This window comes from Acidovorax delafieldii 2AN (assembly GCF_000175235.1).
GTDB lineage: Bacteria > Pseudomonadota > Gammaproteobacteria > Burkholderiales > Burkholderiaceae_C > Acidovorax > Acidovorax delafieldii_B.
In genome coordinates, this window is the sequence record NZ_ACQT01000008.1 from 1 (window position 1) to 55,935 (window position 55,935).

At 62.6% G+C, this 55,935-nt stretch carries 52 protein-coding genes, 1 tRNA gene and 1 pseudogene (1 of these 54 only partly in view); 34 read left to right on the plus strand and 20 right to left on the minus strand.

The genetic code is table 11. The features are described 5' to 3' along the window. The coding region (locus tag ACDELDRAFT_RS02635; RefSeq protein ID WP_005793209.1) for a response regulator at positions 1-573 on the minus strand (573 nt) is incomplete at its 3' end. Between the two features lie 160 nt (positions 574-733). Here ACDELDRAFT_RS02635 and ACDELDRAFT_RS02640 point away from each other — a divergent pair. From ACDELDRAFT_RS02640 to ACDELDRAFT_RS02650, 3 genes are all read left to right on the plus strand, one after another. Beyond that, a complete protein-coding gene (locus tag ACDELDRAFT_RS02640; RefSeq protein ID WP_005793210.1) occupies positions 734-1,297 on the plus strand; it encodes a hypothetical protein in 564 nt (187 codons plus the stop codon). Positions 1,298-1,418: 121 nt separating this feature from the next. Continuing rightward, on the plus strand, positions 1,419-1,937 hold the full coding sequence (locus tag ACDELDRAFT_RS02645; RefSeq protein WP_040327861.1) for a GNAT family N-acetyltransferase: 519 nt from the start codon (positions 1,419-1,421) through the stop codon (positions 1,935-1,937). A 10-nt stretch (positions 1,938-1,947) separates the two neighbouring features. Further along, positions 1,948-3,096: a methyltransferase gene (locus tag ACDELDRAFT_RS02650; protein WP_005793212.1), complete on the plus strand. Its 1,149-nt coding sequence runs from the start codon at positions 1,948-1,950 to the stop codon at positions 3,094-3,096. 56 nt (positions 3,097-3,152) lie between these two features. On the opposite strand, the gene ACDELDRAFT_RS02655 is transcribed toward ACDELDRAFT_RS02650, so the two are convergent. Next, on the minus strand, positions 3,153-3,668 hold the full coding sequence (locus ACDELDRAFT_RS02655; RefSeq protein ID WP_005793213.1) for a hypothetical protein: 516 nt from the start codon (positions 3,666-3,668) through the stop codon (positions 3,153-3,155). Positions 3,669-3,928: 260 nt separating this feature from the next. On the opposite strand from ACDELDRAFT_RS02655, the gene ACDELDRAFT_RS02660 reads away from it, so the two are divergent. Further along, complete coding sequence (locus ACDELDRAFT_RS02660) at positions 3,929-4,882, plus strand: tRNA dihydrouridine synthase (RefSeq protein ID WP_005793214.1); 954 nt, start codon at positions 3,929-3,931, stop codon at positions 4,880-4,882. 180 nt (positions 4,883-5,062) lie between these two features. Here ACDELDRAFT_RS02660 and ACDELDRAFT_RS02665 read toward each other — a convergent pair whose 3' ends face one another. The 3 genes from ACDELDRAFT_RS02665 to mnmH all read right to left on the minus strand — a co-directional run bounded on the left by ACDELDRAFT_RS02665 (position 5,063) and on the right by mnmH (position 10,440). After that, positions 5,063-6,916 (minus strand): phospholipase D family protein, encoded by a 1,854-nt coding sequence (locus tag ACDELDRAFT_RS02665; RefSeq protein ID WP_005793215.1) that lies wholly within the window; start codon positions 6,914-6,916, stop codon positions 5,063-5,065. Positions 6,917-7,372: 456 nt separating this feature from the next. After that, positions 7,373-8,575 (minus strand): ammonium transporter, encoded by a 1,203-nt coding sequence (locus ACDELDRAFT_RS02670; RefSeq protein ID WP_005793216.1) that lies wholly within the window; start codon positions 8,573-8,575, stop codon positions 7,373-7,375. 815 nt (positions 8,576-9,390) lie between these two features. Further along, positions 9,391-10,440 (minus strand): tRNA 2-selenouridine(34) synthase MnmH, encoded by a 1,050-nt coding sequence (mnmH, locus tag ACDELDRAFT_RS02675; protein ID WP_005793217.1) that lies wholly within the window; start codon positions 10,438-10,440, stop codon positions 9,391-9,393. Positions 10,441-10,497: 57 nt separating this feature from the next. Between mnmH and selD the strand changes: the two are divergent. Next, positions 10,498-11,563 (plus strand): annotated as a pseudogene (selD, locus tag ACDELDRAFT_RS02680) (selenide, water dikinase SelD). Between the two features lie 27 nt (positions 11,564-11,590). On the opposite strand, the gene ACDELDRAFT_RS02685 reads toward selD, so the two are convergent. The 10 genes from ACDELDRAFT_RS02685 to ACDELDRAFT_RS02730 form a co-directional block, all read right to left on the minus strand. Beyond that, entirely contained in the window at positions 11,591-12,226 is a 636-nt protein-coding gene (locus ACDELDRAFT_RS02685) for a riboflavin synthase (protein ID WP_005793219.1), read from the minus strand. 214 nt (positions 12,227-12,440) lie between these two features. Then, entirely contained in the window at positions 12,441-13,547 is a 1,107-nt protein-coding gene (gene ribD, locus ACDELDRAFT_RS02690; protein WP_005793220.1) for a bifunctional diaminohydroxyphosphoribosylaminopyrimidine deaminase/5-amino-6-(5-phosphoribosylamino)uracil reductase RibD, read from the minus strand. A 38-nt stretch (positions 13,548-13,585) separates the two neighbouring features. Continuing rightward, the gene (locus ACDELDRAFT_RS23860; RefSeq protein WP_040327863.1) at positions 13,586-14,026 is read right to left on the minus strand and encodes a type IV pilin protein; all 441 of its coding nucleotides are present in this window, start codon (positions 14,024-14,026) and stop codon (positions 13,586-13,588) included. Between the two features lie 10 nt (positions 14,027-14,036). Beyond that, positions 14,037-17,699: a pilus assembly protein gene (locus ACDELDRAFT_RS02700; RefSeq protein WP_005793221.1), complete on the minus strand. Its 3,663-nt coding sequence runs from the start codon at positions 17,697-17,699 to the stop codon at positions 14,037-14,039. Between the two features lie 105 nt (positions 17,700-17,804). Next, positions 17,805-18,491: a pilus assembly PilX family protein gene (locus ACDELDRAFT_RS02705; RefSeq protein WP_232504702.1), complete on the minus strand. Its 687-nt coding sequence runs from the start codon at positions 18,489-18,491 to the stop codon at positions 17,805-17,807. Between the two features lie 158 nt (positions 18,492-18,649). Then, the gene (locus tag ACDELDRAFT_RS02710; protein WP_005793223.1) at positions 18,650-19,522 is read right to left on the minus strand and encodes a PilW family protein; all 873 of its coding nucleotides are present in this window, start codon (positions 19,520-19,522) and stop codon (positions 18,650-18,652) included. Positions 19,523-19,581: 59 nt separating this feature from the next. Beyond that, the gene (pilV, locus tag ACDELDRAFT_RS02715; protein WP_005793224.1) at positions 19,582-20,229 is read right to left on the minus strand and encodes a type IV pilus modification protein PilV; all 648 of its coding nucleotides are present in this window, start codon (positions 20,227-20,229) and stop codon (positions 19,582-19,584) included. Continuing rightward, positions 20,226-20,801 carry a GspH/FimT family pseudopilin gene (locus tag ACDELDRAFT_RS02720; protein ID WP_005793225.1) on the minus strand — a complete coding sequence of 192 codons (576 nt, stop codon included), beginning with the start codon at positions 20,799-20,801 and terminating at the stop codon, positions 20,226-20,228. The genes pilV and ACDELDRAFT_RS02720 overlap by 4 nt, the downstream gene beginning before the upstream one ends. A gap of 20 nt (positions 20,802-20,821) precedes the next feature. After that, positions 20,822-21,385 (minus strand): GspH/FimT family pseudopilin, encoded by a 564-nt coding sequence (locus ACDELDRAFT_RS02725; RefSeq protein ID WP_232504701.1) that lies wholly within the window; start codon positions 21,383-21,385, stop codon positions 20,822-20,824. Between the two features lie 93 nt (positions 21,386-21,478). After that, positions 21,479-21,688: a hypothetical protein gene (locus ACDELDRAFT_RS02730; RefSeq protein ID WP_232504703.1), complete on the minus strand. Its 210-nt coding sequence runs from the start codon at positions 21,686-21,688 to the stop codon at positions 21,479-21,481. Positions 21,689-21,871: 183 nt separating this feature from the next. Here ACDELDRAFT_RS02730 and ACDELDRAFT_RS02735 point away from each other — a divergent pair, with 183 nt between their 5' ends. From ACDELDRAFT_RS02735 to ACDELDRAFT_RS02845, 23 genes are all read left to right on the plus strand, one after another. Further along, on the plus strand, positions 21,872-23,029 hold the full coding sequence (locus ACDELDRAFT_RS02735) for a pyridoxal phosphate-dependent aminotransferase (RefSeq protein WP_005793228.1): 1,158 nt from the start codon (positions 21,872-21,874) through the stop codon (positions 23,027-23,029). 111 nt (positions 23,030-23,140) lie between these two features. Next, positions 23,141-23,407 (plus strand): 30S ribosomal protein S15, encoded by a 267-nt coding sequence (gene rpsO, locus ACDELDRAFT_RS02740; protein ID WP_005793232.1) that lies wholly within the window; start codon positions 23,141-23,143, stop codon positions 23,405-23,407. A gap of 208 nt (positions 23,408-23,615) precedes the next feature. Next, the gene (pnp, locus tag ACDELDRAFT_RS02745; RefSeq protein WP_005793234.1) at positions 23,616-25,859 is read left to right on the plus strand and encodes a polyribonucleotide nucleotidyltransferase; all 2,244 of its coding nucleotides are present in this window, start codon (positions 23,616-23,618) and stop codon (positions 25,857-25,859) included. A 95-nt stretch (positions 25,860-25,954) separates the two neighbouring features. After that, complete coding sequence (locus tag ACDELDRAFT_RS02750) at positions 25,955-26,941, plus strand: NAD(P)H-quinone oxidoreductase (RefSeq protein ID WP_005793235.1); 987 nt, start codon at positions 25,955-25,957, stop codon at positions 26,939-26,941. 2 nt (positions 26,942-26,943) lie between these two features. Continuing rightward, a complete protein-coding gene (gene tpiA / locus ACDELDRAFT_RS02755; RefSeq protein WP_005793236.1) occupies positions 26,944-27,687 on the plus strand; it encodes a triose-phosphate isomerase in 744 nt (247 codons plus the stop codon). 41 nt (positions 27,688-27,728) lie between these two features. Beyond that, positions 27,729-28,115, plus strand: coding sequence for a preprotein translocase subunit SecG (gene secG, locus ACDELDRAFT_RS02760; RefSeq protein ID WP_005793237.1), 387 nt, complete (start codon positions 27,729-27,731; stop codon positions 28,113-28,115). A 114-nt stretch (positions 28,116-28,229) separates the two neighbouring features. Then, positions 28,230-28,314, plus strand: a tRNA-Leu gene (locus ACDELDRAFT_RS02765). 73 nt (positions 28,315-28,387) lie between these two features. After that, a complete protein-coding gene (locus tag ACDELDRAFT_RS02770) occupies positions 28,388-28,747 on the plus strand; it encodes an NADH-quinone oxidoreductase subunit A (RefSeq protein ID WP_005793238.1) in 360 nt (119 codons plus the stop codon). A 24-nt stretch (positions 28,748-28,771) separates the two neighbouring features. After that, complete coding sequence (locus ACDELDRAFT_RS02775) at positions 28,772-29,251, plus strand: NuoB/complex I 20 kDa subunit family protein (protein ID WP_005793239.1); 480 nt, start codon at positions 28,772-28,774, stop codon at positions 29,249-29,251. Positions 29,252-29,261: 10 nt separating this feature from the next. Continuing rightward, entirely contained in the window at positions 29,262-29,870 is a 609-nt protein-coding gene (locus ACDELDRAFT_RS02780; protein ID WP_005793240.1) for an NADH-quinone oxidoreductase subunit C, read from the plus strand. A gap of 29 nt (positions 29,871-29,899) precedes the next feature. Beyond that, complete coding sequence (locus ACDELDRAFT_RS02785; RefSeq protein WP_005793241.1) at positions 29,900-31,153, plus strand: NADH-quinone oxidoreductase subunit D; 1,254 nt, start codon at positions 29,900-29,902, stop codon at positions 31,151-31,153. After that, positions 31,150-31,641: an NADH-quinone oxidoreductase subunit NuoE gene (gene nuoE, locus ACDELDRAFT_RS02790; protein WP_005793242.1), complete on the plus strand. Its 492-nt coding sequence runs from the start codon at positions 31,150-31,152 to the stop codon at positions 31,639-31,641. The genes ACDELDRAFT_RS02785 and nuoE overlap by 4 nt, the downstream gene beginning before the upstream one ends. Then, a complete protein-coding gene (gene nuoF, locus ACDELDRAFT_RS02795; RefSeq protein WP_005793243.1) occupies positions 31,638-32,993 on the plus strand; it encodes an NADH-quinone oxidoreductase subunit NuoF in 1,356 nt (451 codons plus the stop codon). The genes nuoE and nuoF overlap by 4 nt, the downstream gene beginning before the upstream one ends. 15 nt (positions 32,994-33,008) lie before the next feature. Continuing rightward, positions 33,009-35,144: an NADH-quinone oxidoreductase subunit NuoG gene (gene nuoG / locus ACDELDRAFT_RS02800; RefSeq protein ID WP_005793244.1), complete on the plus strand. Its 2,136-nt coding sequence runs from the start codon at positions 33,009-33,011 to the stop codon at positions 35,142-35,144. Further along, entirely contained in the window at positions 35,141-36,223 is a 1,083-nt protein-coding gene (nuoH, locus tag ACDELDRAFT_RS02805) for an NADH-quinone oxidoreductase subunit NuoH (RefSeq protein ID WP_005793245.1), read from the plus strand. The genes nuoG and nuoH overlap by 4 nt, the downstream gene beginning before the upstream one ends. Positions 36,224-36,235: 12 nt before the next feature. Further along, positions 36,236-36,745, plus strand: coding sequence for an NADH-quinone oxidoreductase subunit NuoI (nuoI, locus tag ACDELDRAFT_RS02810; protein ID WP_005793246.1), 510 nt, complete (start codon positions 36,236-36,238; stop codon positions 36,743-36,745). A gap of 51 nt (positions 36,746-36,796) precedes the next feature. Further along, positions 36,797-37,465 carry an NADH-quinone oxidoreductase subunit J gene (locus ACDELDRAFT_RS02815; RefSeq protein WP_005793247.1) on the plus strand — a complete coding sequence of 223 codons (669 nt, stop codon included), beginning with the start codon at positions 36,797-36,799 and terminating at the stop codon, positions 37,463-37,465. After that, positions 37,462-37,770 (plus strand): NADH-quinone oxidoreductase subunit NuoK, encoded by a 309-nt coding sequence (gene nuoK, locus ACDELDRAFT_RS02820; RefSeq protein WP_005793248.1) that lies wholly within the window; start codon positions 37,462-37,464, stop codon positions 37,768-37,770. The genes ACDELDRAFT_RS02815 and nuoK overlap by 4 nt, the downstream gene beginning before the upstream one ends. A 28-nt stretch (positions 37,771-37,798) precedes the next feature. Then, complete coding sequence (gene nuoL / locus ACDELDRAFT_RS02825; protein ID WP_005793249.1) at positions 37,799-39,829, plus strand: NADH-quinone oxidoreductase subunit L; 2,031 nt, start codon at positions 37,799-37,801, stop codon at positions 39,827-39,829. A 13-nt stretch (positions 39,830-39,842) separates the two neighbouring features. Next, positions 39,843-41,318, plus strand: a complete 1,476-nt coding sequence (locus tag ACDELDRAFT_RS02830; RefSeq protein WP_005793250.1) for an NADH-quinone oxidoreductase subunit M — start codon at positions 39,843-39,845, stop codon at positions 41,316-41,318. 24 nt (positions 41,319-41,342) lie between these two features. Then, complete coding sequence (nuoN, locus tag ACDELDRAFT_RS02835; protein ID WP_005793251.1) at positions 41,343-42,836, plus strand: NADH-quinone oxidoreductase subunit NuoN; 1,494 nt, start codon at positions 41,343-41,345, stop codon at positions 42,834-42,836. Between the two features lie 13 nt (positions 42,837-42,849). Continuing rightward, positions 42,850-43,155 carry a DUF2818 family protein gene (locus ACDELDRAFT_RS02840; RefSeq protein WP_040327870.1) on the plus strand — a complete coding sequence of 102 codons (306 nt, stop codon included), beginning with the start codon at positions 42,850-42,852 and terminating at the stop codon, positions 43,153-43,155. Between the two features lie 21 nt (positions 43,156-43,176). Continuing rightward, positions 43,177-43,641 (plus strand): DUF1178 family protein, encoded by a 465-nt coding sequence (locus ACDELDRAFT_RS02845; protein ID WP_005793253.1) that lies wholly within the window; start codon positions 43,177-43,179, stop codon positions 43,639-43,641. A gap of 59 nt (positions 43,642-43,700) precedes the next feature. Here ACDELDRAFT_RS02845 and ACDELDRAFT_RS02850 read toward each other — a convergent pair whose 3' ends face one another. After that, positions 43,701-45,515, minus strand: a complete 1,815-nt coding sequence (locus tag ACDELDRAFT_RS02850; RefSeq protein ID WP_085943591.1) for an ABC transporter transmembrane domain-containing protein — start codon at positions 45,513-45,515, stop codon at positions 43,701-43,703. Positions 45,516-45,902: 387 nt separating this feature from the next. On the opposite strand from ACDELDRAFT_RS02850, the gene ACDELDRAFT_RS02855 reads away from it, so the two are divergent. From ACDELDRAFT_RS02855 to ACDELDRAFT_RS02880, 6 genes are all read left to right on the plus strand, one after another. Beyond that, entirely contained in the window at positions 45,903-46,673 is a 771-nt protein-coding gene (locus ACDELDRAFT_RS02855) for an ABC transporter ATP-binding protein (RefSeq protein WP_005793255.1), read from the plus strand. 1 nt (position 46,674) lies between these two features. Beyond that, positions 46,675-47,400, plus strand: a complete 726-nt coding sequence (locus ACDELDRAFT_RS02860) for an ABC transporter ATP-binding protein (RefSeq protein ID WP_005793256.1) — start codon at positions 46,675-46,677, stop codon at positions 47,398-47,400. Positions 47,401-47,451: 51 nt separating this feature from the next. After that, positions 47,452-48,648, plus strand: coding sequence for an ABC transporter substrate-binding protein (locus ACDELDRAFT_RS02865; RefSeq protein ID WP_005793257.1), 1,197 nt, complete (start codon positions 47,452-47,454; stop codon positions 48,646-48,648). Between the two features lie 61 nt (positions 48,649-48,709). Beyond that, the gene (locus ACDELDRAFT_RS02870) at positions 48,710-49,909 is read left to right on the plus strand and encodes an ABC transporter substrate-binding protein (protein ID WP_005793258.1); all 1,200 of its coding nucleotides are present in this window, start codon (positions 48,710-48,712) and stop codon (positions 49,907-49,909) included. 38 nt (positions 49,910-49,947) lie between these two features. Further along, positions 49,948-50,847: a branched-chain amino acid ABC transporter permease gene (locus ACDELDRAFT_RS02875; RefSeq protein ID WP_005793259.1), complete on the plus strand. Its 900-nt coding sequence runs from the start codon at positions 49,948-49,950 to the stop codon at positions 50,845-50,847. Further along, positions 50,844-51,839 carry a branched-chain amino acid ABC transporter permease gene (locus ACDELDRAFT_RS02880; RefSeq protein WP_005793260.1) on the plus strand — a complete coding sequence of 332 codons (996 nt, stop codon included), beginning with the start codon at positions 50,844-50,846 and terminating at the stop codon, positions 51,837-51,839. The genes ACDELDRAFT_RS02875 and ACDELDRAFT_RS02880 overlap by 4 nt, the downstream gene beginning before the upstream one ends. A gap of 34 nt (positions 51,840-51,873) precedes the next feature. Here the strand turns inward: ACDELDRAFT_RS02880 and ACDELDRAFT_RS02885 are convergent, their stop codons facing one another. The 4 genes from ACDELDRAFT_RS02885 to ACDELDRAFT_RS02900 form a co-directional block, all read right to left on the minus strand. After that, a complete protein-coding gene (locus tag ACDELDRAFT_RS02885; protein ID WP_005793261.1) occupies positions 51,874-53,079 on the minus strand; it encodes a lipocalin-like domain-containing protein in 1,206 nt (401 codons plus the stop codon). Between the two features lie 4 nt (positions 53,080-53,083). After that, positions 53,084-54,148, minus strand: coding sequence for a PLP-dependent cysteine synthase family protein (locus tag ACDELDRAFT_RS02890; RefSeq protein ID WP_040327887.1), 1,065 nt, complete (start codon positions 54,146-54,148; stop codon positions 53,084-53,086). 136 nt (positions 54,149-54,284) lie between these two features. After that, complete coding sequence (locus ACDELDRAFT_RS02895; RefSeq protein WP_005793263.1) at positions 54,285-54,947, minus strand: IPTL-CTERM sorting domain-containing protein; 663 nt, start codon at positions 54,945-54,947, stop codon at positions 54,285-54,287. 514 nt (positions 54,948-55,461) lie between these two features. After that, on the minus strand, positions 55,462-55,935 hold part of the coding region annotated (locus ACDELDRAFT_RS02900) for an FtsX-like permease family protein (protein ID WP_005793264.1) (this coding region is incomplete at its 5' end). The annotated region continues 478 nt past the right edge of the window; 474 of 952 annotated nt are visible.

The following is a 55,935-nucleotide window of genomic DNA, read 5'->3' on the forward strand; positions in this document are numbered from 1 at the left end:
GCTGCGGCTGTTGACGCCCAGCTGGGCAAAGATGGCGGCCACGTGCACACGCACCGTGTTCTCGCTCAGGCCCAGATTGCGGGCTATCACCTTGTTGGGCTTGCCGGTGCACAGCTGCAGCAGCACGTCCAACTGGCGCGCGGTGAGCGCTGGGGCCACCGGTGCGCGCAACGGGGGCGCGTTGCCACAATGGGCCGGAAAGCAGGGATCGCCAGCCAGGGCGCAGGTGATGGCGTCCAGGATGTCTTCCGCGCTGGCCGACTTGGGCAGAAAGCCGTCGGCCCCGCGCACGCGCGCCTCATGGATGGCATCGGGCGCCACGCTCGCGGACACGAGGACGATGCGCGCCCGTGGGCAGGCCTGCCGCAGCAGCCGCAGTCCGTCCAGTCCACTCATGCCGGGCATCTGGATGTCCAGCAGCACCAGGTCGGCCGCATCCAGCTTCAGCCCGCAGGCCTCGGCCACGGTGCCTGCCTCGTGGATCGTCTGCACTGCCGGGTGGTCCTGCACGATGAGGCGCAATCCCGTGCGAAAAAGGGCGTGGTCGTCAACAAGCAGCAGGCAGGCGGGCATGCTCCGAGTATTACCCACAACACCCAAATGGTGGCTAGTCCTTTTGTGCGATGGACGCACGGGCGCGCGCTTCCTAGACTTTGATCCGCTTTGCAAGTGCTTTTTGAGCTATCGCAACGCGCTTCTCGCCCTGTCTTGACCCTTCGCAATGAGGCTTTCCATGAGTGCCGTTCTCTCTTCTGCCGCCGGCTTTCCCGAATCCCGTCAACGCACGACCGAGCAGATTTCCGGCGCGCGCGAGGCGGGCGCCGGCCTTGGGGGCAACACGGTGGCGCATCTCGTACAGCAAAATTGTGCCTCCATGCCCACGCCTGCCGGCGTGGTAATCGAACACCTCGATGCCCAGGCGGGCCTGTGGCAGTTTTCGGTAGACGACGGGCTGACCTGGCGCGCCGTGCGCACGGACCTCATCAACCGCCCCGGCTGCATGGGCCTTGCACTCGACCGCGCGGCACGCCTGCGTGTGCTGCCCCTGGGCTCCAACCGCGACGGCGCGCGCGTGGTGTTCCACTGCGTGCAGCGCAGCCACGGCCCGGGCAATGGCAGCTACCGGGCCTATGCGCCCGATGAGCGCGAAGACGCATCGCACAGCATCGCTCTGGTGCTGAGTCTGGGCGCGATCAATGGTGTTCCCCCTGCCGTGAAGGTGCCGCGCCCGCGCAACAAACGCGCGCGGGCACAGGGCGCCGCTGCGGCCTTGGGTGGCGCATTGGCGATGGCCTGAAGGCCCTTGCATGGGCCCCGCGAAGGGCCCCGGAGTAACCAGCGGCGCGGGGTGCAAAAGCGTTTGCGGCGACAATGCCGGTCCTTTCGTTTTTTCTTCCCTGTTTTCGTTCGGTTTTTCCATGTCCAGTATCCAGGTTCGTCCCGCCACGCTTCGCGATGCCAAAGCCATTGCCCAGATCCACACTGTTGCCGCCCAAGAGGCCTACAAAGGGCTGGTGCCAGACGAGCAGTTGAAATCCATGTCGGTCGAAAAACGCCAGGCCTACTGGCGCGAGGCCATTGAATATTGCGAGCCTCAGGTGCAGGTGGCCATTGACGGCGAGAAGATCGTCGGTTTCGTGGGCTACGACCGCTCGCGCGATGAAAAATCCCGCCCCACCACCGGTGAGATCTGGGCCATCTACGCTGCCCCCACCCACTGGAACCAGGGCGTGGGCCTGGCCCTGTGGGACGCCGCGCGCGATGGCCTGCACGAAGAAGGCTGCACCAACGTCACCGCGTGGGTGCCGCTGCGCAACGAGCGCGCGCTGCGTTTCCACGAGCTTGCCGGCTTCAAGCGCGAGCTCTCCACCGCCAAGACCGCTGTCATCGGTGGTGTGAAGATCGAGGAAGTGCGCCTCAAGCGCCCCATCAACTAAGACCCCTTGCATGATCTCCTGGAGCGACTCGGGTCAGACCCACGAAGCCCGCTGGCGCTCTGAAAGCGGGGCTGCCGCGCCGCGCCGTGTGGTGGTGGCCGACGACACGCTGCCCGCCGACACGGCCTATCGGCTGGCCTGTGAAGGCACGGGCCTGCTCTGGCAGGGCGACTTCCAGAACGCCCGCATGCTGCTGCAGGCCCTCATGCGCCGTGCCGACCGCAAGCCCCGCAAGGTGGCGGCGCGGGCGGCAGAAAAAATCGCTGCGGCCACGCCCGCCGAGGCGTTTCATCTGCACCGCCAGGCACAGGCGCAGCGCGCCCGCGTGCTGTCGGCCCTGTTGATTCCACTCGAGGCCGACTACCGCATTGCACTGCGCCGCGCGCCCGATCTGCGCCAGGCCTGCGAGGAAGCATGGGGCCCGCCCCCGGGCGAGCGGATGGTGGCGTCGCTGCGCGAGTTGCTCGGCCTGGTGGGCGCGCATGAATGGCGCAAGAAGGGCGTTGAGGTGCCGGCGCTCGGGCCGCCCCCGAACAACCGCATCCATCCGCATTACGGCGTCTTTTCGCCGGTGCGCGGCGAGTATGTGGACCTTGTGGCCGCAGCACCCTTGCCTTCTGCCGCGCTGGCCTTCGACATTGGCACGGGCACCGGCGTGCTGGCGGCACTGCTGGTGCGTCGTGGCGTGCAGCACGTGGTGGCCACCGAGCAGGACCCGCGTGCCCTGGCCTGCGCCCGCGACAACCTGCAGCGCTTGGCGGTGCTGCCCCAGGTTGTACTGCAGCAGGCCGATCTGTTCCCCGTGGGTCGGGCGCCGCTGGTGGTCTGCAATCCGCCCTGGGTGCCCGCCCGCCCCAGCTCGCCCATCGAGCACGCGGTGTACGACGAGGGCAGCCGCATGCTGCGCGGCTTTCTATCGGGGCTTGCCGCGCACCTGGAGTCCGGGGGCGAGGGCTGGCTGATCTTGTCGGACCTGGCCGAACACCTGGGGTTGCGCTCGCGTGAGCAGCTCCTGGGCTGGGTTGCCGAAGCGGGCCTGCGGGTGCTGGGGCGTACGGACGTTCGTCCCCGCCATGCCAAGGCCAGCGATGCGGGTGACGCCCTGCATGCGGCCCGCGCGGCCGAAACCACTTCGCTCTGGCGCCTGGCCGCAGCCTGAGTCCGGGCCCCGGCAGGCCAGGAGCGCCCTGGCTGCGGACTGGTGCCGCCGCTTTTTCAGTTACCCCAGGCGGACGACAGCGCGTGCTCTGGCGGCTGCAACTGCTCCAGGCGCTCGCGTATGCCCTGGGCGCGCTCGGGACCGGCCCGCTGTGTTACTTCGGCCAGCAAGGCCTCGCCCACCTCCAGCATGCTCTGGCGGTCGCGTGCCGCGCGCAAGGCCGCATGGAATGAACGGGCCAGCGCAGGGTCGCGCCGCGCAAAAAGGCGCTCGCACAGGTCGAAAAGGTACATGCGCGTGCCGGCCAGCGAGCGCAGCGCCGCGGTCGGCTCGGGCGGTGTTTCCAGTGAAGCGGTCGAGGCCTCGGGCGCCGGGTCTGCAGCCTGCGCGGCCAGGTAGCCGTCGCGCAAGAGGCGGTCGACCATCTGGGCGCCCACGCCGTTGTACATGGTCTGCAAATCGGCCAGCGGCTTGCCGTCCGCCAGCAACAGCAGCGAACGCTCGCGCAGGCTCAGTGTGCGAACGCCGGGCGAGAGTTCGCGGCGGGCTTTATCGGTTCGTTGGAGCAGCATGGCGCACGGTCACGGAAGGGATTGCCCGCCATTGGAACCCGCCGCGATGACGCCGTGATGACCCCGGCGATGGAGCCGGGGCCTTCGGAGCGTTGCCCCTCGGCGCTGCCGCACAATGGCGGGTGGTGCCGGTGTCGCGCTTTGCCGTTTGTTTGCTATTGAATTGGCAGCTGTTGGCGCTTTGCTGATAAGCGCAATGGCCATTATTTGTTCCAATTTCTCAGTCCGTCGTCCGCCATGCTTGCGGGCGGCCCCGTGCGATGACCTTGTTGCTTGCCCCCATGGAGGGGCTTCTGGATTTTGTGCTGCGCGACGTGCTCACCCGGGTGGGCGGCGTGGACCGCTGTGTCTCCGAATTCATCCGCATCACGGGCACGTTGCTGCCTGACAAGGTCTTCCTGCGCTATGTGCCTGAGCTGCACCACGGTGGCCGCACGCTGGCGGGCGTGCCCGTGCGCGCGCAGTTGCTCGGCTCCGACCCGGTCTGCATGGCTGAGAACGCAGCCCGGCTGGCTGCGCTGGGACCTGAGGGCATCGATCTCAACTTCGGCTGCCCGGCCAAGGTGGTCAACCGCCATGGCGGCGGAGCCGCGTTGCTGCAAGAGCCGCAGCGCATTGCCGCGGTGGTGTCCGCCGTGCGCCGCGCAGTGCCGGCCCACCTGCCCGTGTCGGCCAAGATGCGCCTGGGCTTCAACGACGCGAGTCTGGCGCGCGAGTGCGCCCAGGCCATGGAGGCGGGCGGCGCCTGCGAGCTGGTGGTACATGCCCGCACCAAGGCGGACGGTTATCGGCCGCCCGCCTATTGGGAGCAGATACCGGCAATCCGTGCGGCCGTGCGCATTCCCGTCGTGGCCAACGGCGAGATTTGGACCGTGGCCGATGCGCTGCGTTGCCGTGAGGTGTCGGGCTGCGATGCACTCATGCTGGGCCGCGGCATGGTGGCCGACCCCGGCCTGGCCCATGCCATCCGTGCGGCGGATGCCGGTGTGCCTGGTCTGGGTGGGGTCGAGTGGCCGGCCCTGGTGCCGCAGCTGGCGGTGTTCTGGGATCTGGTGTGCCAGGACCTCGAGCCGCGCCAGCGTGCGGGCCGGCTCAAGCAGTGGCTCAACCTGCTGCGCCGCCGCTTTCCGCAGGCCGAGGCCGCCTACCAGCAGGTGCGCACCATGACCGACCAGCGGGCCATATCGGCCTGGGTGGCTGCGCTGCAGGCGTGAGGCCGATGCCGGTACGTGTTCTTCGGTGCGCCGGCGTGCGGAGTGCGTGAGGAGGATCGGGACAGCGCGGCATACACTTGGTGCCGGGGCGAAAGGGCACGGTGAGGCGCGTGACCTGTGCCTGTGCCAGTCTGGTCATGCCTTGGGCATGTTCAGAAAGCGATACCACTGGGGCGCCTGCTACAGCAGGTGATCGGGCGCCAAGGGCCCCAAGAGCTGCAGCAGCCACCGCAGCGGCGCGCTGGCGCCGGGCTCCGAGGTGGCGTCCTGCAGCTCGCTGCCTTCAGGCGCCCGCCAGACCAGGCCGCCATGGGCCTGTTGCTCGACATGCCATGCCGAGTCGCGCAGGGCCTGCTCGATGCGCCCGCCCGCCTGGCGAGACAGGTCGGCGCTGCGTATGAGCAGGGCGATCTCGGTGTTCTGCTTTTGCGAGCGCATATCGAGGTTCATCGAGCCCACGGCCAGCAGGCGCTGGTCCATGATCAGCAGCTTGGAATGGAGCATGGCGCGTGATGATCCGTTCGAGCCCGCGCCAGAGGCCCCGAAGGCGCTGCGCACGTTGGTGACTTCGCTGTGCATCTCGTACAGGTCCACACCCATCGCCAACAGCTCCCTGCGGTGGCGCGCGTAGCCCACATGCGCAATGGGCGCGTCGTTGGAGGCGAGCGAGTTGGTGAGCACGCGCACGCGCACGCCCTTGGCGCGTGCGGCGGCCAGTGCGGCCGTGATCTCGGGGCCGGGCACGAAGTAGGGCGAGACGATGAGCAGGTCCCGGCGGGCCCGCCCCATGAGTTGCAGCAAGCCGTCCACCACCGTGTCCTCCTTGTCGCTGGCGGTGGCGTTGGGTGCAGCCGCTGCTGCGGGGACCGTGCCAGATGCCGCGGCGCTTGCAGTGGCTTGCGCGGCGGATGCGAAGGCTTTGGCGCCGCGCCGTTGGGCCGCCACTGTGGCGCGTGGCGAGGGGGTGGGCGGCACGCCAGCGGTGCTCGCGGAATCACCCGGGGGGCCGTCGGCGGGAATCTTGGCGGGCTTGTCCACCAGCACCACGGCAGGTGCCCAGGTAAATTGCGCCGTGCCCAGGTCCATGGGCTTTTGGTCCCACACCTGGCTGCGCTGGGCCTCGCTGGCGTCCGTTGCCAGCGCTGTAGAAGCCGCCGCGCCGGGGGCAGAGGCGGCGGGCACTGGTGACGCTGCGACAGTGCTTGCCGCCGGGGCCGCATCACCGCCCGGTGACGAGGCGGCTGGGCGCAGCGACTCGAGTTCCTCTTTGGTGATGAGCGACTGGACCGGGTAGGCGCGCTCATTGTTCCAGTAGCTGTCGAAACTGCGCGAAAGTTCTTTCACGATGGGGCCGGCCGCCAGCACATCCAGGTCCACGAAATTGCCCGACTCGTCGTTGCCGAAATAGGCGTCACCCAGGTTGCGTCCGCCGGCCACGCCCATGGCGTTATCGGCGATGAAGAGCTTGTTGTGCATGCGCTGCTGCACGCGCGAGAAATCACCCAGTGCGCTGAACATGCGCCCCAGCGTCGAGCCGCGCGCCCCGGCCACCGGGTTGAACATGCGCATTTCGATGTTGGGCTCGAAGGCCAGGCGCATCACCTGGGCGTTTTTTCCGGCGCTGTGGTAGTCGTCCAGCAGCACGCGCACGCGCACGCCCCGCCGGGCTGCAGCCACCACGCCCAGCAGCAGGCGTTCGGCGCTGGCGTCGGCATGGATGGCGTAGTACTGCAGGTCGAGCGTCTTGTGCGCCGCTTCCACCAGTGCCAGTCGGCTGCTGTAGGCGGCCTGTGGCCCGGCCAGCAGCAGAAAGCCCGAGTCGAAGCGTGCCTTGGCTGCGGTGCGGCGTTCCACCACCAGCGTGGCCAGGGGAGTGCCGGTCGGCGATTCCAGTGCGGTGGAGACGGGCCGCTGTACGTCCTTGGGCAACTCTGCGCAGCCGCACAGCACGGGCACCAGAATCGCCAGCCACAAAAGCTGCCTGCCGCGGTGCAGCAACGGAGACAAAGAACCGGTGGCAAGGGTGAGCGGCATGGCGGACCTGGCAAAAGTGGGGCGGGGCTTTGCCGAAAGCGCTGTTGGATGCTTCTCCTTGCCCAGCCGCGCCCGCCATGGGCCACAGCGTAACGGGTGGGACCGTGCCGTGGTGTCGGACGGGGCCCCGGCGCCCGGTATGCCGGAGCGCCGTGGCTCGTGCGCAACGCAGCAGAATGCCCGATCGGTCGCGCTGGCCCGCCTGGTACTGCTTCCGCATTCGGTGGGCTTGTGTGATGTGTCATCGAAACGCGTTGCCCCCCAAGCGCAGTTCCGTTACCGCGCCTGCGGCGGGCGCGAGGGTAGGGATGCGGCGGAGGTCTTGTTGCGCGGGGCCACGGGCCCATTCCATGGCTCCATGGCATCCTGCCCCCGCCCGCACATGCGCGGCTACCTTTTAGTGGCGGTCCTCCGCTGGGAAGGCGGCAGCACCGCTGGCTCTGCCAGAGGCGCGGTTCACCAGCTCACTTCCCGATCGGGAGTGGCGCTGATTTTGTGGATGGAAAGATCTGCGCCATCGAATTCTTCTTCCTGCGACAGGCGCAGGCCCAGCGTGGCCTTGAGCACGCCATACACCATTGTCCCTCCGGCAAATGCCCAGAGCACGCCCATGCCCGTGCCTATCAGCTGCGCCCCCAGGCTCACGCCGCCCAGTCCGCCCAGCGCCTTGCTGCCAAAAATGCCTGCGGCGATACCGCCCCAGGTGCCACACAGCCCGTGCAGGGGCCACACGCCCAGCACGTCGTCGATCTTCCAGCGGTTCTGCGTGAGTGTGAACATCGCCACGAAGATGGTGCCTGCCACGGCGCCCACCACCAGTGCGCCCAGCGGGTGCATCAGATCGGAGCCAGCGCACACGGCGACCAGGCCCGCCAGCGGCCCGTTGTGCACGAAGCCAGGGTCGTTCTTGCCCATCACCAGGGCGGCCAGCGTGCCGCCCACCATAGCCATCAGCGAGTTGACCGCCACCAGGCCCGAGAGCTTGTCCACGGTCTGCGCACTCATCACATTGAAGCCAAACCAGCCTACCACCAGTACCCATGCGCCCAGCGCCAGGAACGGGATGTTCGAAGGCGGGTGGGCCGAGATGGCCCCGTCCTTGCGGTAGCGGTTCGAGCGCGAGCCCAGCAGCAGCACGGCCGGCAGCGCAATCCAGCCGCCCACGGCATGCACCACCACGGAGCCCGCAAAATCATGGAAGGATGCGCCGGTGAGCGCTTCTATCCCGGCTTGGATGCCAAAGTGCCCGTTCCAGGCAATGCCCTCGAAGAATGGATAGACAAACCCGACGATGGCAGCCGTTGCCAGCAGTTGAGGCCAAAATTTGGCACGTTCGGCGATACCGCCCGACACAATGGCCGGAATCGCCGCCGCGAAGGTGAGCAGGAAGAAAAACTTCACCAGCTCATAGCCGTTCTGCTGGGCCAGCGTCTCGGCGCCCACGAAGAAATGGGTGCCGTAGGCCACGCCGTAGCCAACCGCGAAGTACACCACCGTGGAAACCGAGAAATCCACCAGGATCTTGACCAGTGCGTTCACCTGGTTCTTCTTGCGGACGGTGCCCAGTTCCAGAAAAGCAAAACCGGCGTGCATGGCCAGGACCATGATGGCGCCCAGCAGAATGAACAAAGCATCGCTGCCCTGTTTGAGTGCATTCATAACTTCCTCGTGCTCTGTGTTGATCTTTCCTGGTGCGGTTGCAGGGGTTGCGCCAGAATTGCACCAAAAACAAGCAAAAATCAGGCCAGAAATTCGATCTTGGTGCATCAACTGGCCGCACCGAAATGGCGCGCCCCTCGGCAGGGGTTGGCAGTGGTCTCTGCAGTGCCATTGGCGGCGTAACGACGCGTACCGGGTGTGTGGTGCGATGACTGTCTTCATGTCACAGCGGCGGGAGTGCTTGGCCCTGCTGAGGGAGGCCGGACGGCAAGGTGAGAGTCCTCGCCCGTTACCCCAATCGCGCCGCCCCCGCTGCCGGGCCTGGATAAGTGAAAAGATCAACGGAACATTTCTACGTGAGGGGCCCGGAGGGGGGACAGGTGTTTGCCGTTCAAGGCAACGAACGGCTCGTCAGTAGATCGGTAGTTTTGCTATGGCAGTTGGCTTGGGGACCATGCTGTGGGCGGATACGGGCGTATCAACCTCTGGGTTGGTCAAGGCTCCGGACGAGGGAGCAGCCCACTGCCCGAGCGCGTTTGCTGGGTCGAGGTGACTTGTGGCGGGTGCCTGAAAGTCAGTGGGGGCTGGTCAGCGGCAGCGCGGCCACCGTCGCGGTAGGGGTAGCCACCGCAGCGCAATGAAAGCCAGGGGCATCGGAAGCCTGCGGAGCGCTCACACGCTTGTATGGTTTTGGCGCCTGATCAAATCCATCCGAAAGATGCTTATAGCGTTTGTCGAGTGGGCGCTTCTAGCTATCGTATGAATAGCGCTCTGAGGCTGCGCCGTGAGGACCAGCACCCGTCAATCTTGGAGCCTCAGTCCAACGCCTGCACCTGCTCTGCCAGCGCGTCGATGCCGGCTGCAGTCAGATCGTCGCTGGCCAGGCTGCGGCGTGCGGCCCATTGGTGCAGGTGGGTGCTTTGCGAGCGCGCGTACAGCGGGTCGTAGTGCAGCGCCATGAGTTCAGTGAACAGTGGCCGCAGCGCGCCCTCTTGCGCCCACTCCTGCCAGCGCGTGATGACCTGCTTGCCATGCAGTTCCTTGAGCACGCCCAGCTGTCGGGCGAGCAGGGCGGGGTCGTCGCCCAGGTTGGCGTAGTCGCGCAGCAGGTAATCGAGCCGCGCCGGAGCCGTGGCGGCAATTTCGATGCAGGGGCTGGCCCGCAGCCGCTGCACCAGGGGTTGGGGCACGGCCAGGCGGCCAATCTTGCTGCTTTCGGCTTCAACGTAGATGGTGCGGTGGATGTCCAGGGGCTCGAGCGTGTGCAGCAGGGCTGTCTCGAAGGCGGTTTGCGAGGGCTGCTCTACACCTGGCCATGCCCCTAGCACGGATCCCCGATGGCGTGCGCACGCTTCCAGGTCAAGCACCTGCTCGCCGCGTGCCGCCAGGGCCTGCAGCACCCGGGTCTTGGCGCTGCCGGTGGGGCCGCACAGCACGCGCAGCGGCAGTTGCGGCGCCAGTTGGGCCAGCCGGTCCATCACATGGCGGCGCCAGGATTTGTAGCCGCCCGCCAGTTGCTGTGCATCCCAACCCACCAGGCGCAGCCAGGTCACCATCGAGCCGCTGCGCATGCCGCCACGCCAGCAGTACACAAGAGGTTTCCAGCGGGCAGGTCGGTCGGCAAATTGCTCCCGCAAGTGCCGCGCCAGATTGGCGGCCACCATGGCGCCGCCCACGCGCCGTGCTTCGAAGGCGCCCTGCTGCTTGTAGATGGTGCCGACGATGCGCCGTTCTTCGTCATCGAGCACCGGGCAGTTGATGGCACCGGGGATGTGGTCCAGCGCGTATTCGGCGGGCGAACGGGCATCGATCAGGGTGTCGAAGGCGTGGCGGTCCGCCACGCGCACGGGGCCGCGGTGGCTCATGGCTTCAGACCCATGTGCTGCGGGGCGCGGCGGCCGGCTGGCACAATCGCCTGCACCATGACTGTTGATTCAAAACCCATTCGTCTTACCCAGTTCTCGCATGGCGGCGGTTGCGGTTGCAAGATAGCGCCGGGCCTGCTGCAGGAGATTTTGGCACGTGCACCCCAGGGCATCGTGCCGCCCGAGCTGCTGGTGGGCACCGAAACCAGCGACGACGCAGCGGTGTATCGGCTCAATGACCGCCAGGCGCTCGTGGCCACCACCGATTTTTTTCACCCCCATCGTGGACGATCCCTACGATTTCGGGCGCATTGCGGCGACCAATGCGCTGTCGGATATCTACGCCATGGGCGGAACGCCCATCATGGCGCTGGCCTTGGTGGGCATGCCCATTGCCCAGTTGCCGCCTGAAGTCATCGGCCGGGTGCTGGAAGGGGGGGGCGCTGTGTGCCGCGAGGCCGGAATCCCGATTGCCGGAGGCCACTCGATTGACGTGCTGGAGCCCATCTACGGCTTGGTGGGCCTGGGCCTGGTGCATCCGCAGCGTGTGCGCCGCAACTCTGATGCCCAGGCGGGCGACGTGCTGGTGCTGGGCAAGCCGCTGGGCGTGGGCATTCTGTCGGCGGCGCTCAAGAAGGGCATCCTGGATGGTGCCGGCTATGCCGACATGGTGCGTTACACCACGCAGCTGAACCGCGTCGGCATTGCGCTGGGCGCTCTAGAGGGCGTCCATGCCATGACCGATGTCACGGGCTTTGGTCTGGCCGGCCATCTGCTGGAGGTGTGCCGGGGCTCCGGACTCTCGGCCTGGGTGGAACTGGATCGTGTGCCGCTCATCGAGGCCGCGGTGCGGTTCGCATCCGAAGGCGTGGTGACGGGGGCGTCTGCGCGCAACTGGGCGGCTTATGGCGCGCATGTGGCTTGGCCGGATGGCGCGCCCGAATGGCGGCGCCACCTGGTAACCGATCCACAGACCAGCGGAGGCCTGCTTGTGAGTTGCAGCCCCGATGCGCTGGCGCAGGTGCTGGCCACGTTCCATCAGAACGGTTTTGCTGCAGCTGCATCCATTGGCGCAATGCAGTCCACGGCACCCGGACAGGGCAGCCAGGTGGTTTTCCATTGAGCCCGGATCTGCGCCGGCAAGGGCCCTTCAGCGGGTTTGCGCTGGCGCCGGCGCGTCCATCATCCGCGCCACGTAACGGGCGATGAGGTCGACCTCGAGGTTGACCCGCGAGCCCACCCTCAGTTCGCCCAGCGCCGTGTTTTGCACGGTGTGCGGAATCAGGTTGATGCTGGCTTCACAGCCATCGGGCCGGTCGCTGATGCGGTTGACGGTGAGGCTCACCCCGTTGACGGTGATAGAGCCCTTGTAGGCCAGGTAACGGCCGAGGTCGCGTGGCGCCAGTACCCGCAATTCCCAGCTTTCCCCGACTTGCGCGAAGTGGGTGACGTCGCCCAGACCGTCCACATGGCCGGACACCATGTGCCCGCCCAGCCGGTCGTTGGCACGCAGAGCTTTCTCCAGATTGACCACGCCTGGCTTGTCGAGACCCGCAGTCTTGTCGAGCGACTCTGCGGAAACATCGACGGTGAACTGCTGTGACGAGGGGGACAACGTGGTGACCGTCATGCAGGCACCGTTGAGCGCAATGCTGTCGCCCAGCGCGACGTCGTCCAAGTAGTTGTCGGGGGTTTCGATGGTGAGGCGCTTGCCGTGCACGGCCGAATCGCCCAGTGGAAGCACGGTGGCGATGCGCCCCATGCCAGTGATGATTCCTGTGAACATTGGAAGATTGTGGCAGGTTTGAGGGGGTGGGCGAAGGCTGGGTGCAGGGAGGATCGGCAGCGCGAACGGTGGTAGCGTATCGGCGGGTGGGCTGTTGCGGCAGCACTTGCCTTCCGCTGCTGGCCCCTGGGCGGCCTGCGGCCGAAATGGTCCTGTTTTCGCGGGCCAGCAGCGCGGGCATGCCGCGCGATTCGCCATCCGGTCGCGCACCGCGCTAGAACGTTGCGCGCCCCTTTATCTGCGCCAGGATGCGTATGTCGGCCCCCACACGTTCCACCGAGGTGAAATCCATGGCAACTCCCTGTGCCAGGTTGTCGAAGGGGCCAATGTTGGCGATGGACAGGCCAGGGCCCAGCAGGGTAGGGGCCAGGTACACCAGCATCTCGTCCACCAGCCCCTCTCGCAGAAGCGAGCCCGTGAGCTTGTGGCCGGCTTCCACATGCAACTCATTCATCCCGCGCTGCGCCAGATCGCGCAGCATCGCAGGCAAATCCACTTTGCCGTGCGGGCCGGGCAGGTGGATGACGGTGGCGCCGCGCGCCTGGAGCGCGGCCTCCTTTACGTCATTTTGTACGGCAGTGTAAATGTAGCAAGCGCGTTCAGCTATGAAAAGATGAGCGTCCGGCGGCGTTTGCAACTGGCTGTCCACCACCACGACATGCGGCTGGCGCGGCGTTTGCAATGCGCGCACATCCAGGCGCGGGTTATCGTCGAGCACGGTGCCGATACCGGTCAGCACGGCGCAGGCGCGCGCGCGCCAGGCATGGCCATCAGCGCGCGCGGCGGGCGAGGTGATCCATTGGCTGGCCCCGTTGGACAGCGCAGTTGCACCATCCAGCGAAGCCGCGGTCTTGGCGCGCACCCACGGCACGCCGCGCACCATTCGGCTGAAGAACCCGATGTTCAATTCGCGAGATTCACAGGCGCCTGGGCCCACTTCCACCGCGACGCCCGCAGCCCGCAAACGCGCAAAGCCCTGACCGGCGACGAGCGGATTGGGGTCTTCTATCGAGGCAACCACCCGCCCGATGCCCGCTGAGATCAGTGCATCTGAGCAGGGGCCTGTGCGGCCCTGGTGGGCGCATGGTTCGAGGGTGACGTAGGCGGTGGCGCCACGCACGTCGCGCCCCCCTGTCGCTGCGTCGCGCAGTGCCATGACCTCGGCGTGGGGGCCGCCCGCCTGCTGGGTGAATCCTTTGCCCAAAATAGTGCCGTCGGAGTCAACCAACACGCAGCCTACTCGGGGATTGGGATTGGAAATAAAAAGCGCTCGGGCGGCTTGCCTGAGCGCTTCACGGGTCAACTCGTCGGAGATAAGCATTGCCTGAATGCTACTGCAGGGAACCTCCCTGCTTACCCTCACTTACTCCAGCACTCGGTCACCAAAGCGCCCGTCGTAGCGGACGCGGCTCCTCGAACGCCGCTATGCGTCAAAGTGTAATTGCCGCATTTGTCGCCCACTTGTCCGCCTGCTGGAGTGGCGGTCAAAGTGAAAGCTGCCCCCGCTGTTGCGCTGGCTGGGGGGGATGCCACTGCAACTGAATACCTACCAGAAGGCACGGTTGTAAGCGTGTTGGGAAACGAAGCGGTTAAAGGGTAGGTGCCGGTGGCTGTTGCCGCCCGCTCCAGCCATTGAGCGGCCTGCAGCAATGCGGCTCTTGCTTCCGCACGGTGACCACGACGGATGTACTCGGTGTAGCTGGGATAGGCAATGGCACTAAGTATGCCCACGATGGCCACTACGATCATGACTTCAATAAGGGTGAAACCACGTTGGGCATTCTGCGGATGTCGAATCATGGCGCTTTTCTCACTTCAGTTGGCGCCAGCTGGGGCGCATGGATTGCTCGGGCATGCGGTTCAGGGTGTCACGTGCGCCGCCACCTCCCGTGAGGTCTTGAATGCGGTCGCGTTTTGTGATCAGGACCGGTGTACCGGTCTTCACGGGCGCCCGAGCCACCTTCTGGTCGTCAGCGTTGAAGATGCCGTTGTTGTCGTAGTCCACAAGTTGAACCTTGGGGATCTTGCCGTCCATGATGTTGACCAACGTGCGGAACTGGCTGCCCGCGCTGGTGTCGACCTTCACTGGCACGCAACTCTCGTTGATGTTGTCACTCTCGCTGTTCTTGGTGCCCGAGGGTGATTCGCTATAGACCGCAAGAATATTGCTGCCATCAAAGAACTGCATGGGTTTGAGCAACCGCTCGCCGGCGAAGGTCAAGTCCAGGTACCAGCCCTTGTAATCCTTCCAGGTTTCTGTCTTGAGTTCCTGTGTGGCGTTCACAGTGGCGAAATCGCCGGACACTGTCGTGATGGTTTGCTTGGCCAGGGGGGCGCCATTGGTAGCCATAGTGCCCACGGGCGCGGGGGCCGGCACGCAGGTGGCGGGTGCTGTGGTGCAGTCGCCCGCGCCTGGGTGAACCTCCAAAGAGGACTTATCAGTCTTCATGCGATAGCGCGTATTGTCCAGTACCGAGTACAGCGTTTGCACTGGCTGCGTGATGTCGGTGCGGCGATCGTTGGCAGTGAGGTTGCGGCCCGTGCCAAAAGCAACCATCATGCCGCCGACTGGTACGGTCTTGGCACTGGTGCCCGTGCCCACGGTCATGCTGCGGTCGTTGGGGCGAACGATGGGCGGGGCTGTGATGGGCTGCACCTTGTCGCGCGTGGTAGCGGTCGCTGTGGCGAGGCCGCGCGCGGTGAACAGAGGCTTGTTATTGCCAAAGGCTACCTTCCAATCGCTCTCCGTGGTGCTGGTGAGGTCGAACTTCCAGAGGTTGCCCAGGTTGTCACCCGCATAGACTACATCGGTCTTGCCATCGCCATCGAGGTCCACCAGTGCGGGCGATGCCAAGCCGTTGTCATTGGCGTTGCCGCTGCCCGTGACATCGGTGGTGGCTTGAATGCGGATGAGCTTTTTGTCGGTGCCATCAAGGTACTGCATCAGCAGCACTGGGCGCTGATTGGTGCTGTTGTAGCCATTGCCCATCACCACGGCCCAGCGGCCATTGTTCAGGCGAGTGATCTGCGTGGCCTCTTGCTTGTTGGCGGGGTTGCGCCCTGGCTGAGCGGTGATGTTGCCGATATCTTTGATTTCTTCCACGAGCGCGTTGCAGGCGGTTTGATCCGCGCCAGAGAGCGCGCTGCAATTGGGCAAGGCCTCGGTGTTGCTGCGTGTGCGGTCCAGCACCACCAACTCGGATGCACTGGCGGTGCCAAAGCCGGCGGGGTTGGTCACGTTCAGCAGGAAGTAGCCCTTGCCGCCGGCACCCAGCGTACCTACCAGCAGGGTCTTCCAGTTGCTGCCGTCCTTGATGTCGCCGGTCATGGGTGAACCATCAACGTAATAGCGGTGCTGGTAATCCTTGTCGGTCAGATCTTTCAGCCCGCCGACCACGCCACGCGGCACATAGGCGATCAGTTCCTTGCCGTCGGTCGCCGAGAATCCGTGCAGCATGCCGTCGTTGCCGCCCACGTACAGAATGGGCGTGCGGTTTTTCTGGGCCGTTACAAAGCTTGAATAGCCCATCCCATAGTTGCTGGATGGACGCCCGGTGTACCAGATTTCAGAGTTGACCACGTCGCCCTGACGGCTGTAGCGAACGCGCAGCGGCTTGTCGGCCGTGGTGCCTTCCAGCCTGCGGTCGCCCCGAATGTAGTTGACGATGTTGATGCCCTGGGTTTTCAGGGGGTCTAGCGCGGTATCGCCCAAAGTAACACCGAGCAGCGCCCACTTTTGCGCAGTGCTGTAGCCGATGGCTGTGCTGGTAGACCATTTGAAGGGGATGCCTTGGCTTGTGTCATCGCTCCAGCTCAGAACCAGCCGGGTGTCGACTGAACCATCCGCAGGCCAAGCTTCATCCAGCCGGTCTGCCGTGGACTTGCCCTCCCATCCGGCAATCGTGTCAGGAAAGCGGATGCACTTGAGATTGGGGTCCGCTGCGGTGGGGCAGGCAAATTCTTCGGGCTCCACAGCCCGCGTGGCGGTAATCGAGCCACTCCAGCCTCTTTTTGGACTGTAGACCGACGCAAAAATGCCAGCGTTGCTTTGCGAGACGTTGTAGCCGCTGGTGCTGCCGCCCCCGGCGATTTCGTCGGGTAGAGGGGCGCTTTCTTCGTTGATCTTACCGATGATTTCGGTGAAGGCCTCGGACAGCTGTTGGGCCTCCGACACCGCATAAAACCTGCCGCGACCGTTAATGGCGGCATGCCACAAATCGAGTGCACGCTTATCCTCGGCATCCATGTCCGGCCAGGTTTGGAAGCCAGTTATCAGATCGATGAAGCTATTGTCATAGCCAAAAGGAACCGTTTGTGATGGCCCAAGGATGTCGCTGGCGCCGGGCCAGGTTATGGCGTCATCGCTGAAACCAATCGTGTAGGTGACCATATGCGGCCACGTTGCAGGATTATATTTTGGGTTCCAGTATTTTTGCAGATCAACAGATTTTGTTCCAAAAACGTCCTGTTGAGTCCATTGAGTACAATTTGCATCGGTTTTTGGTTTATTTTTGATCCATTTTAAGCATGGCTGCGCATCAACTGTGCCTGTTTTTCTTGTTGCTGAGAAACTTTCTGTGATTGGTGCTTCTTCATAAATTTTAGAGGGTTTTAGCTTGTCCGAATCTTTCAAGCTCGTTGCTGGTTGTAAAGGGCTCATCCAGCTTTTGAATGCCCAGTCAGAAATCGTATCGGCATAGTTGTCGTAATAAATTTTGGTCTGGTTGGATGTAGTGCTGTACGCCTGCCGATTACCCAGTGCCGGCCAGTCCGTGCCATCCTGGGTGCCGCCGGATACCGCGCCATTCCAGCGGCCATCAGTCATCAGGATGTGGTAATTACGGCGGCACCCCAGATATTCGGTGGCTTTGCTGCCGGTTCCACCGGGGTCGGTGGCCCATGGGCTACTGCTGTTGAGGGCGCGCCGCATGTAGGCATCTGCTTGGCTGGGAAGCCGATGCAATGGGGTGCCACTACCTGGTGCCAAACCATTGACGAAAGCAAGGAAATTGTCGCGGTGTACTTTGTTGGTGCCTACGACCGCGTCAATGGGGCGCATGGAGTTGATGGCCATACCGGCCGCGTTGACATTTTTTTGGGTGCCATTGTTCATGGATTGCCAAGCAATCCGCAGTTTGTTCTCTGGGATGAGATTCCTGTCATTGAAAACGGTCGTCAGAGCATATTTGAGAACATTGATGCGCTTGGCATCGCTGTACCATGTTCTGTCATCTTTGGGGACGGTATAACCTTTTCCCTCCTTTGAAGAGCCGTCCCAAGTGGTTTTCACGCCCCAATTCATACTCCCCGAGTCATCAATCGAAATGATCACGTTCGGCGCTACAAAAGCCGATTTGGATGTGGGCAATGGCGGTTCTTGCACCATATCTAGTGCCCAGGCGGGAGTCAGCGCGGCGCCAATGGCTATGGCCAACAGATTCTTCTGGAAGGGGAGGCTTTTGTTGCGGGGCATGGCATGCTCCTTCAAGGGTTGATTCAAAAATACGTAAAACGGTTTGAAATGCGCTTGCGTCAATCGCTGGCAGCTATCGAATTCATAGTTGTCTAGCGCTGGATTTCAATCTTTTGCCCGTTGGCGGGCATAGGTTTCTTGCAGCACGACGGTGGTGCCTGGCTTGCGCCCGATGGCCAAGGCCGTGATCCGGAAGACAACGTACACATCGAGGTTCAGCGGTAATTGGCTGGTGTTGGAGTCCACTATCACGTTGGCACTTTTGGCTGTGTCGCTGTAGCGCATGATTTCGATCCAGTACCGTCCGGCCGAAGGGTCGGCCAGGATGGGGTTGGCGGGCGCTGCGGTGCTGCCCAGTTGTGCGCCGGTAAACTGGCCGTAGCGCGCGCCTACGGTCATGAGATCGGATAGCGGCACTTCTCCCAGGGTGGTGTCAGCGGCGGGTTTGATGGAAGTTTCTGCCGTGGCGTAGTTCCAGAAGTCCTGTCGCCCCACGCGCCGCGCGCACAGACCATCTTTGCAGCGCTTGCTCTCGGCTTCCAGCGTGGTGATGAGGGGATTGATTTCGTTGGTGTCACCCGGAAACTGCAGCGCACCGCCGGTGTACGCGCGGCATGGAGACGCGGCGCATGGGGTGCCATCGGCCATTTCGCCGCGGATGTCGAGTTCGGCGTCTTGCAGCAGCGCCTGGGCCGCCTCGAAGGCGCGTTGGTAGTCCGCGTCGTTGCCCACCACCATCTCGTTGAACAGGGAGGTGCGCGACGCCCACAGCGCCAGCAGCATCGAGAGCATGACGAAGACGATGACGACGAACAGTGCCACGCCTCGCTGCCGCGCGCCAACGGCAGGCAGGGGTTGTCCGTGGCCCTCGTTGGTGTAGGGGCGGAGGACAGCGGGATGCGAAGGGTTTGGCATGGTGTCAGGCTTGCGGTGTTTGGTGGGGGCGCGCATCAAAGCAGCCCCTGGCTGCGCAACTGGAAGGTGCTGCGGAACAGCAGGTGCATGCGGTTCTTGCGCATGCCGGTGAGGGTGGTCATGTCTACACTGGTGCCATCGCAGTCGCTGTAGCTGCTGCCTGCGGGCATGTCGATGGGCTCGCTGCCATAGAGCACTAGGCAGACCTGCGCGCCTTGCACGCGGCGCCATTCAGGATCGACTGAAGCGGTGGGCATAGCGCTTCCTTTTTTGTACTGCACCTGGGTCCCGGTAGCGTCCGTTGTCTGCACCATATAGGTGACCTGAAACTGGGCTACGTTTTGTGCGACCGGCTGCGGGTTGACGACGTCATTGCCCTGGCATCGAAGAACATCGCCGGAAAAAGTGAAGATGCTCTCCACGCGTTGATCGGTACTGCCATCGCCAGGAGCGCCAACGCAGTTGCGTGCCAAAAAATCGGTGCCGATGCTGGTACTTGTGGCGTTGTCTGCAAAGAAAACATTGTCTTGGTAGCGCCTGAATCCGATGGTCACAGAATCGCCGGTGCCCACGAACGTGTCCTGCTGATCGAAGCTATTTCCGCCGCTGAGCGCGTTGGCCTTGATTTCAAATGCCACAGGGCTCAGCACGTCGGTGCTGGCGACTCCAGCCGGGTCAGGGTTTAGATACAGCGATCCGGTTTGGCGCAGTTGCTGGCCGATCACCCGAAGAATGTAAGCGCCCTGTTGTTGTATGCCGCTGGCATCACTGACGGTGCCTGAGACGCCACGCGAAACCATCAGCGCGCCCATGGCTACTGCAACGACCAGCAGGCCGATGAACAGACCGACCATCAGTTCAATCAGCGTTACACCGCGTTGACGGAAAGGCTTTTGAGGTGTTTTCATGTCGTAGAGCTCGCCGGATTAGCGCCAAATGCTATGGTTTTGACCATGGGTAGCCTTCATCAAGAGCAGTAAAGGATCTTTGTCCCGCTGCCGTTGTCGTAGGGTGCGCAGCGGGCAGCGACGGGGATGTACTGCAAATGGCAGGTCTTGTCGGCTGGGCAGGCATTGGTGCTGTCGGTACCCGCAGTAAAGACACCGTCGGCGCCGCGGAACTTGCTTGCGTCGATATCGTCGGTTTTGGTGCCATCACGCTCGTTTTCCCGCCAGGCGATGATCACGCCCAGCTGGCGGCGGTTGGCGTCAGCGGTTTCACCTGGAGCGAGAAAGACGCTCGCTTGCCCCCCTGGAAGGGTTTGCTCCACCGTTGTTTTCCATTGCTTCAGGTCGTACTTGGCCTGTTGTGCCGGGGTGCAGGTAGCGGTGCCGCAGTCCGTGACGGTCAGGTCGCTCCCCTTTTGAGAGTAGCCAGACGCGTAGTCGCCGATGCCAAGAAGTGCGTTAGGACTAACCTTCATCCGCTCACTCAAATCCTCGATCAGGTGAATGGCCTGCGCGCGGCGCACGGTGGTTTGTGTGTCTGTCAGGGTGCGCATTTGCACGCCCAGGATGCCCAGGATGCCTAGGGCGGCGATGACGATGGCCACAAGTGATTCGATCAGTGTGATGCCGCGTTGGTGTTTTTTCGATGTTGTGGTCATGGTCGTCATTCGGCGCATGGAATGGCTTCTTGTGGGATCACGCGGATACGGCCACCGGAGCTCATGCAGACGCCGCGCGCGCCTGCATGAGAAGGGCTCTTGTTCAAGGGCACGAGGGTGAAGCCCGGCCAGGCGCCATCAACGAGGCCCCACCGGTTGAGCTTGATGCTGACGCCCCCGCCGGTACGGTTGACATGCACCTTGCCGCTGGAGTCAACGCGCTGTAGCACGGGCTCCGTGGCATTGCAGGCGCCGTTGCTGTTGACGTCATGGCAGACGATCCAGCCGCAATCCCAGTCGCGAGTTCCAATGGCGCTGGAGCAGCCGTTGGTGTTATTAGGAATTTTTTGTATTGCCACCTGTCCGCCGCGCTTGATGGCTTCTGAGCGTGCGTACTGCAGGGTGGATTGGAGTTGCTCTGCTGATTCGCGCACGCGCCAGTTTTCAATCAGAGGTGTGAAGCTGGGCGCGGCCAAGGTGGCAAGGATGGCGACGATAGACACCGTCACCATTAGCTCGATGACGGTGAAGCCCGTCACCAAGTGCCGAGTTCGTTCAGATGAGTTGTGATGGGTAAGCATTGCCGTGAAACCCTGGCGGTTTAGGGGCAGGCCGCGCCTCGCTTCATTTGCGCGATTCGCCCGCCCCCCGCAATGCACAGCCGGATAGCGCTGTTATCGGTTGTGCTTTTACCGTATGGATAAAGCAGAATGTCCATAGCGGCGGGCGTGCCTCCACTGGTTTCAGAAAGCATGCCCCAACGGTCTACATAGAGCTTCTCCTTATTGCTGCTCTGGGCCATGGTGATATTTGTGGGAGCTGTGCTGACCTGCAAGTCGGCCGTGGTGTCTCCCTGGGTGTGGGTTACCTTCCAGCCTTGGCTCCATCCTCCGGTGGCGTCAATCGTGACACCACCGCTACGCTTGATCGCTTCGGATCGGGCGTAGTAGAGGGTGGATGTAAGGTCTTCGGCAGCGCTGCGCACTCGCCAGCGCTCGATAAGTGGGGTGAAGTTGGGGCCTGCCAGCGCTGCAAGCACGGCAATGATAGCGATAGCCATCATGACTTCGAGGAGCGTAAAGCCGCGTGCTTGACGACGAGCGGTGGTTCGTAGCCAAGCGTGCGTGGAGCAGCGATCAGACAAGAAAAATAGCATGTAACCCATGGTATTGGGTAGATGCTTGATGGCACAGTATGTGCTGACAGATGGCGCGCGCGTCCCGACCAGTGGTTGACTGGCGTTGGTTTGTTCGTCGATTCAGCGCCGGGTATAACCCAGGCATGCCCCCGCATTGGGCTGCCCCTTGCATTCTCGGTACAGGCGCCGGTCACGCTCGGCGGTGCTCTCTTCCGAGGAGCTGCGCTGGTGTTTTACCTTGACTGAGCCTTTCTTCTTAATGAACTCGCTGCTGACTTTTTCGGCGGCTTTCCTCTGGGGCGCGGCTGGCGCACTCACGGCGAAGGTCATCAGGCTCAGCGCTACTAGGACGCAACGGATGGCGGTGCCTGCGGCGGAAATGCATGAGCAGTGCAGTGTTTTGTGGCGATAGATGATGTTCAAGAGTTGCTCCAATGCTGTTGGGTGGGTGGCGTGGTATGCCGCCAGCATCTCGTACGATGCGGTGTTGTCATTTTCCATATCTATGTCGCCATGCGCCAAACCGTTCTGAACCTTGAAGAGTCCCGTATCCGTGAAGTTGCCAATGCCGGGATGGGGCGCAACGACGTGTTGGCCTTCTGGTTTGGCGAAAGCGATGAGGGTACGCCGGAGGTGGTGCGGCAGGCGGCCATCGATTCGTTGCAGCGGGGCGAGACCTTTTATGCCCACAACCTCGGGCTGGCCGAGTTGCGCGAGGAGGTCGCTGCGTATACCAGTCGGCTGCACCGACCGGTGGGGTCTGAGCGCATCGCGATCACCTCGGGTGGCGTCAATGCACTGATGCTGGCGGTGCAGGCGTTGGTGGATGCGGGCGACGAGGTGGTCGCGGTGACGCCCGTGTGGCCCAATCTCACGGCCCAGCCTGTGATCATGGGTGCGAGGCTGCGTTGCGTGTCGCTGCGCCCGCAGGCGGGCGGGGAATGGACGTTGGATTTGGGCGAACTGCTGGGCGCCATCACGCCTGCGACGCGACTGCTGGTGGTGAATGCTCCCAATAATCCAACGGGATGGACGCTGACGCCGCACGAGCAGCGTGCCATCTTGGAGCATTGCCGTTCCACCGGCACCTGGATCCTGGCTGACGAGGTGTACGAGCGGCTGTATTACGAGCCCTCTGCCAGCGGCTGTGCTCCCAGTTTTCTCGACCAGGCAGAACCTGAGGACCGGCTGGTGGTGGCGCACAGTTTCTCCAAGAGTTTTCTGATGACGGGCTGGAGGCTTGGCTGGCTGGTAATGCCCGCTTCTTTGACGCACCACATGGGCAAGCTGGTGGAGTTCAATACTTCGTGCGCCAGTGTGTTCACCCAGCGCGCCGGTATAGCCGCTTTGCAGCATGCGGACGAGATCACGCCGCGCGTGGTGGCGCATCTGCGGCAGTGCCGCGACACGCTGGTGCCGCTGCTCCAGGCGTTGCCCGGAGTGGAAGTTGCCAGCGCCCGGGGTGGCATGTATGCCTTCTTCCGTTTGCCAGGGCACGGCGATTCTCTTGCCACTGCCAAGCGGTTGGTGGCCGAGGCTGGGCTGGGCCTGGCGCCGGGCAACGCCTTTGGCGACGAGGCGCAGGGCTGGCTGCGCTGGTGCTTTGCCTCCAAAGACCCGCAGCGGTTGGTGCAGGGGGTGGGGCGCCTCAAAAACTGGCTCGGGTTATAATCCGCAGGTTTTGCATGGTGCAAGACGCACGCCCGTGGCCGTTCCAGCCGCTGGCGCAAGTAAAAACCATGGCCCGCAGCTGTGTTGCAGGCCTCTATCAAGGAAAAACCAATGATCGCATCTTCCATCAAGGCCGAAGTCGTCAAGGCCAATGCCCGCGCCGCCAACGACACTGGCAGTCCAGAAGTCCAGGTGGCCCTGCTGACGGCCCGCATCAACGAACTGACCCCTCACTTCAAGACGCACGCCAAGGACCACCACGGTCGCCGCGGCCTGCTGCGCATGGTGAGCCGTCGTCGCAAGCTGTTGGACTACCTGAAGGCCAAAGACGCCGACCGCTACACCGCGCTGATTGCCAAGCTGGGCCTGCGCAAGTAATCTGATTCGCATGTCGAAACGCCTGGGTTAGTCCGCTAGCTCAGGCGTTTTTTACTTCGGAGTCGCAAAACAGAGCGAAGCTGTGTCATTCCAATGGCCTTGCGCACCACCCGGTGGCAGGCAGGTTCACTGGAATGGCATCGTGTTCTGAATTGCTCTCTGGTCCAATCTGGCAAAGCATTGCCGGCTATCAAAAAAGGAGCTGTACATGAGCATTTTCAACAAGATCACCAAGTCTTTCCAATGGGGCGACAAGACCGTCATCATGGAAACGGGCGAAATCGCCCGCCAGGCCGGCGGCGCCGTGCTGGTGAACATCGATGACACCGTGGTGCTGGCGACCGTGGTGGCCTCCAAGACGGCCAAGGCCGGCCAGGATTTCTTTCCGCTGACGGTGGACTACATCGAGAAGACCTACGCCGCGGGCAAGATCCCCGGCAGCTTCTTCAAGCGTGAAGCCAAGCCCAGCGAGCATGAAACGCTGACCAGCCGCTTGATCGACCGCCCGATCCGCCCGCTGTTTCCTGAGGGTTTCTTCAACGACGTGCACGTGGTCATCCACACGGTGTCGCTGAACCCCGAAGTCGATGCCGACATCGCCGCCATGATCGCCACCAGCGCCGCACTGGCCATCTCGGGCATCCCGTTCAACGGCCCCATCGGTGCCGCACGCGTGGGCTACATCAACGGCGAATACGTGCTCAACCCTGGCCAGACCGCGCGCAAGAATTCGCAGATGGACCTGGTGGTGGCAGGCACTGAAGCAGCCGTGCTGATGGTGGAATCCGAGGCGCAGCAGCTGTCCGAAGAAATCATGCTGGGCGCCGTGGTGTTCGGCCACCAGCAAGGCAACGTGGCCATCAACGCCATCCATGAACTGGTGCGCGAGGCTGGCAAGCCCGTGTGGGACTGGAAGGCGCCCGCCAAGGATGAGTCGCTCATCGCCAAGGTAACGGCCCTGGCCGAAGACAAGCTGCGCGCTGCCTACCAGATCCGCAACAAGCAGGCCCGAACGCATGCATGCCGCGAGGCCTATGCAGTGGTCATGGCCGACCTGAAGGAAGCCGGCGTCGAGTTCGACAGCGTCAAGGTCGAAGGCATGCTGTTCGACATCGAGGCGCGCATCGTTCGCAGCCAGATCCTGGCCGGCGAGCCCCGCATCGACGGCCGCGACACGCGCACCGTTCGCCCCATCGAGATCCGCAGCAGCGTGCTGCCCCGTGCCCACGGCTCGTCGCTGTTCACGCGGGGTGAGACCCAGGCGCTGGTGGTGACCACGCTGGGCACCGAACGCGACGCCCAGCGCATCGATGCGCTGGCCGGCGAGTACGAAGACCGCTTCATGTTGCACTACAACATGCCTCCCTTCGCCACGGGCGAAGTGGGCCGCATGGGCAGCACCAAGCGTCGCGAAATCGGCCACGGCCGCCTGGCCAAGCGTGCACTGGCTGCCGTGCTGCCCACCAAGGAAGAGTTCCCCTACACCATGCGTGTGGTGTCGGAAATCACCGAATCCAACGGCTCCTCGTCGATGGCATCGGTGTGCGGCGGCTGCCTGTCGCTGATGGACGCCGGGGTGCCCATGAAGGCGCACGTGGCGGGCATCGCCATGGGCCTGATCAAGGAAGACAACCGTTTTGCCGTGCTGACCGACATCCTGGGCGATGAGGACCACCTGGGCGACATGGACTTCAAGGTGGCCGGCACCACGGCAGGCATCACGGCTCTGCAGATGGACATCAAGATCCAGGGCATCACCAAGGAAATCATGCAGGTCGCCCTGGCCCAGGCCAAGGAAGCACGCATCCATATCCTGGGCAAGATGCAGGACGCCATGGGTGAGGCCAAGGCCGAGGTGAGCAGCTTCGCGCCCAAGCTCTACACCATGAAGATCAATCCCGAAAAGATTCGTGACGTGATCGGCAAGGGCGGCGCCGTGATCCGCGCTCTGACCGAAGAGACCGGCTGCCAGATCAACATCGAGGAAGACGGCACCATCACCATTGCCGCCACCGACGCCGCCAAGGCCGACGAAGCCAAGCGCCGCATCGAGCAGATCACGGCCGAAGTGGAAATCGGCAAGGTCTATGAGGGCCCGGTCACCAAGATCCTGGACTTTGGCGCCCTCATCAACCTGCTGCCCGGCAAGGATGGCCTGCTGCACATCAGCCAGATCGCCCACGAGCGCGTCGAGAAGGTGTCTGACTACCTGACCGAAGGTCAGATCGTCAAGGTCAAGGTCATGGAGACCGACGAGAAGGGCCGCGTCAAGCTGTCCATGAAGGCCCTGGCGGAACGCCCGGCCGGGGGCAGCGATCGCCCGGCTCCCGCCGAACGCGGTGACCGTGGTGGCGAGCGCCGCGAAGGCGGCCGCGATCGCCAGTCCCACGATCAGCAGCAACAACAGCAGTCGGTGCCGGCTGACGGCGCTGCAGACCAGATGAATGGCTGATGGCCGCATCTGCTATTGATATGAGGGCTACTGGCGCTTGTCCTTCAAGCGCTGGTGCTCAAAATCATTCGGATTGATGTGCGAAGGGTTCCTGTATGCGCGCTGTAGAAATCACGGCCTTTGGTGCTCCTGAAGTGCTGCGCCTTGGCGAGCGCCCCATGCCCCATGCGGGCGAGGGTGAAGCGCTGATCCGCGTCAGCGCCAGTGGCATCAACCGGCCCGATGTGTTGCAGCGTCTGGGGCATTACGCCCCTCCGCCGGGCACCTCCGATCTGCCCGGGCTGGAAGTCGCGGGCGTTGTCGAGGGCGGCGACGAGGCTGCTTTGTCGCGGGCTGGGCTGAAGCTGGGCGACCGTGTTTGCGCGCTGGTGGCGGGCGGCGGCTACGCGCAGTGGTGCGTGGCGCCGGTCGAGCAGTGTCTTCCCGTGCCCGCCGGGCTTACCGATATCGAGGCCGCCTCTCTGCCTGAAACCTTCTTCACGGTGTGGAGCAATGTGTTTGACCGGGGGCGTCTGCAGCCGGGCGAAACCCTGCTCGTGCAGGGCGGCACCAGTGGCATCGGTGTCACGGCCATTCAGCTTGCGCGTGCCTGGGGTGCCACGGTGATCGTCACCGCGGGCAGCGATGAAAAGTGCGCAGCCTGCCTGTCGCTGGGTGCTCACCACGCCATCAACTACAAGAGCCAGGATTTCGTTGCCGAGGTGGCGCGCATCACGGCCGGCAAGGGTGTGGATGTGGTGCTCGACATGGTGGCTGGCGATTATGTGGCGCGCGAGGTGGAGTGCCTTGCCGAGGATGGCCGCCTGGTCATCATTGCCGTGCAGGGTGGGGTCAAGAGCGCCTTCAATGCAGGGCTGGTGCTGCGGCGCCGCCTGACCATCACGGGTTCCACGCTGCGGCCCCGTCCCGTGGCGTTCAAGGGGGCCATCGCCCGTGCACTGCGTGAGCGGGTCTGGCCGATGATCGAGGAGGGCAAGGTGCGCCCGGTCATCCACAGCACCTTCGAAGCTGCAGATGCGGCGCAGGCCCACGCATTGATGGAATCCAACCAGCACACCGGCAAAATTGTTTTGACGTGGTAACCATGAAAAAGAAGCTCATCGCAGGCAACTGGAAGATGAACGGCAGTCTGGCTGCCAATGAGGCGCTGGTGAACGCCATCGCGCAGGGCATGGGCCAGGCGGCCTGTGATGTGGCGGTGGCTGTGCCGGCGCCCTATCTCGCCCAGGTGGCGGGTCTTGTGGCAGGGACGCCGGTGGCCCTTGCGGCGCAAGATGTTTCGATGCAGGAGGTGGGCGCCTACACGGGTGAAGTGTCCGGGGCCATGCTGAAGGAATTTGGTGTGCGTTACGTGCTCGTGGGGCATTCGGAGCGTCGCCAGTACCACGCAGAAACCGATGCGGTGGTGGCAGCCAAGGCGCAACGGGCGCTGGCGACCGGTATCACGCCCATTGTGTGCGTGGGCGAGACGCTGGCCGAGCGCGATGCCGGCGAGACCGAGGCGGTCGTCAAGCGCCAACTGGCTGCAGTCATTCATCTCAATGGCCACTGCATCAGCGAAGTGGTGGTGGCCTACGAGCCCGTCTGGGCCATCGGCACCGGTCGCACGGCTTCGCCCGAGCAGGCGCAGCAGGTGCATGCCGTGCTGCGTGCACAACTGGCAGCCGCCAGCGAGCATGCCGATCGCATCCGTCTGCTGTACGGCGGCAGCATGAACGCCGCCAACGCTGCCCAGCTTCTGGCGCAGCCGGACATCGACGGCGGCCTGGTGGGCGGTGCCTCACTCAAAGCCCAGGACTTCTTGCAAATTATTGCTGCAGCCCAATAAGGGCGGGTGCAACTAGCTATTAAATCAGGAGTAAAAAGAGAATGAACGTGCTTGTGAATGTGGTGTTGGGTGTGCAGATGTTGACGGCTTTGGGCATGATCGGCCTGATTCTGGTCCAGCATGGAAAGGGCGCCGATATGGGCGCGGCTTTTGGCAGCGGCAGCTCTGGTAGCCTGTTTGGTGCCAGTGGCAGCGCCAATTTCCTTTCGCGCACCACAGGAATTTTGGCCACGGTGTTTTTCGTGGCGACGCTGGCGCTGGCGTATTTTGGCAACGCCCGCCCCAGTAGCTCGGGCAGCGTGCTTGAAACGCCCGCTGCGGCTGTTCCTGCAGCGTCCACGCAGGCGCCTGCTGCAGCGGCTTCCGGTGCGGTGGTGCCAGCTCCTGCGGTTGCGGCATCAGGTGCCGGTCAGATTCCAACGAAATAATCTGCACTAAATTGGACATATCCCTCGGGAGCAGGGTTTTTCCGGGGTAGAATTCTGGATTGTCTGGGAAGCCAAAACCGCAAGGTTCCTCATGCCATCCAGATGCAAAAAACAGCCGTCGTGGTGAAATTGGTAGACACGCTATCTTGAGGGGGTAGTGGCGAAAGCTGTGCGAGTTCGAGTCTCGCCGACGGCACCAAAACAAAGGCCTGCCTGCATGACCTGGTCAGGGTCCTGGAGGGCAAGGCCACAGCGGTGAGCACATCCTCCAGATGAACCTCGATCAGTACCTCCCCGTCCTTTTGTTTGTCCTGGTCGGCGTTGCCGTAGGTATCGTGCCGCTGGTCCTGGGATATGTGCTGGGCCCCAATCGCCCGGACGCCGCAAAGAACTCCCCCTACGAATGCGGCTTTGAAGCCTTCGAGGATGCGCGCATGAAGTTTGATGTGCGCTACTACCTCGTGGCCATTCTTTTCATTCTGTTCGATCTCGAGATTGCTTTCCTCTTTCCGTGGGCTGTGACGCTCCAGGAAGTAGGGGTAACCGGCTTCGTGGCCGTGGTGATCTTCTTGGCCATTCTGGTGGTGGGGTTTGCCTACGAGTGGAAAAAAGGCGCCCTGAACTGGGAATGAGCGGGCTTCACAAGGATTGATGCAATGATTGAAGGCGTGATGAAGGAAGGCTTCATCACCACGAGTTACGACTCGGTGGTGAACTGGGCCAAGACCGGATCCCTGTGGCCCATGACCTTTGGTCTGGCTTGCTGTGCCGTGGAGATGATGCATGCCGCCGCCGCGCGCTATGACATCGGACGCTTCGGTGCCGAAGTGTTCCGTGCCAGTCCACGCCAGTCGGATCTGATGATTGTGGCCGGCACGCTGTGCAACAAGATGGCGCCTGCCCTGCGCAAGGTTTATGACCAGATGTCGGAGCCCCGCTGGGTCTTGTCCATGGGATCGTGCGCCAACGGTGGCGGTTATTACCACTACAGCTATTCCGTTGTACGTGGTTGTGACCGCATCGTGCCTGTAGATGTGTATGTGCCTGGCTGCCCGCCTACGGCGGAAGCGTTGATCTACGGCATCATTCAGCTGCAGCAGAAGATTCGCCGTACCAACACCATTGCACGGGCTTGAAGGGTAGATGATGACTGCTGTTGCCATTCGGCCTGAGAAGCTCAAGGATGCCATTGCTGCCGTTCTGGGTGCCAAGGCCCGTCAGATCACGGTTGCGTTGGAGGAGGTGACTGTGGTGGTCGCCGCTGCGGATTACCGTGATGCGATGCAGCTGCTGCGCGATTCGGAGGCCTGCCGCTTCGAGCAGCTCATCGATCTGTGCGGTGTGGACTATTCCTCCTATGCCGACAAGGTGCACGAGGGTGCGCGGTATGGCGTGGTGTCGCACCTGTTGTCGGTCAGTCTCAACCAGCGCGTGCGCGTCAAGGTGTTCTGCCCTGACGACGATTTTCCCGTAGTGGCTTCGGTGTCTGACCTGTGGAACTCCGCCAACTGGTACGAGCGCGAGGCCTTTGACCTGTTCGGTATTGTGTTTGATGGACACAACGATTTGCGCCGCATTCTGACCGACTACGGTTTCATCGGCCATCCCTTCCGCAAGGATTTCCCACTGTCGGGCCATGTCGAAATGCGCTACGACACCGAGCGTCGCCGCGTCGTCTATGAGCCCGTGTCCATCGAGCCGCGAGAAATCACGCCTCGCATCATCCGCGAAGACAAGTACGGAGGCCTGCACTGAGCCGCCGCGCGCGTCTCATGTGATCCATCATGGCTGAAATCAAGAACTATTCCCTGAATTTTGGGCCGCAGCACCCAGCTGCGCACGGTGTGCTGCGACTGGTGCTGGAGCTCGATGGCGAAGTGGTGCAACGCGCCGATCCGCACATCGGCTTGCTGCACCGTGCCACGGAGAAGCTGGCCGAGCACAAGACCTACATCCAGTCGCTGCCTTATATGGACCGTCTGGATTACGTTTCGATGATGTCCAACGAGCACGCTTACTGCCTGGCCATCGAGAAGTTGCTGGGTATCGAAGTGCCGGTGCGCGCGCAGTACATACGCGTGATGTTTGCCGAAATCACGCGCTTGCTCAACCACCTCATGTGGCTGGGTTCGCACGGTAACGACTGCGGCAGCTCGACCATTCTGATCTACACCTTCCGCGAGCGTGAAGATCTGTTCGACATGTATGAGGCCGTGTCGGGCGCGCGCATGCATGCAGCGTATTTCCGTCCCGGTGGCGTCTACCGTGATCTGCCGGACAGCATGCCGCAGTACAAGGTCAGCAAGATCAAGAATGCCAAGGCCCTGGAGGCGATGAACCAGAACCGCAAGGGTTCCTTGCTCGACTTTATCGACGACTTCACGCGCCGTTTCCCTGGCTGCATGGACGAGTACGAGACGCTGCTTACCGACAACCGCATCTGGAAGCAGCGCACCGTGGGCATCGGCGTGGTTTCGCCCGAGCGAGCCCTGAACCTCGGAATGACTGGCCCGATGCTGCGTGGCTCGGGCATCGCCTGGGATCTGCGCAAAACGCAGCCTTACGACGTTTACGACCGCGTCGATTTCGACGTGCCTGTGGGCAAGACGGGCGATTGCTACGACCGGTATCTGGTTCGCATTCAGGAGATGCGCGAGTCCAATCGCATCATCAAGCAGTGTGTCGACTGGTTGCGCGCCAATCCGGGGCCGGTGATTACCGACAACCACAAGATTGCCCCTCCCGATCGCGAATCCATGAAATCCAACATGGAAGAGCTGATCCACCACTTCAAGTTGTTCACTGAGGGCTTCCATGTCCCCGAGGGCGAAGCCTATGCTGCAGTCGAGCACCCCAAGGGAGAGTTCGGCATCTACTTGGTCAGCGACGGTGCTAACAAGCCCTACCGTTTGAAGATTCGCGCTCCGGGTTTTGCGCACTTGGCGACGCTCGATGAAATGGCTCGGGGCCACATGATTGCGGATGCCGTGGCCATCATCGGAACCATGGATATCGTGTTCGGAGAAATTGACCGATGATTACCGAAGCGACCAAGGCGCGATTCGCGCGCGAAGTGGCCAAATACCCACCTGAGCAGAAGCAGTCTGCCGTGATGGCCTGTCTGTCCATCGTGCAGCAGGAGCTGGGGTATGTCAGCGAAGCCAGCGAGGCCGCAATTGCCGAGTACCTCGGCATGCCGCAGATCGCAGTGCACGAAGTCACCACGTTCTACAACATGTACAACCAGCAGCCGGTGGGCAAGTACAAGCTCAACGTCTGTACCAATCTGCCCTGTCTGTTGCGAGACGGCGGCAAAGCTCTTGAGCATCTGGAGCAGAAACTGGGTATTTCAATGGGGGAAACCACGCCGGATGGTCTGTTCACCCTGCAGCAATGCGAGTGCCTGGGCGCTTGCGCCGACGCGCCAGTGATGCTGGTCAACGACCGCAACATGTGCAGCTTCATGGGCAATGACAAACTCGACCAGTTGGTTGACAGCCTGCGGGCAGCGGAGGCCAAACAATGACTTCCGCAGCACAGGTGCTTTCCCAGTTCCAGGCGGCGGGCGTCGAGACCTGCTTCCATGACCGCCATATCACGCCCCAGATCTATGCCGACCTGAATGGCTCCAACTGGAGCATCAAGGACTACGAAGCACGCGGTGGCTACCATGCACTGCGCACCATTCTGGGCAAGGATGGCGGTGAGGGGCTCACCCAGGACCAAGTGATCGCTACGGTCAAAGAATCCGGCTTGCGCGGCCGGGGCGGTGCGGGCTTCCCTACGGGCCTGAAGTGGAGTTTCATGCCCCGCCAGTTCCCGGGCCAGAAGTACCTGGTGTGCAATTCCGACGAGGGCGAACCGGGAACCTGCAAGGATCGCGACATCCTGATGTACAACCCGCACATCGTGATCGAGGGCATGATCATTGCCGCTTATGCGATGGGCATCACGGTCGGGTACAACTACATCCACGGCGAGATCTTCCAAGTCTACGAGCGCTTTGAAGCAGCACTGGAAGAAGCGCGCGCCGCTGGCTATCTGGGCAACGGCATCCTCGGAACGGGTTTCAGTTTCCAGCTGCACGCCCACCATGGCTTCGGTGCCTACATCTGCGGCGAGGAAACCGCGCTGCTCGAATCGCTGGAAGGCAAGAAGGGCCAGCCACGCTTCAAGCCACCGTTTCCGGCCAGTTTCGGCCTGTATGGCAAGCCCACCACCATCAACAACACCGAAACCTTCGCCGCAGTGCCGTGGATCATCCGCAATGGCGGCGCGGCCTACCTGGCCTGTGGCAAACCGAACAACGGTGGCACCAAGATTTTCTCGGTCAGCGGTGACGTGGAGCGCCCCGGTAACTATGAAATCCCGCTGGGTACGCCCTTCTCCAAGCTGCTTGAGCTAGCAGGTGGCGTGCGCACGGGCCGCCAGCTCAAGGCTGTGATTCCGGGTGGTTCGTCGTCTCCGGTGCTGCCGGCATCGATCATCATGGATTGCACCATGGACTACGACTCGATTGCCAAGGCCGGCTCCATGCTGGGCTCCGGCGCCGTGATCGTCATGGACGACAGCCGATGCATGGTTGAATCGCTCAAGCGGCTGTCTTATTTCTACATGCACGAGTCCTGCGGACAGTGCACGCCATGCCGGGAAGGTACCGGATGGCTCTGGCGCCTGGTGGATCGCATCCACCGCGGCGAAGGCCGCCCTGCGGACATGGATGTGCTCGATTCCGTGGCTGGCAACATCATGGGCCGCACGATCTGTGCGCTGGGCGATGCGGCGGCGATGCCCGTGCGCGCCATGATCAAGCACTTCCGTCCCGAGTTCGAAGCACTGATTCCGAACAAGACCCCTCAGGCCGCGCCCTCTGCCTGATCGCGAGAAAAGCATATGGTTGAAATTGAATTGGACGGTCAGAAGGTAGAAGTCACCGAGGGTTCCATGGTGATGCACGCCGCTGAAAAGGCCGGCACCTACATTCCTCATTTCTGCTACCACAAGAAGCTCTCCATTGCGGCCAATTGCCGCATGTGCCTGGTGGATGTGGAGAAGGCACCCAAGCCCATGCCCGCCTGCGCCACGCCTGTCACGCAGGGCATGATCGTGCGCACCAAGACGGACAAGGCCATTCAGGCACAGAAGTCGGTCATGGAGTTCCTGCTGATCAACCATCCGCTGGATTGCCCCATCTGCGACCAGGGCGGCGAATGCCAGCTCCAGGATCTGGCGGTGGGCTATGGCGCGTCTTCGTCGCGCTATGGCGAAGAGAAGCGGGTAGTCCTCCACAAGGACGTGGGCCCGCTGATCTCGATGGAAGAGATGACGCGCTGCATCCACTGCACGCGTTGCGTGCGTTTTGGCCAAGAAGTGGCAGGCGTGATGGAACTCGGGATGATTCACCGGGGTGAGCACTCCGAGATCACCACGGTCACTGGCGACACCGTTGATTCCGAACTGTCGGGCAACATGATCGACATCTGCCCCGTGGGGGCGCTGACCAGCAAGCCTTTCCGCTACAGCGCCCGCACCTGGGAGCTTTCGCGCCGCAAGTCGGTGAGTCCCCACGACTCTGCCGGCGCCAACCTCATCGTGCAGGTGAAGAACCACAGGGTCATGCGCGTCGTGCCCTTTGAGAACGAGGAAGTCAACGAGTGCTGGATTGCGGACCGCGATCGTTTCTCGTATGAGGCCCTCAACAGCGATGAGCGATTGACCCAGCCCATGCTCAAACAGGGTGGTGAATGGCGCGAGGTCGACTGGCAGACCGCCCTTGAGTACGTGGCCAATGGCTTGCGGTGTGTTCGCAACGACCATGGAGCGGGTGCCATCGGTGCCCTGGTCAGCCCGCACAGCACATTGGAAGAGCTGTATCTGGCCGGCGCCCTGGTGCGCGGTCTGGGGAGCGACAACATCGACTACCGGTTGCGCAATGCCGAATTCCCCGCCGCCAGCGGTATCCGCTGGCTGGGGACGTCCATTGCCTCGCTGTCTACCTTGCAGCGCGTGCTGGTCATCGGCTCCAACCTGCGCAAGGATCACCCGCTGTTTGCGCAGCGTATTCGCCAGGCAGCGCGCCATGGTTGTGTGGTCAGTGCTATTAATTCGGTAGTGCATGACTGGGCCATGCCCGTGGCGCACACGCTGGTGCAGCCATCTGCCGCGTGGGAGCAGGCTCTGGCAAGTGTTGCAGCCGCCATCGCTCAGGAAAAAGGCGTGCAAGCGCCCGATGGGGCTGCGCAAGTGGACGAATCCGCGCTGGCCATCGCCCGTTCCTTGCTCGCCGGCGAGCGCAAGGCGATCTTGCTGGGGAATGCAGCGGCCCACCACGGGCATGCCAGCCGGTTGCTGGTGCTCGCGCAGTGGATTGCTGAGCAGGTGGGCGCAACGGTGGGCTATCTCACCGAAGCCGCCAACACGGTGGGTGCCCAGTACGCCAAGGCACTCCCGCTCCAGGGCGGCCAGAATGCGGGTCAGATGCTGGCAGGCGGATTGAAGGCAGCCCTCTTGCTGAACACCGAACCTGCCTTCGATTCGGCCGCCGGCGAGGCCGCGTGCCAGGCGCTTGCCAAGACGGACATGGTGGTCACACTGAGTCCTTTCAAGACCAACATGGCGTTCAGTGACGTCCTGCTGCCCATCGCACCCTTCACTGAAACATCCGGCAGCTTTGTAAATGCTGAAGGGCGGTTGCAGAGTTTCCATGCCGTGGTCCGTCCACTGGCTGAGACACGGCCCGCCTGGAAGGTTCTGCGGGTATTGGCGAATTTGCTCAGTATCCCGGGCTTCGATTTTGAAACCTCGCAGGATGTGCTGGCCCAGGCTACCCATACGCCGGCCGGTGGCGTGCCATCGGTGTCCCCGGCTGAATTGAACAATGCGCAGGCCATGCTGCCTCCAGCGGCAACACCAGTGGTGGGCGAGCCCGCAGTGGCTGCCATCTACCAGCTCGATGGGCTGGTGCGCCGCGCTCCCTCGTTGCAGTTGACTGCGGATGGCCGCCTCGCCCAGGAAGGAGTCGCAGCATGATCGACGCGCTCTACAACGCAGGCCTGCACCTGATGGGTTATGGCTGGTGGACCGCCGCCGCATGGCCGGTGCTGTGGATTCTTTTGAAGATTGTCGTCATCCTTGCCCCGCTGATGGGCGCTGTGGCCTATCTGACACTGTGGGAGCGCAAGCTGCTGGGCTTCATGCAGGTCCGCTACGGCCCCAACCGCGTCGGTCCCATGGGACTGCTGCAGCCCATCGCCGATGCGCTCAAGCTGCTGACCAAGGAAATCATCCAGCCAACCGCCGCGAGCAAAGGGCTCTTCGTGCTGGGTCCCGTCATGGCGATCATGCCTGCGCTGGCGGCATGGGTGGCTATTCCGTTCGGTCCTGACGTTGCGCTGGCCAACGTGAATGCGGGTTTGCTGCTGGTGATGGCTATCACTTCCATCGAGGTGTACGGCGTGATCATTGCCGGGTGGGCGTCCAATTCCAAATACGCCTTCCTGGGGGCTCTGCGGGCTTCGGCCCAAATGGTCAGCTATGAAATCGCCATGGGGTTCTGCTTCCTGGTGGTGATCATGGTCTCGGGCAGCATGAATCTGACCGAAATCGTGATGGGGCAGGGACGCGGCATGGCTGCCGACAAGGGTCTCGTTTTCCTCTCCTGGAATTGGTTGCCGCTGCTGCCGATCTTTCTGGTCTACCTGATCTCCGGCGTGGCCGAAACCAACCGCCATCCCTTCGACGTTGTCGAAGGTGAAGCCGAAATCGTGGCAGGTCATATGGTCGAGTATTCGGGCATGGGTTTTGCCATCTTCTTCCTGGCCGAGTACGCCAGCATGTGGCTGGTGTCCATCCTGGCGGCATTGATGTTCCTGGGCGGATGGCTTCCACCCATCGACAGCGCACTGTTCAACTGGATTCCCGGTTGGATCTGGCTGGGTCTCAAGACGTTCGTCGTGGTGTCCATGTTCATCTGGATCCGTGCCACGTTCCCGCGGTTCCGCTATGACCAGATCATGCGTCTGGGCTGGAAGATCTTCATTCCGGTCACCCTGGTGTGGCTGCTCATCGTCGGCGGGTGGTTGCTCTCGCCTTGGAATATCTGGAAATAAGCGGGGACACAAATGACTGCTGTTGCTGCTGCACCTTTTTCGCTGAAAGACTTCTTCAAGAGTTTCATGCTGGTGGAACTCGTCAAGGGCATGGCCCTGACCGGGCGCTACGCCTTTCGCCGCAAGGTGACGGTGCAGTTTCCTGAAGAAAAGACGCCACTCTCGCCCCGTTTCCGGGGGCTGCATGCCCTGCGCCGTTATGACAATGGCGAAGAGCGTTGCATTGCCTGCAAGCTGTGCGAGGCCGTCTGCCCCGCGATGGCAATTACCATCGAATCGGATGTGCGTGCCGATGGCTCGCGCCGTACGACGCGCTACGACATCGACCTGACCAAGTGCATCTTCTGTGGCTTCTGCGAAGAAAGTTGCCCGGTCGATTCAATCGTCGAAACCCACATCCTCGAGTACCACGGAGAAAAGCGGGGCGACCTCTATTTCACCAAGGACATGCTGCTCGCCGTGGGCGATCGCTATGAAGGTGAAATTGCTGCGGCGAAGGCCGCCGACGCCAAGTACCGCTGACGCGGTTTGTGCGAGTTTCTCAAGGCCAGACCTTCTACAAAGAAACGATTCATGGACGCCAAGACTGGTTTTTTCTATCTTTTCTCGGTTGTGCTGCTTTTCGCAGCCTTCCGAGTGATCACCGCGCGCAATCCCGTGCATGCGGTACTACACCTCATCCTGGCTTTTTCGCAGGCTGCCGCCATCTGGCTGCTTCTCAAGGCGGAGTTCCTGGCCATCGTGCTGGTGCTGGTGTACCTGGGCGCGGTCATGGTGCTGTTCCTCTTCGTGGTGATGATGCTGGATATCCACATCGATACCATCCGCAAGGGGTTCTGGAAGCACTTTCCCCTGGCCGCGTTCATCGGCGCCATGATTGCCCTCGAGATGGCGGCTGTCCTCATGGGGGGATTTCGTGGCCTGGATGAACCCAAGGCTGCGGCCGTGGTCCTGGATGCGGCAGGCCAGGTGGTTCCCTATTCCAATGCCAAGGCTCTGGGTAAGCTGCTTTACACCGAATACCTGTATCCCGTTGAAATTGCCGCTGTCATTTTGCTGGTGGCCATGATCGCTGCCATCGCGCTCACGCTGCGCCAGCGCAAGGACACCAAGGCGATTGATCCGTCGAGCCAGATCCGGGTGCGCGCCAAGGACCGTCTGCAGGTGGTGAAGTTGGCGGTGACTCGCAAGCCCGACCCCGAGACCGCCGGCGAGCCCGCCCTTGAGGAGAAGAAAGCATGACTTTGACGCTGGGCCATTTTCTTTCGTTGGGCGCCATGCTGTTCGCGTTGGCCGTGATCGGTATCTTCCTCAATCGCAAGAATCTCATTGTGCTGTTGATGGCCATCGAGTTGATGTTGCTCGCGGTCAACATGAACTTCGTGGCGTTCTCGCACTATCTGGGTGACATGCACGGCCAGGTGTTCGTGTTCTTCATCCTGACAGTGGCGGCGGCCGAATCGGCCATCGGGCTGGCCATCCTGGTGCTGCTCTTCCGCAACAAGTCCAGCATCAACGCGGAAGATCTCAACACCCTTAAGGGTTGAGTCGCCGGTATTCCCAAGGTTCTCAAGAATGAGTCAAACCCTCTCTGCTTCAACGCTTCTGGCGGTTCCGCTGGCACCGCTGGCGGGCGCCCTGCTGGCTGGTATTTTTGGCACCACGTTCGGCGGCAACTGGATCGGTCGCCGCCTCAGCCACACACTGACCATCCTGGGCGTGCTGGTGGCCTTTGTACTGTCGGCCATGACGCTCAAGAGCGTTGCTCTGGACGGCGCGCGCTTCAACGAAACGCTCTACACCTGGATGGTGGTGGGCGGCCTGAAGATGGAAGTAGGCTTCCTGATCGACAGCCTCACGGCCATGATGATGGTGGTGGTTACGTTCGTGTCGTTGATGGTGCACATCTACACCATTGGCTACATGGAAGAGGACGACGGCTACAACCGTTTCTTCGCCTACATCTCGCTGTTCACGTTCTCCATGCTCATGCTGGTCATGAGCAACAACCTGCTGCAGTTGTTCTTCGGCTGGGAAGCCGTGGGCCTGGTGTCTTACCTGCTGATCGGTTTCTGGTTCAACAGGCCTTCGGCCATCTTTGCCAACATGAAGGCGTTCCTGGTCAACCGCGTGGGCGACTTCGGCTTCATTCTGGGCATCGGTCTCATTGCGGCCTATGCTGGCACCCTGAACTATGCAGAGGTGTTCGGCAAGACGGCACAACTCGGTGGGATGGCGTTCCCCGGCACGGACTGGATGCTGATCACGGTGATCTGCATCTGCCTGTTCATCGGTGCGATGGGCAAGAGTGCACAGTTTCCCCTCCATGTGTGGCTGCCCGACTCCATGGAAGGCCCCACCCCAATTTCGGCGCTGATCCACGCCGCGACCATGGTGACAGCCGGCATCTTCATGGTGGCTCGCATGTCACCACTGTTCGAACTGTCGGACACTGCGCTTAACTTCATTCTCGTCATTGGCGCCATCACGGCCCTTTTCATGGGTTTTCTGGGCATCATCCAGAATGACATCAAGCGCGTGGTGGCCTATTCCACGTTGTCGCAACTGGGCTATATGACGGTGGCGCTGGGCGCTTCGGCGTATTCGGTGGCAGTTTTCCACCTGATGACGCATGCGTTCTTCAAGGCGTTGCTGTTCCTGGGCGCCGGTTCGGTGATCATGGGCATGCACCACAACCAGGACATCCGCTGGATGGGAGGCGTGCGCAAGTACATGCCCATCACCTGGATCACGTCGCTGCTGGGCTCACTGGCGCTGATCGGTACGCCGCTGTTTTCGGGTTTCTACTCGAAAGACAGCATCATCGAAGCGGTCCACTTCAGCCATCTGCCGGCCGCAGGGTTCGCGCATTTCGCGGTGTTGGCGGGGGTGTTCATCACGGCGTTCTATTCGTTCCGTATGTACTTTCTGGTGTTCCATGGCAAGGAGCGCTATGACCAGAACCCGGATGCCCACCATCACGGCGATCACCATGACGATCACCACGAACCCCATGAGTCGCCGTGGGTGGTGACCGTACCGCTTGTACTGCTGGCCATTCCTTCGGTGGTGGTGGGCTTCATATTCATCCAGCCCATGCTGTTTGGTGATTTCTTCAAGGATGTAGTCTTCGTGGACGCCGCCAAGCATCCTTCCATGGCGCACATGGCGGAGCACTTCCATGGAGCATGGACCATGGCATTGCACGGTTTGCAGACGGCGCCTTTCTGGCTGGCGCTGGCCGGTGTGGCCCTGTCGTACTACATGTACATGGTCAACCCCGCCTTGCCCGCTGCAATCAAGCGGAGCCTGATGCCGGTCTACACCGTTCTTGAAAACAAGTACTACCTTGACTGGATCAACGAGAATATCGTGGCCCGGGGCGCGCGCATGCTCGGTACCGGTCTGTGGAAGGTGGGCGATCAGGCCATCATTGACGGTGCATTGGTCAACGGTTCGTGGAAGCTGGTGCGCTGGATTTCCGGCGTGGTGCGCTGGGTTCAGACCGGTTTCATCTTCCATTACGCCCTCGTGATGATTCTCGGCGTATTCGGCTTGATGACCTGGTTCGTCTGGCGCGATTATTTCCTGCAGCTCATCAAATAAGGAAAAGAACAAAATGGGTCTGTTGAGTCTTGCAATCTGGACGCCGATTGCCTTTGGCGCGCTGCTGCTGGCTGTCGGCCGCGATGAGCACGCCCGCTCCGTTCGCTGGCTTGCACTGATTGGCGCCGTCATCGGCCTTTTGGTCACGCTGCCCTTGTATGAGGGTTTCCAGCTGGGTTCAGCTGCGATGCAGTTCGTTGAAAAGTCGGTCTGGATCGAACGGTTCAATGTCCATTACCACTTGGGCGTGGACGGCATCTCGTTCTGGTTCGTCCCTCTGACGGCTTTCATCACCGTGATTGTGGTGATCGCTTCGTGGGAGTCGATCACCGAGCGCATCAACCAGTACATGGGAGCCTTCCTGATCCTCTCGGGGTTGATGATTGGCGTGTTCTCCGCACTGGACGGCATGCTGTTCTACGTGTTCTTCGAAGCCACCCTGATTCCGATGTACCTGATCATCGGTATCTGGGGGGGGCCCAACAAGATCTACGCGGCGTTCAAGTTCTTCCTGTACACGCTGCTCGGCTCCCTGCTGATGCTGATTGCGCTGATCTATCTGTACAACCAGTCTGGCGGTAGCTTCGACATTGCGGCGTGGCACAAGTTGCCCCTGGGTTCGACGGCCCAGACACTGCTTTTCTTTGCATTCTTCGCGGCTTTTGCGGTCAAGGTGCCGATGTGGCCGGTTCACACCTGGCTGCCCGATGTGCACGTCGAAGCGCCTACCGGTGGTTCCGCAGTGCTGGCCGCCATCATGCTGAAGCTCGGGGCTTATGGTTTCCTGCGTTTTTCGATGCCGATCGCACCCGATGCAGCCCGTGAGTGGGCGTGGCTGATGATCGTCCTGTCGCTGGTGGCGGTGGTGTACGTGGGGCTCGTGGCCATGGTGCAGAAGGACATGAAAAAGCTCGTGGCCTACTCGTCCGTCGCGCACATGGGGTTTGTCACGCTCGGGTTCTTCATCTTCAATGATCTGGGCGTTTCCGGCGGTTTGGTCCAGATGATTGCGCATGGCTTTGTTTCGGGCGCAATGTTCCTCTCCATCGGCGTGCTCTACGACCGTGTGCATTCCCGCGAGATCGCTGCCTATGGTGGGGTGGTGAACACCATGCCGAATTTCACAGCCTTCGCCTTGCTGTTTGCCATGGCCAACTGCGGACTCCCCGGCACCGCTGGTTTCGTGGGAGAGTGGATGGTGATCCTGGGTGCCGTGAAGGCCAACTTCTGGGTGGGGGGCGCAGCTGCCCTGGCGCTGATTCTGGGTGCGGCCTACACGCTGTGGATGTTCAAGCGCGTGTACCTGGGTCCCGTGGCCAACGACCACGTCAAGGCGCTGAGCGACATCAGCAGCCGCGAATTCCTTGTGCTGGCTTTGCTGGCCCTGGCTGTACTGGCCATGGGACTCTACCCCCGTCCCTTCACCGATGTGATGGACACCTCCGTGGCGGAGTTGCTCAAGCATGTGGCGCTGTCCAAGCTGAACTGACCAGACTGAACTGAGAGATTCGAGATGATTGACAACATCAGCTGGCTCGCCGTCTACCCAGAGATCGTGCTGTTGGCCATGGCCTGCGTGATCGCGCTGGTGGATTTGGGCGTCCACAGCCACCGCCGTACGGGCACCTACGTGCTCACCATGCTCACCCTGGCCGTGGTGGCGGTACTGCAGGGGCTGTACGCCAGCAGCGGCAATACTTTTTATGGGTTTGGCAACATGGTGGTCAGCGATGCCATGGGCAACTGGCTCAAGTGTTTCGCGACCGTTGCGATGATGGTGACGCTGGTTTATGGGCGTCCCTATGCGGCAGACCGCGGCATGCTGCGGGGCGGGGAATTGTTTACCCTCTCGATGCTGGCATTGCTCGGCATCTTCATCATGATTTCGGGTAACAATTTCTTGGTCATTTATCTTGGCCTTGAACTGCTTACCTTGTCGAGCTATTCGCTGGTGGCGCTGCGGCGTGACAATGCCACGGCGACGGAAGCCGCCATGAAGTACTTCGTGCTTGGCGCCATGGCCAGCGGCTTCCTGCTTTACGGTCTTTCCATGCTCTACGGCGCGACAGGCTCTCTCGACATCGGTCAGGTGTTCAAGGCCGTCAATTCGGGCCAAATCCGCCACCAGGTGCTGGTGTTCGGCCTTGTCTTTGTCGTGGCAGGTTTGGCCTTCAAATTGGGTGTAGTGCCCTTCCACATGTGGATTCCTGACGTATACCAGGGCGCGCCCACGGCCGTGACGCTGTTGATCGGCGGCGCACCCAAGCTCGCTGCGTTTGCCATCGCCATCCGTTTGCTGGTCGACGGCCTATTACCCCTGGCGATCGATTGGCAGCAGATGCTGGCAGTGTTGGCCATCGGATCACTGCTTGTCGGTAACCTGGCCGCAATTGCCCAGACCAACCTCAAGCGCATGCTGGCTTATTCCACCATTTCGCAGATGGGCTTCGTTCTGCTCGGCCTGATGTCGGGTGTGATCAATGGCAACGTGGATGCCACTGCGGTGGAAAGCGCTTACAGCTCCGCCATGTTCTATGTGGTGAGCTATGTTCTCACCACCCTGGCAGCCTTCGGCGTGATTTTGCTGTTGGCACGTGAAGGTTTCGAGAGCGAAGAAATCGCGGATCTCGCTGGCCTCAACCAACGTAGCCCCCTTTATGCCGGTGTGATGGCGGTCTGCCTTTTCTCCATGGCGGGTATACCTCCATTGGTCGGCTTCTATGCCAAGTTGTCGGTTTTGCAGGCGCTTGTGGCTTCAGGCCAGGGCTGGCATCTCGCACTGGCCGTCTTTGCCGTCGTCATGTCGCTGATCGGTGCGTTCTATTACCTCCGTGTGGTGAAGGTGATGTACTTTGATGAACCGCTCACGGCGACCAGCGTGTCTGCGCCAATCGACGTGCGTGTGGTGTTGACCATCAATGGCGCCTTGGTGCTGGTGTTGGGTCTGTTGCCCGGCGGCCTGATGGCCCTTTGCGCCGAAGCCATCGTGCGCGCCCTGTCTACCTGATCCGATTGCGCCTGTGTCACAAACTGGTTCTGTCTGGCTTGTCATTGTGGCCGCGTTCGTTGCGGCGAATCTGCCTTTCATCAACCACCGCGCCTTGGTGCTGGGGCCAGTAATCCGGCCCAGGAAGTCCCTCGTTGTGCGGTTGCTGGAACTGCTGGCGTTTTACTTGCTGGTGGGTGTCATGGCCTTGCTTCTTGAGCGTCGCGCAGGGCAGATCGCTCCGCAGGGTTGGGAGTTCTACGCCATCACCGGCACCCTGTTTCTCACCCTGGCGTTTCCGGGTTTCGTTTACCGCTACCTGCTGCGGCGCCACGGCTGAGGCGGCTGATTACTGCTCTTCATGAAGGTGCTTGACCTGCACTGCCGGCAGGGCCATGTGTTCGAAGGCTGGTTCGCCTCGGAAGAAGATTTCCAGGACCAGTTGCAACGATCGATGCTGCAGTGCCCCATGTGCATGGACGTGCAAATCTCCAAGAGCGTGAGTGCGCCCAGATTGAATTTGGGGGCGCGGCAACCGCGCCACGCTGCGTCGGCAGCCGGGAGCATTCAACCGACCGACGCACCCGCGGTGGCCACGGCAGAACTGCAGGCTGCATGGCTTGCGCTGGCACGTACGGTCGCGGCTCGAACCGAGGATGTGGGTGACCGGTTCGCACAGGAGGCCCGGCGTATGCACCGGGGGGAAGTGCAAGAGCGTGCCATCCGGGGCCGGACATCGCCTGAAGAGGCCGTGCGTCTTTTGGACGAAGGCATCGACGTCCTGCCGTTACCCCTGCCCGAAGCCGCCAAGGAAACCTTGCAGTAAGGCTCCTGACGTGCCCAGACGCGAGGTGGGCGGGGATCAGCCGGGGTGGCGCCCCGTCCTCAGTGTGCGAACTGCAGCGCTGCCAGGCGCGCATACACCCCGCCCAGTGCACTGAGTTCTGCATGGGTGCCTTGCTCCACAATGCGCCCGTCTTCGAGCACCACGATCCGATCGGCGCTCTGCACGGTGGCCAAGCGGTGCGCGATGACCAGCGTGGTCCGTTGTCCCGTGCGGCGCTGCATGGCCATTTCCAGCGCCGCCTGTACCATGCGCTCGCTTTCCGCGTCGAGCGCGCTGGTGGCTTCATCGAGCAGCAGGAGGGGGGGATTTTTAAGCATGGCGCGAGCGATGGAGATTCGCTGGCGCTGGCCCCCAGAAAGGCGCACACCGCGCTCCCCGAGAAAAGTGGCATAGCCTTCGGGCAATGCTTCGATGAAGTCATGTGCGAACGCGGCGCGGGCTGCGGAAATCACTTGCTCGTGCGAAGCCTCCGGGCGCCCGTAGCGGATGTTGTCGAAGGCAGATGCGGAGAAGATCACGGCGTCCTGGGGCACCGTGCCGATGTGGGCCCGCAGATCCTGAAGTGCCATCTCTCGTACGTCCACGCCATTGAGGGCGATGCGGGCAGGCAAGGCTTTGTTGTCGTGCTGATCCACGTCGTAGAAGCGCTGCAGGAGTTGGAACACCGTGGTCTTTCCAGCTCCGCTGGCGCCCACCAGTGCTACGGTTTCGCCGGGACTGAGGTGGAGTGTGAAATCCTGCAGGGCCGCTTGATGGGGGCGTGATGGGTAGTGAAAACCCACGTTGTCAAAATCCACCCGCAAGCCCCCACAGCTCAGCGGCAGCGGACGGGGCTGCGGCGGGTCTTTCACAGGTGACTGGCTAGCGATCAATTCCATCAACCGTTCGGTGGCGCCCGCCGCGCGCAGCAAGTCGCCATAGACTTCGCCCAGCACAGCCACTGCGCCCGCCAACAGCATCACATACACCACGGTCTGCCCCAGGTGGCCGGCTGTCATCTGGCCGGTCAGCACGGCCTGGGTGCCCCGGTACAGACCCCACAGCAGCAGCCCGGCATTGGCAATGATGATGAATGCAACGAGGACTGCGCGCGCACGCGAGCGGCGCACGGCCGCTTGGAATGCACTTTCGGTGGCCTGCGAGAAGCGCGTTGATTCACCCGCCTCTGCGGTGTAGCTCTGCACCACGGGCACCGCGTTCAGCACTTCGGCCGCAATGGCGCTCGAGTCGGCAACGCGGTCCTGGCTATCGCGCGAAAGGCGGCGCACGCGCCGTCCGATCCACATGCTCGGCAGCACGACGAGCACCAGCACCAGCAGCACCACGGACATGACGTACGGATTGGTCCACACCAGCATCACGAGGGCACCAGCCCCCATGACCGCATTGCGCAAGCCCATCGAGAGCGAGGAGCCAACCACCGTCTGCACCAACGTGGTGTCGGCTGTCAGCCTTGACAGCACTTCGCCTGTCTGGGTGGTTTCAAAAAACGCCGGACTTTGTCGCAGCACGTGGCTGTAGACGGCATTGCGTAGATCGGCAGTGACCCGCTCGCCAAGCCAGCTGACCATATAGAAGCGGGCGGCGGAAAAAACGCCCAGCGCAATGGCAACGCCGAAGAGTGCCAGGAAGTGCCCCTGCAAGGCCATGGCCTGGCTGCCACGGTCGGAGGCCAGCAGGCCGCCATCGATCAGGTTCCTGAGCGCCAATGGAAACGCCAACGTAGCCGTCGCAGCCAAAAGCAGAAATACGAGCGAGAGAAAGATGCGGCCACGGTAGGGTGACAGAAAGGGCATCAGGCCGGACAACGATCTCGGGGTGCTCTGAGCGCGCATGGAGGGAGGTTTCGCCATGAGGGCAGTGTAGGCTGCATTGGCGCCACGCATGGACGTGGGGCGGTGCGCCGCTGCTTGCGGGGCGACACGCAGCGTCATAGACAGTCACTGTTCCCACACAGTCCGATGCCTGTGGTGGGGTGCGTTGGCGGAGTGGTGGATGCCGCGCTCTGCAGGTGCGTCGCACCCCTTCTTTCCCGAGTTTGCAGAGGCCGCAGCAGCGCTGAAAAGGAGCCGATTCGAACTGCGATAGAGGGGGCGTTCCTACGTAGGCATTTATACATAGGCATTTGTCCCAGTACCTGCTCCCCCGTGGCGGGACTTACGATGCGATGCAACAAAAAGCACCCCCGAGACCTTGTGGCAAGGCTCATTCTTCAGCATCCATGGAGCGACCAAGGCGCAATGAGCGACGTCATTCTTGAAACCCAAAGCCTGACCAAAGAGTTCAAAGGCTTCACCGCAGTCAGCGATGTGAATCTGGCCGTGCGCCGAGGGTCCATCCATGCGTTGATCGGCCCGAATGGGGCGGGCAAAACCACGTGCTTCAACCTGCTGACCAAGTTCCTCGTTCCCACGTCGGGGGTGATCCGGTTCAACGGGCACGACATCACCGCTGAACAGCCCGCGCAAATTGCGCGGCGTGGCGTGATCCGGTCCTTCCAGATTTCGGCGGTGTTCCCCCACCTCACGCTGCTCGAGAACGTGCGTCTGGGCCTGCAACGCAAACTGGGCACCTCGTTCCATTTCTGGCGCAGTGAGCGCACGTTGCGCCAGCTGGATGAAAGGGCCATGGAATTGCTCCGAGAGGTCGGCCTTGAAGACCTGGCGGATGAAGTCACGGTGAATTTGCCCTACGGGCGCAAGCGCGCACTGGAAATTGCAACCACGCTGTCCATGGAGCCTGAACTCATGCTGCTGGACGAGCCCACCCAGGGCATGGGCCATGAAGACGTCGATCGCGTCACGCAGCTCATCAAGAAGGTGTCGGCCGGGCGGACCATCCTCATGGTCGAGCACAACATGAAAGTGGTGTCCACCATTGCCGATTGCATCACCGTGCTGCAGCGGGGCGCTGTGCTCGCCGAGGGGCCTTACGCCGAAGTTTCGAGTAATCCGCAAGTGATGGAAGCCTACATGGGTACGACCGACGGCCAACTGCAGGGGGCGCACTGACATGGTGAACGCTGCCTCCAAAACTCCCGCACTGGAGATTCGCAATCTCGAAGCCTGGTACGGCGAGTCGCACGTGCTCCACGGCGTGGACATCGTGGTGCAACCCGGCGAAGTGGTCACCCTGCTGGGACGCAATGGCGCCGGGCGCACGACCACCATGCGGGCCATCATGGGCCTGACGGGTGCGCGCAAGGGCTCGGTCAAGATCAACGGGGTAGAGACCATCCACCTGCCCACCCACCGCATTGCGCACCTGGGCGTGGGCTACTGCCCTGAAGAGCGCGGCATTTTTTCCAGCCTGTCGTGCGAGGAGAACCTGCTGTTGCCGCCGGTGCTCAAGACAGGCACCCAGGGCATGCCCCTCGATGAAATCTATGCCATGTTCCCAAACTTGGCAGAGCGCCGCCACAGCCAGGGCACGCGCCTGTCGGGGGGCGAACAGCAGATGCTCGCAGTGGCCCGCATTCTGCGCACCGGTGCGAAGCTCCTGCTGCTTGATGAGATATCTGAGGGCTTGGCGCCTGTGATCGTGCAGGCCCTCGCCCGCATGATCACCATGCTGCGGGAGCGTGGCTACACCGTGGTGATGGTTGAGCAGAATTTTCGCTTTGCCGCGCCGCTGGCCGACCGCTTCTACGTCATGGAGCATGGGCGCATCGTCGAGCGCTTTGGCGCGGCCGAACTGGCAGAGAAGATGCCAGTGCTCACTGAGCTGCTCGGTGTGTGACACCTCCGATCGCTCCTTCCCTGAATTCGCCTTGACAACCCAGGAGACACAATGAAAAACAAACGCACGGTTCTGGCTTCGGTCTTGATTGCAGCAGGTTTTGCGGCGCCGCTGGCCCATGCCGAAGACAAGGTGAAGATCGGCTTCATCACCGACATGTCGAGCCTTTACTCCGACGTGGATGGCAAGAATGGCGCTGTGGCCATCCAGATGGCCATTGACGACTTTGGTGGCAAGGTGCTGGGCATGCCCATCGAACTGGTGAGCGCAGACCACCAGAACAAGGCAGACATCGCCGCTTCCAAGGCACGCGAGTGGATCGACACGCAGGGACTGACCATGCTGCTGGGCGGCACCAATTCCGGCACGGGCCTGGCTATGGCCAAGGTGGCTCAGGAAAAGAAGCGTGTGTTCATGGTGAATGGCGCCGGAACGTCGGCGCTGACCAACGAGCAGTGCAGCCCCTACACCGTGCACTACGCCTACGACACCGTGGCCCTCGCGAAGGGGACCGGTGGTGCAGTGGTCGACAAGGGGGGCAAGGACTGGTTCTTCCTCACGGCGGATTACGCTTTCGGCGCGGCGCTTGAGAACGATACCGCTCGGGTGGTCAAGGAGAAGGGCGGTCGTGTGATGGGCAGCGTCAAGCACCCGCTCAACGCCTCGGACTTTTCCTCTTTCCTGTTGCAGGCGCAGAACTCGAAGGCCCAGATCCTCGGACTGGCCAATGCGGGGGGCGACACCATCAACGCGATCAAGGCGGCCAAGGAATTCGGCATCAATAAGACCATGAAGATGGCCGGGTTGCTGGTTTTCGTTACCGACATCCACAGCCTGGGTCTCAAGAACACCGAAGGCCTGCTGCTCACCACCAGCTGGGACTGGAACCTCAACGACCAGTCGCGCGCATTCGGCCGCAAGTTCTTTGCCAAGACCAAGCGCATGCCTACCGACATCCAGGCAGCCGACTATTCCGCCACCATGACCTACCTGAAGGCCCTTGCGGCAGCCAAGACCACCGACGCCGACAAGGTCATGGAGAAGCTCAAGTCCTCGCCGATTGATGACTTCTATGCGAAGGGGCACATCCGCCCTGATGGCCGCTTCGTGCACGACATGTATCTCGTGCAGGTCAAGGCGCCCGCAGAGTCCAAGGAGCCGTGGGACTACTACAAGGTGGTGAGCAAGCTGCCAGGCGAGCAGGTGTTCACCACCAAGGCCGAGAGCAAATGTGCTCTCTGGAAATAACCCTCTGTTTGCAAGCGCACCGTTTTTCCCGGACCACCCCATATCTAAAGGAGACACCACCATGAGCAACAAACTCACCGCACTGGCACTGATGCTCGGCGCTGCCGGCCTGGCCGCCCCGGCCGTCCATGCGCAGGAAAAAGTCAAGATCGGCTTCATCACCGACATGTCCAGCCTGTATTCGGATGTCGAGGGCAAAGGTGGCGCAACCGCCATCCAGATGGCCATCGACGACTTTGGCGGCAAGGTGCTGGGCCAGCCGATCGAGCTGCTCTCCGCAGACCACCAGAACAAGGCGGACATCGCGGCCTCGAAGGCCCGCGAGTGGATCGACACGCAAGGCGTGACCATGATCTTCGGCGGCACCAATTCGGGTACGGCCCTGGCGACGTCCAAGGTGGCTGCCGAGAAAAAGCGCATCTACTTCAACAACGGCGCGGGCACGTCTGCCTTGACCAATGAGCAGTGCAACCCCTACACCGTGCACTACGCCTACGACACCGTGGCGCTGGCCAAGGGCACCGGCGGTGCCGTGGTGGACAGCGGCGGCAAGAGCTGGTTCTTCCTGACCGCTGACTACGCCTTCGGCCATTCGCTGGAGAACGACACCACGGCGGTGATCAAGGCCAAGGGCGGCACGGTGGCCGGCGCCGTGCGGCACCCGCTCAATGCCTCCGACTTCTCGTCGTTCCTGCTGCAGGCGCAAAACTCCAAGGCCCAGATCCTCGGCCTGGCCAATGCCGGTGGCGACACCATCAACTCCATCAAGGCGGCGAAAGAGTTCGGCATCAACAAGACCATGAAGACCGCGGGCCTGCTGGTTTTCTTGAGCGACATCCACAGCCTGGGCCTCAAGAACACCGAGGGCCTGCTGCACACCACGAGCTGGTATTGGGACAAGGATGACGAGTCGCGCAAATTCGGCGACCGCTATTTCGCCAAGATGAAGCGCATGCCCACCGACGTGCAGGCGGCCGACTATTCCGCCACCATGACCTACCTGAAGGCCGTCGAAGCCGTCAAGAGCACCGATGCCGACAAGGTCATGGAATACATGAAGAAGACGCCCATCAACGACTTCTTCGCCAAGGGTGGCGTGATCCGTCCAGACGGCCGCATGGTCCACGAGATGTACCTGGTGCAGGTCAAGTCGCAGGCCGAATCGAAGAAGCCCTGGGATTACCTGAAGATCATCAAGAAGATGCCGGGCGAACAGGTCTTCACCGCCAAGGCCGACTCCAAGTGCGCGCTCTGGAAATAAGCCTTTAACCTGAACACTCCCACCTGCTGCCGTCTGCCATGGAAATCTTTGGTGTCTCATTGCCGGGCCTGTTGAGCCAGCTCCTTCTGGGGCTGGTCAACGGTTCGTTTTACGCAATCCTCAGCCTGGGGTTGGCCGTGATCTTTGGCCTTCTCAACGTCATCAATTTTGCGCATGGTGCGCTGTTCATGATGGGGGCCGTGATTACCTGGATGGCCATGACCTACTTCGGTATTGGCTACTGGTGGATGCTGGTGCTTGCTCCGCTGCTGGTGGGAGCGTTCGGGGTGGTGATCGAGCGGTTGCTGCTGCGCTGGATCTACAAGCTCGACCACCTGTACGGCCTGCTGCTCACGCTGGGCCTGACGTTGTTGGTGGAGGGTGTGTTCCGCTCGATCTATGGGGTTTCGGGGCTGGGTTACGACACGCCGGAACTGCTCGAGGGCGCCACCAGCCTGGGCTTCATGATCCTGCCCAACTACCGTGCATGGGTCGTGGTCGCATCCATCGCCGTCTGCATCGGCACCTGGTATGTGATCGAAAAAACCAAACTGGGCGCCTACCTGCGCGCTGGCACCGAAAACCCGCGCCTGGTCGAGGCGTTCGGGGTGAACGTGCCGCTGATGATCACGCTCACCTACGCCTTTGGTGCCGCGCTGGCCGCCTTCGCGGGTGTGCTGGCGGCCCCGGTGTACCAAGTGTCTCCGCTCATGGGCCAGAACCTCATCATCGTGGTGTTCGCCGTGGTGGTGATCGGTGGCATGGGTTCCATCATGGGCTCGATCCTCACGGGCCTGGGTCTGGGCATTGTCGAGGGATTCACCAAGGTGATCTACCCCGAAGCATCTTCCACCGTGGTGTTCGTCATCATGGTGATCGTCCTCCTGATTCGCCCCGCCGGCTTGTTCGGTAAAGAAAATAAGGGGCCGCGAGCATGAACCTCAAGAAAATCGCCAACTTTGGTTACGGGCTGCTGTTGCTGGGCCTGATTGCGGCTCCCTTCCTGGGCGCCTACCCCATCTTCGTGATGAAGCTGATGTGCTTTGCGCTGTTTGCGTCGGCCTTCAATCTGCTGCTGGGCTATACCGGCATGCTGTCTTTCGGCCACGCGGCCTTCCTGGGCGGCGCGGCCTACGTCACCGGCCACACCCTCAAGGTCTGGGGCCTGACGCCCGAGATTGGGCTGCTGCTGGGCACGGCCGCTGGCGGGCTGCTGGGCCTCATCGTCGGCTTCTTTGCGATCCGCCGTACGGGCATCTATTCGACGATGATCACCCTGGCACTCGCGCAGATGCTGTTCTTTGCCTGCCTGCAGGCGCCCTTCACGGGGGGCGAGGACGGGTTGCAGGCCGTGCCGCGCGGCAAGCTGTTTGGCGTGGTTGATCTGGCCAGTGATCTGACCATGTATTACGTGGTGCTGGTCATCGTCGTGGCGGCCTTCCTGCTGATCGTGCGCACCATTCACTCGCCCTTCGGTCAGGTGCTCAAGGCCATCAAGGAGAACGAACCCCGCGCCACGTCGCTGGGCTACGACACCAACCGTTTCAAGCTGCTGGCGTTTGTGCTGTCGGCCGCGTTGGCCGGGCTGGCTGGTGCACTCAAAACGCTGGTGCTGGGCTTTGCCACGCTCAGCGACGTGCACTGGACGGCATCGGGCCATGTGGTGCTGATGACCCTGGTCGGGGGCCTGGGCACCCTGTCGGGGCCACTCGTGGGCTCGGCCGTGGTGGTGCTGCTGGAGAACAAGCTGGGCGAAATCGGCCACTTCCTGGCCACGTTGACCAGCGTCGATTGGTTCAACACGCTGGGCGAGTCCGTCACCATGGTCACGGGCCTGATCTTTGTGATCTGCGTGCTGGCGTTCCGCCGTGGCGTGATGGGCGAAATCATTGCGTGGCTTGTGCGCCGACGCGCGGGCAGTAAAGGCTGAGGCTGTTGCCTCCGGTGCCATGCAAGCCGCTGCGTCACAGGCGCAGCGGCTTTTTGTATCCGGTCATCTCCAGGTAGCCGCGACCGATCACGGCACCGGCTGCACTGCGCAGCTCTGACAGGCCTTCCCAATAGATCGCGCCGGTTGAGCTGCTGCTGTCGAGTTCCTGATCGTCGACCAGCGCAAGCACGCCATAAGTGCCGACCGGTGTTTCCACCTGCCACTGCACGGGGTAGCGAGCACCGCTGGAGGGGCTGTCCCAATACCGCTCTGCGGTGAATGCCGCGCTGTTGTCCGCAAATACCTGCGTTTCCTGGCCTGCCGAACGGAACGAACCGCCCGACCACAGCGCAGAGCCGTCGGCCCGCCGGAGGCGAAAGGCCGTGAGCGCGCTGCCGTCGTCCAGGTTCATCCCGATCCAGTCCCAGCCCACGGCTTGGGGGTGCATCAATGCATCGCTCCATTCGTGGTCCAGCCAGGCACGGTTGGCATGGGGCGCACTTTCGATGGCCATGCGTCGGCCTTCGAGCACGATGTGGCCGCTTACCGCCAGCTGGGGCTGGCTGTAGTAATAGCTGGCCTGCGCAGCTTCGGGCCCCTTGCGCGATAGCCCCTGGAGCCCCTGCAAAAGTGGCGGCCCGGCCGATTCCAACTGCAGATCCAAGCCGAAACTTGTGCCTTCCACCCGCGCGGTGTAACGGCTTGCCGTGCCGTCCTTGCCCGCGGCGCCAGCAGGCTTGCCGCTGCCCGTCTGCCCGGCGGCAGAAGGCAAAGGAATGTCCTCGCGCACGAGTGACCAGTCGCGCAGCCGCACGGCGGTGTCGGACTCACTGGCCTGCGCCACGCCGAAGCCCGCGCGCTCGATGCGCTGGTCGTGGCGCAGGCGCCGGCCTTTCACATCGGTGAGGGCGGCATGGGCAAACAGCAATTGCTTGGCTGCAAAGGCCGACTGCATGCGCTGCGCGGCCTCCACGCGCGAGCGAAAGAACGTGACCTGAAAACCCCACAGGCGGTCCGCCGCCTGGACATGGCCCGTGACATACCACCATTCGGTGTGGTGGTCGGGGTGGCTGCCATGGTCCCGCGGAAAAAGCAGCGTGCGCGCGGGCAGGGCCCAGGCGCTTGTGACCCAGGAACCCGGGGCCGCCGCCGCGGCCGCGAAGGCCAGCCATTGGCGGCGGCCCAAGGGCGCCTGTTCCAGGGAGAAAGTTGGCGCCGGCATGGGGGCTTGCCGCGGCATGGCCTCAGGCCAGCATGGCGTCCACGCGCTGGCGTGCCGCCGTGCAGTCGCCCATGCAACGGGCCACCCATTCGGAATCGAAGTAGGTGGGAAGATAGCGCTCGCCGGCATCGCACAACAGTGAAAGGATGGAGCCGCGTTCGCCGCGCTCGCGCATCTCGCCCGCCAGTGTGAGCATGGCAAAAAAGTTGGTGCCGGTAGAGGGGCCGGTGCGCCGCCCCAGCAACTGCGACAGGGCACGCATGGCCGCAATCGAATCCACATCGGGCACTTCGACCATGCGGTCCACCAGCGTGCGGATGAAGCTGGGCTCCACCTGTGGCCGGCCAATGCCTTCGATGCGCGAACCTGCGGCGGTGAGCGTTGCATCGCCCGTGCGGTGGTAGGCGCTGAACACCGATCCCGCCGGGTCGGCCACGCACACCTGGGTGGCGTGGCGCTGGTAGCGCACGTAGCGGCCGATGGTGGCGCTGGTGCCGCCCGTGCCGGCACCCACCACGATCCAGCGCGGCACGGGGTGCCGCTCACGCTGCATCTGCGTGAACATGCTCTCGGCAATGTTGTTGTTGCCACGCCAGTCGGTGGCGCGTTCGGCGTAGGTGAACTGGTCCATGTAATGCCCGCCTGTTTCTGCCGCGATGGCGCGGGCGGCGCCGTACACCTCGCCCGCGCTTTCCACGAAATGGCAGCGGCCGCCGTGGAACTCGATCAGCGCGATCTTCTCGGCCGAGGTGCTGCGGGGCATGATCGCCACGAATGGCAGGCCCAGCAGGCGTGCAAAGTAGGCCTCGCTCACAGCCGTCGAACCGCTGGATGCCTCGACGATGGTCGAGCCTTCGTGCACCCATCCGTTGCACAGCGCGTACAGAAACAGCGAGCGCGCCAGCCGGTGTTTGAGGCTGCCCGTGGGATGGGTGGATTCGTCCTTCAGGTACAGGTCGATGCCCGCACGCGTGAATGCAGGCAGGGGCAGCGGAATCAGGTGCGTGTCGGCGCTGCGCTGGTAGTCGGCCTCGATGCGGGCAATGGCTTCGTGCAGCCAGTGAGAAGGGGTGGGCGGTGTCTGCATGGGGTGCATTGTCGCAGTCGGCCGTCCCGCCGAGTGATTCTCAACCCTGGTGGCGCCGTGTGGCGATTTCAGTCGCTGTCGCTCGGCTGGCGCGGGCCTTCGGCGCAGGTCACCCCGGGGTGCGCAAGGGCCCGGTTCAAGCCTTGCGCCGGTACCGCAGGGCGGCCAGGCCGAGCAGCAGCGAAAGCAGCATTACGCCGCGCGTGCCGGTGGCGGGAACGGCACGCACGGCAGCGCCCGCTGGCAGGGCGCCAATCTGCACATTGCCCGCCACGATGGCCATGTCCTGGCTCAGCACGGCAGAGGGGCCGAGGGTGATCGCGGCCGTGCCGGCACCCGACGAGAGCAGCTGAATGGGCTGGGCCGGCGTGCCCTGCAGCGTCAAGGTGCCCAGCACCGTGATCTGGCTGCCCGCCGGCATCACAAAGGCGCGGCCGGTGGTGCTGCGCAGGGTCAGGTCCTGGAACACCATCGTGCCCGCGAGCTGGGTGGTGTTGCCGCCAGTGCAGCCATCGGTCAGCACCACCGAGGTCGTGCCTGCGTTGAACGTGCCCCCACTGGTCAGATTGCCTCCCACCGTGAGCGTGCCCACCGTGCCGTTCACCACCCCCGTACCGCCAATGTCGAAGTTGCTGGCGGTGGACATTTGCGTGGTCCGCAGATTCAGGTTGCCGTCTACCTGCACAGGCGTGCACCCCACGTCCACCAGGGTGCCTGCCGGCATGTCCACGGTGGCGCCGAAGGGAACTGCGAACTGGGCCCAGCCCGGCGAGGCCAGGCCATACAGCAGTGTGGCCATGGCGGCCCTCTGGCGAAACGTCGTCTTCGCGGAACTCCCTCTGGAGCGCGGCTCTGCAAAAGCGGCCGCGCTGCGGCTTTGTCGGATCTGGATGGTTGCGAAAGTGCCTCCTCAGAACCTGTTGGCGATCTTTTCGGGGTCGCGCAAGCACCTTGCCGGGATGGGCTGCAGGGCAGCGGTGCGCAGTGGATAGCTCGGCTATCAACAGGCGCTGCAACGCCGCAGGCCGCCCGGCAAGGCACTTGTCCGAAGGTGGGCGTGAAATCGGGCGATGGAACGCCTCAGCTGCTTGCATGGGCATGAGCCCATGCGGCGCATCCGAGGCATCCACTTATCCCGATGGCACTCCAATGCGATCCCCGAAAAGATCGTCAACAGGTTCTTACGCCCCCGCAGGTGGCCCCGTTTTGTTTTCGGAGCGGTGGCGCAGGGGCGGGCTCGGATCATGGGCAAGCCGCGCCAGGAAGGCAAACAAATTTTGACCTGTCCGCGGGTGGCGATGCACGGGCAGGCGTTACCAGTCTTCTTTCACCGCCATCACGGCGTCGCGCCCCGCTGCGGCACGGCCGGCGAGCCAGGCCGTCACGGTGCCCGAGGCCACCACGGCCGCGCACAGCGCAAGCAGCCGTTCTGCGGGCACGCGCAGCTCCATCGTCCAGTGGAAGCTCTGGGGGTTGACCACGTGTACCAGGACCAGCGCCACGGCCAGGCCAAGCAGTACCCCTGCTGCGGCGCCCACGCCGGTCCATGCCGCTCCCTCGCCGGCCACCACGGCCAGAATCTGCCGCCGGGTGAGGCCCAGGTGCGCCAGCAGGCCGAATTCCTTGCGCCGCGCCAGCACCTGCGCGCTGAAGCTTGCCGCCACGCCAAACAGGCCGATACCGATGGCCACGGCCTGCAGCCAGTAGGTGACGGCAAAGCTGCGGTCGAAGATGCGCAGCGAGCGCTCCCGGATTGCGCCCACCGAGACGAACTCCAGATCGGCCGC

Coding starts and splice junctions, on each gene's coding strand:
- ACDELDRAFT_RS02850 (WP_085943591.1), bottom strand. CDS start 45,515: ATGGCGAAACCTCCCTCCATGCGCGCTCAGAGCACCCCGAGATCGTTG.
- ACDELDRAFT_RS02845 (WP_005793253.1), top strand. CDS start 43,177: ATGAAGGTGCTTGACCTGCACTGCCGGCAGGGCCATGTGTTCGAAGGC.
- rpsO (WP_005793232.1), top strand. CDS start 23,141: ATGATCGCATCTTCCATCAAGGCCGAAGTCGTCAAGGCCAATGCCCGC.
- ACDELDRAFT_RS02785 (WP_005793241.1), top strand. CDS start 29,900: ATGGCTGAAATCAAGAACTATTCCCTGAATTTTGGGCCGCAGCACCCA.
- ACDELDRAFT_RS02895 (WP_005793263.1), bottom strand. CDS start 54,947: ATGGCCACACTGCTGTATGGCCTGGCCTCGCCGGGCTGGGCCCAGTTC.
- ACDELDRAFT_RS02705 (WP_232504702.1), bottom strand. CDS start 18,491: ATGCTCTCGATGCTGCTGGCGCTGTGGGCGTCGCGCACCTCCCTGTTC.
- ribD (WP_005793220.1), bottom strand. CDS start 13,547: ATGCTTATCTCCGACGAGTTGACCCGTGAAGCGCTCAGGCAAGCCGCC.
- ACDELDRAFT_RS02780 (WP_005793240.1), top strand. CDS start 29,262: ATGACTGCTGTTGCCATTCGGCCTGAGAAGCTCAAGGATGCCATTGCT.
- nuoL (WP_005793249.1), top strand. CDS start 37,799: ATGAGTCAAACCCTCTCTGCTTCAACGCTTCTGGCGGTTCCGCTGGCA.
- ACDELDRAFT_RS02735 (WP_005793228.1), top strand. CDS start 21,872: ATGCGCCAAACCGTTCTGAACCTTGAAGAGTCCCGTATCCGTGAAGTT.
- ACDELDRAFT_RS02650 (WP_005793212.1), top strand. CDS start 1,948: ATGATCTCCTGGAGCGACTCGGGTCAGACCCACGAAGCCCGCTGGCGC.
- secG (WP_005793237.1), top strand. CDS start 27,729: ATGAACGTGCTTGTGAATGTGGTGTTGGGTGTGCAGATGTTGACGGCT.
- ACDELDRAFT_RS02770 (WP_005793238.1), top strand. CDS start 28,388: ATGAACCTCGATCAGTACCTCCCCGTCCTTTTGTTTGTCCTGGTCGGC.
- ACDELDRAFT_RS02730 (WP_232504703.1), bottom strand. CDS start 21,688: ATGACCTTCGCCGTGAGTGCGCCAGCCGCGCCCCAGAGGAAAGCCGCC.
- nuoK (WP_005793248.1), top strand. CDS start 37,462: ATGACTTTGACGCTGGGCCATTTTCTTTCGTTGGGCGCCATGCTGTTC.
- pnp (WP_005793234.1), top strand. CDS start 23,616: ATGAGCATTTTCAACAAGATCACCAAGTCTTTCCAATGGGGCGACAAG.
- ACDELDRAFT_RS02775 (WP_005793239.1), top strand. CDS start 28,772: ATGATTGAAGGCGTGATGAAGGAAGGCTTCATCACCACGAGTTACGAC.
- ACDELDRAFT_RS02640 (WP_005793210.1), top strand. CDS start 734: ATGAGTGCCGTTCTCTCTTCTGCCGCCGGCTTTCCCGAATCCCGTCAA.
- pilV (WP_005793224.1), bottom strand. CDS start 20,229: ATGACGACCATGACCACAACATCGAAAAAACACCAACGCGGCATCACA.
- ACDELDRAFT_RS02700 (WP_005793221.1), bottom strand. CDS start 17,699: ATGCCCCGCAACAAAAGCCTCCCCTTCCAGAAGAATCTGTTGGCCATA.
- ACDELDRAFT_RS02750 (WP_005793235.1), top strand. CDS start 25,955: ATGCGCGCTGTAGAAATCACGGCCTTTGGTGCTCCTGAAGTGCTGCGC.
- ACDELDRAFT_RS02645 (WP_040327861.1), top strand. CDS start 1,419: ATGTCCAGTATCCAGGTTCGTCCCGCCACGCTTCGCGATGCCAAAGCC.
- ACDELDRAFT_RS02830 (WP_005793250.1), top strand. CDS start 39,843: ATGGGTCTGTTGAGTCTTGCAATCTGGACGCCGATTGCCTTTGGCGCG.
- nuoN (WP_005793251.1), top strand. CDS start 41,343: ATGATTGACAACATCAGCTGGCTCGCCGTCTACCCAGAGATCGTGCTG.
- ACDELDRAFT_RS02815 (WP_005793247.1), top strand. CDS start 36,797: ATGGACGCCAAGACTGGTTTTTTCTATCTTTTCTCGGTTGTGCTGCTT.
- ACDELDRAFT_RS02685 (WP_005793219.1), bottom strand. CDS start 12,226: ATGTTCACAGGAATCATCACTGGCATGGGGCGCATCGCCACCGTGCTT.
- ACDELDRAFT_RS02890 (WP_040327887.1), bottom strand. CDS start 54,148: ATGCAGACACCGCCCACCCCTTCTCACTGGCTGCACGAAGCCATTGCC.
- nuoH (WP_005793245.1), top strand. CDS start 35,141: ATGATCGACGCGCTCTACAACGCAGGCCTGCACCTGATGGGTTATGGC.
- ACDELDRAFT_RS02725 (WP_232504701.1), bottom strand. CDS start 21,385: ATGGGTTACATGCTATTTTTCTTGTCTGATCGCTGCTCCACGCACGCT.
- ACDELDRAFT_RS02655 (WP_005793213.1), bottom strand. CDS start 3,668: ATGCTGCTCCAACGAACCGATAAAGCCCGCCGCGAACTCTCGCCCGGC.
- ACDELDRAFT_RS02875 (WP_005793259.1), top strand. CDS start 49,948: ATGGAAATCTTTGGTGTCTCATTGCCGGGCCTGTTGAGCCAGCTCCTT.
- ACDELDRAFT_RS02665 (WP_005793215.1), bottom strand. CDS start 6,916: ATGCCGCTCACCCTTGCCACCGGTTCTTTGTCTCCGTTGCTGCACCGC.
- nuoI (WP_005793246.1), top strand. CDS start 36,236: ATGACTGCTGTTGCTGCTGCACCTTTTTCGCTGAAAGACTTCTTCAAG.
- mnmH (WP_005793217.1), bottom strand. CDS start 10,440: ATGAGCCACCGCGGCCCCGTGCGCGTGGCGGACCGCCACGCCTTCGAC.
- ACDELDRAFT_RS23860 (WP_040327863.1), bottom strand. CDS start 14,026: ATGATTCGACATCCGCAGAATGCCCAACGTGGTTTCACCCTTATTGAA.
- ACDELDRAFT_RS02865 (WP_005793257.1), top strand. CDS start 47,452: ATGAAAAACAAACGCACGGTTCTGGCTTCGGTCTTGATTGCAGCAGGT.
- ACDELDRAFT_RS02720 (WP_005793225.1), bottom strand. CDS start 20,801: ATGCTTACCCATCACAACTCATCTGAACGAACTCGGCACTTGGTGACG.
- ACDELDRAFT_RS02660 (WP_005793214.1), top strand. CDS start 3,929: ATGACCTTGTTGCTTGCCCCCATGGAGGGGCTTCTGGATTTTGTGCTG.
- tpiA (WP_005793236.1), top strand. CDS start 26,944: ATGAAAAAGAAGCTCATCGCAGGCAACTGGAAGATGAACGGCAGTCTG.
- ACDELDRAFT_RS02670 (WP_005793216.1), bottom strand. CDS start 8,575: ATGAATGCACTCAAACAGGGCAGCGATGCTTTGTTCATTCTGCTGGGC.
- ACDELDRAFT_RS02860 (WP_005793256.1), top strand. CDS start 46,675: ATGGTGAACGCTGCCTCCAAAACTCCCGCACTGGAGATTCGCAATCTC.
- ACDELDRAFT_RS02880 (WP_005793260.1), top strand. CDS start 50,844: ATGAACCTCAAGAAAATCGCCAACTTTGGTTACGGGCTGCTGTTGCTG.
- ACDELDRAFT_RS02885 (WP_005793261.1), bottom strand. CDS start 53,079: ATGCCGCGGCAAGCCCCCATGCCGGCGCCAACTTTCTCCCTGGAACAG.
- ACDELDRAFT_RS02710 (WP_005793223.1), bottom strand. CDS start 19,522: ATGAAAACACCTCAAAAGCCTTTCCGTCAACGCGGTGTAACGCTGATT.
- nuoG (WP_005793244.1), top strand. CDS start 33,009: ATGGTTGAAATTGAATTGGACGGTCAGAAGGTAGAAGTCACCGAGGGT.
- ACDELDRAFT_RS02870 (WP_005793258.1), top strand. CDS start 48,710: ATGAGCAACAAACTCACCGCACTGGCACTGATGCTCGGCGCTGCCGGC.
- nuoE (WP_005793242.1), top strand. CDS start 31,150: ATGATTACCGAAGCGACCAAGGCGCGATTCGCGCGCGAAGTGGCCAAA.
- ACDELDRAFT_RS02855 (WP_005793255.1), top strand. CDS start 45,903: ATGAGCGACGTCATTCTTGAAACCCAAAGCCTGACCAAAGAGTTCAAA.
- nuoF (WP_005793243.1), top strand. CDS start 31,638: ATGACTTCCGCAGCACAGGTGCTTTCCCAGTTCCAGGCGGCGGGCGTC.